Source organism: Halomonas sp. OfavH-34-E (assembly GCF_024124525.1).
In the GTDB taxonomy this organism is placed as follows: Bacteria; Pseudomonadota; Gammaproteobacteria; order Pseudomonadales; family Halomonadaceae; genus Halomonas; species Halomonas litopenaei.
This window is the reverse complement of sequence record NZ_JAMXRY010000031.1, coordinates 1-56,463: the sequence shown is the minus strand read 5'-3', so window position 1 is coordinate 56,463 and position 56,463 is coordinate 1. Positions and strand designations below refer to the sequence as shown.

The window sequence follows — 56,463 nt, the reverse complement described above, 5'->3', positions numbered from 1 at the left end:
TTCAGGGGGGCGACCTCAGAGAGTCAGCAGCATGAGACGATCCAGAGCTATCCGGGGACTTCACCCAGATCCAGGCGGCCTGACGCCAATGACCTACTGATCCGAGCTTAGATGACCTGTCAGGTGGACCGACGAATGGGGTCCACTTCAGCCGTCCGGGGACAAATCGCTTGGATAGCGATCTTCATCTAGGACATAGCTATCCAGGTGATCGTAGCGATGCAGCCTTGTGGCTAAGATGTCCTAGTTCGCTACCCAATCAGGAGTGACACTTTAGTAAAATCTGTTTCTCTGTATTTATTATAAGCTATTGATTTTATTAAAAATAATCCGCTGTAAACAGTGTGTCGGTTCGAGTCCGACCACCGGTGCCATTCCCATCAAGTGTGTATCTCTCCCTTCTCGTGGCGTGGTATCTGTCAGTACCTAAGCGCGTTTGTGTAACCTAGCTGAATCATGTCCGACGTTGCCTGCACGGCGTCCGCAGTTCCCGTCAGGTTTCTCGTCTTTCCTTGCTGCCAACGTCCTGATCGGGGCGCCGAAGCTGAGTCCAGCCGAGCCCATCATCGCTGACCCCGTTCCGCCGTCGCTGACACGGTGCGTCTGCGGTTCAAGCTGTTGGCCTGGCTCTACACCCCCTCCACCTCGATACCGTGACGGGCGAGCCAACCCTTGCGCTGTTCATAGTCCGGCATGGCGCGTTCGAGGCGCCGCCAGAAGGCCTGCGTGTGGTGGGGCTCTCGTAGGTGGACCAATTCGTGTACGACGACGTACTCGGCGATATGGCGTGGCAGCAGGATGGTCTTCCAGTGAAAGTAGACCCGATTGCCCTTGCCGCAGGACCCCCAGCGGTAGCCCAGATCCTGCACCGTCACGCCGGCCGGCTCCACGCCCATCCGCCGAGCGTGCTCCTTCACCTTGGCAAGGAGCCAGGCGGTGGCGCGGGTGGTGTACCAGCGGATAAAGTGCTCGCGGGCGTCGGGCAGCGCATCCTGGCGTAGCTGAAAACGCCCGTTGACGAGCTTGAGAGGGGCGCTCTGGGCGTCCGTGGCCACCCGCTTGAGTCGGTAGCTTCGACCCAGGTACAGAAAGCCCTCGCCGTTGACGTATTCCTTCTGCGGCAGCCGGCGGCGCTGCTCCGCCTTCTGCGCCAACTTGCGGTAGATCCACAACCGCTTCTCGATCACGAAGTCGCGCAGCAGACGTTCATCGGTGCCGCTAGGCGCCGCAATGACCAGCTCGCCGTCGCGGTCCACGGTGATCTCCAGCGTCTTGCGGCGCGAGCTCTCGCGCACCTCGAAGGTGAGATCGTCCACGGCCAGCTGCGTCATGCGTGTACCAGCTTATGGTGGTTGCTGCGCGCCAGGTCGAAGAGCCGCTCGGCCGTGGCTTCGGCCTGATCCATCGAAACGAGGCTTCCCATCATCAGCTGACTGAACAGGTGCTGTTTGAGGCGCTCCTGGTCCGGGACATGGGAGGGCTTCCAGAAGTCGGGGATGGCGATCTCCTGCTGGATCGTGGCGACGATTTCCTCGGTGGCGTCGAGCAGTGTCTGGGCGGTGGCAGCGTTCATCTTTGCTACCTCCAGGCCAGCACTGGCGACCAACTCGCGCCAGAAGGGTTCGGCGTAGGCGGGCATCTCGGGGATCGCCTCGCCATCGACGCTGGCGCCGTCACGCAGTTGCTGGATCAGCGTCTTGAGTGCCTCCACCTGCTCGGCCCACTGACCATCGAGTTGGTCGAGCAGCTCCTCCAGGCGCTCGCTGAGGCGGCCGTATTTCACCGGGTCCTCGTCCAGATGCTTGCGTACGTGGGAGCGCACCGCGTGCTCCATCTCCGAGGCCTTGGCACGGTCGCCCACCTGGCGATTCAGGTGCTCGTCGAACTCGGCGTCGGTGAGCTGAACCGGCGGGATGCGGGGGTCGATGCCGAGCGAGATTACGTAGTCGTCAATCAGTTTTCGCACCTTGTTGCCGATGTCGCGGCCAAGCTCCGGGGTGTCCTTGTAGCGATTGCGCGCCAGGGCGTGGATATAGGCGAGGCGCTTGGCGTCGTTGACGAACTCGAGTCCCTCAGGGCGCGGCAGCACCTCATCCAGACCACGATTGAACTCCTTGAGCTTGACCAAGAACTCGGCGCGCACCCGCTCATCGGCCAGCGCCTGTAGCGCTTCCTCGACGTCGTCCAGGTCATCCACGCCCTGGGTACGTAGCACGTCGATCACCCGCAGATGACGGTCGCGCAGCAGCGGGATCTCGTCCTTGAGACTCTGCAGGGCGCCCTCGATGTCTTCTTCGCTGTAGGCGGCCAGCGCTTCCTTGAGGTGATTGGCCACGCCGAAGTAGTCCACCACAATGCCGTGGGTCTTGCCGAAACCGGTCCGATTGACGCGAGCGATGGCCTGCAGCAGCTCCGCCTCTCGCAGTGAGCGATCCAGGTACATCACGCCCTCGATGGGGGCGTCAAAGCCGGTCAACAGCATGCTTTTTACGATCAGGAAAGCCAGTGAATCATGCTTGGCAGGGTCCTTGGGCGCTTCACCCGTGAGCGGCGGCAGCGGCTTCTTGAAGCGCTTGATGTGGTTCTCGACGGCGGTTCGATCGCTCCATCTGGCCCAGGCTGAGTCATCGTTGTTGCCGCTACTGAAGACCACGGCGAACTCCAGCTCTCGCAGCACCTGGCGGTAGCGCCAGGCCTGGATCGCGGCCTTGACTCGCAAGGGCCGGCTCAAGAGTTGGGTATCGTCCAGCGCCTTGTCCTCGGGAGAAAGCGCCATGGCTTCCTCAAGAAGCTCAACCTTGGCCCGCTCGAGAGCCTCGAAGTAGCGCAGCGCCGCCCGGCGGCTATAAGACACCAGTTGGGCCTTGTAGCCGTTGGGCAGGATGTGGGTGACGTAGTGGCGCAGGATGTCCCTTGCCTTCTCCAGGATCAATTGAGGTGCCTCGAAGATCTGTCCCTTGGTGGCGTACTTCTTCTCTATCGCCTCCAGCTCTTCCTTGCTATGGGCGCGGAACAGGTCTTCGAACAGGCCGTCAAGGCTGGCGCCGTCCTTGATTGCCCCTTTGGCGGTGCGTCCTTCGTAGAGGATAGGTACCGTGGCACCGTCCTGCTCCGCCTCCTTGATGGTGTAGCGGTCGATGTACTCGCCGAAGATGTCGTGGGTGCGCTTCTTGTCGCCCATGATGATGGGCGTGCCGGTGAAGCCGATGCGTGCGGCGTTGGGCAGGGCGCGCATCATATTGGCGTGCAGGTCGCCGGCCTGGGTGCGGTGGGCTTCGTCCACTAGGATCAGGATGTCCTCGCTGGTATTGAGTACCTCGAAGGGCTCGCTGAGGGAGGGTTTCCTCGGGGCGCCGACGCTCGTCGAGGCCTCCCGTTCGGCGGCATCTTGCCGACCGCTGTCCAGCCCTGGTGAGGCGCAGGTGTAGACCTTAGAGGGCTGTTCATCCTCGCCATCGGGTTCGTCGTCCGAGTCCCGGTACTTCTGGATGGTGCCAAACACCAGGCCCGGGCCGTCGCGTGCCAGCAGCTTCTGGAGCCGGGCGGTGTTGCCGGCCTTGTCGACGCTCTCGCCGGTGAGTTCCGCCGTCTCGGACAGTTGCTTCTGCAGGTCCTTGCGATCGGTGATTACCACCACCTTGAAGCGGCGCAGCATCGGGTCAGTGCGCAGCTTGCGCACCAGAAAGACCATGGAGAGGCTCTTGCCGCTGCCCTGAGTGTGCCAGACAATGCCGCCGCGGCGGTCGGATTCACCGTCCTGGCGGCGCGTCTTGCCATGTTTTAGTCGCTCCACGGCGCGGGTCATGCCGCGAAACTGCTGATAGCGGCACACCAGTTTGATTTCCTGCCCACCCACCTGCATGAACAGGGTGTAGTGACGCACGATATCGAGCATGTTGGCCTTGGTCAGCATGCCGGCAACCAGGCGCTGCTGAGCGGAGAGATCCGCCACCCCGAGATCGATGGCCACCTCCGCCTCGCGCTGTGGTGTCACCGTCTTCCAGCTCAGATAGTGGGTGAAGCGGGCGCCAATGGTGCCTACCCGCGCCTCATCGAAGTTGCTGGCGACCAGAAACTGGCTGGTGGCGAACAGCGCCGGTGCCCCTTCGTGCTCCTCGACTTCATTTTCCACAAAACGCTGGTCGTGATAGCGGCGTAGCTGGTCTACCGCCTGGCTGAGTCCCTCCGGTACGGTGCGGCTCTTGCACTCCACCACCACCAGCGGGATGCCGTTGACGAACAGCACCAGGTCCGGGATCACGTGACCCTTGGCCGAGTCGTGGCCAGGCGGGCACTTCACCTTGAACTGATTGACCACGGTGAAGGTGTTGTTGAGGGGCTCGTCCCAGTCGATGAAGCGCAGGGTCTGGCCTCGGCCACCGTCCCAGTCCTCGAGTCCCTCGACGGCCAGGCCGTTCAGCAGCAGCTCGGTTCCAAGCTTGTTGGCCTCCAGCACCTTGCTGGCCGGTAGGCGGGTGATCGCTGCGACTGCCTGATCCAGACGCGCCTCGTCGAGCCAAGGCTCGCCATTGCGCAGATTGATTCTCCGCAGGCGCTCACGCAGCACTGGCTCCATGACCACCTGGGCGAAGCTTTCGCGGTGGGTGACGGCCGGATCATCCAGCGATCCGACCAGGTGCTGCCAACCCTGGCTCACCAGTTGGTCGATGAAGGGCTTCTCTACGTCCGTGTATTCGGGTCCTGCCATGCGTTACCCCTGTTTGACCATCGCCTTCAGCCGTGGGCGGAAGGCGTTGACGAAGTGGTTGAGCTGCTGCGCCAGCCAGGCACGGCACTCGTTGTCGTTGGTGAATTCGCCAAGTCGTGCGTAACAGGCGAAACCGAGCCGCTCAGGGTCATCCTGAAGGCGTTCCTGGGTGCCGCCAGGCAGTTCGGCGAGGATCTGTGCGCGCTCTTCGTTCAGCGTATCGAGTATTTCCGGAAGCTCTGACTTCTTTCCTGCGAGGAACACGCCGCAGATGTCCTCTCCCATGGAGCGATAGGCGGTGAGCCAGAGGCCTGGGTGGGGAAGAGGAACGCGGATATGGTTGCGGGGGCGATAGACCGGAGGCTCCTGCTCGGGATCATCGAAGCTTAAGCGGGTGAGGGACTCCCACCAGGTGCGCTCATCGGTCACCGAAGCAGATTCGCTGCCACTCTCGGCCCCGTCGTCGTCGGTGATGTCACGCAGCACGCGGCTGTCGCCAGTCTGGACATGAACGAAGGTTCGCTCGATGGTTTCCGTCTTGGCGACCACACGAGGCTGTATCGCCAAGCCCTGGTCGCCGAACTCGTAAAGCGCCACCTCGACGAGCCCGAAGCTGAAGCCCAGTGCAGCGTTGCGGGTGATCAGTTCGGCCATGCCGCTGATGCCTTCGCGGATGCCGTCACCGGCGATCAGCAGCAGGAAGCGTCCCTCGCGCAGGGCGCGGGCGGTGGCGTCCACGAAGGCGGCTTCGTCCAGGTCTGGCTTGAGCTCCCGGGCGGCCTCGAAGGGCGCATTGCCCTTGAGGCCGCTCGCCGCCGCGACCCGACGTTGCAGGTCGGCGTAGCTCCACTGGGACACGGCCCGGGCGTAGTCGAGGATCTGGGCGATCACCTTGCGCCGCGCCTCCGGGTTGCGCCACAGCTTGCACTCCACCAGCGTCAGCCTGCCACAAGGGCTGATAAAGACGGCGTCCACCGGGCCTGCCTCGGTCGAGAGTTCGGTACACAGCGGCACCAGCGGGGCGAAGGAGGGGTCCACCTCCTCAATCGGCAACAGATCCGGGTGGCTGGCGAGAAGGTCACGCAGCCAGGCCTCGTTGCGGCCATCGGTGAAGCCTAGTGGTGCCCGCCGAGCCGTGGTGAAGGCGCTGTTCTCGTCCTGTCTGAAAAGGATATTGCCGTAGGTCGGCATAGACCGGTCCGTTGTCGTTATGGGTTCGTCAGCGCCTTGGCTTCGATCGCCGCAGCGGATCGAGGTGACCATATCGGTAGTCTGCCGCTGGCGTGACGCCTGGCCCTGGTGCGCGAGACAGCCGTTCATTCAGAGGCATTGATTCGATTTGAACGAGCCGCCAGGGTGGCTAGGCCAAGGCCCGGGTCGGGTGTGCCATACCGGTAAGCCGCTCCAGCGCCAGCGCTATCAGACCATCGGAGAACAGGCGCAGCTTGCGCTGGCCGGCCACATCGTCGGGCCAGTGTTGCAGACCTTCCTTGATCGCCTCTACGTCGGCCTCGATCAGATTGCCACGGGTGTATTCAATCATTGGAAGAACCAGTTGGGTCGTGTCACCACCTTCAGCGGAAGCTTGAGTGCCGCTACCTGAGCTTCTACGGCGTCTCGCACGTCATCAGTATACGTGCCAATGCCAAGCAGTGCCGAGGCCGGCAGGTGGTGATGCACCAAGGCTTCGGCCTGGTAGCGCTCAGTCTTCTCCGGATCCTCCGGGTCTCGACGGAAGTCCTGCGCCTGCAGCAGCGGCCATGGCACGAACTCGGCAAGATCATCTAGCCGGTTGCTGAAGCGGGCCAGCGGTAGATAGGCGTCGAACTCGGGTGACCCACTAGCCGATCGGTTAAGGGATTTTCGACATCCGTGTACTCAGGACCTGTCATTGTTGCAGCTCCAAGGCGATTAGCGTTCCCTGATGGTAGGCAATCCGGTGCCCCTCGGGAAACAAGCTGCGACTGGATGGGTGGAGTGGCAAGCCGAGCACTGACGGCATTCTCAGTCCAATGTCTGATGAGATGACCAGGCAGGTAGCTCTAGCAGCTTATAGCGTGGCCGACCACGTCCAGCCTGGGTCACCAGCATCTTAGCCTCGACCTTTTCACCGCGATGGTCGTTGATGATATCTGGACTTTCTACGCCGGGGCCAATTTTCGCTGTCAGCCATTCTTTGTTGCCTTCGATCTGGAATTCGCAGCTGCCCTTATGAGGCAGGGCGCCTCCAAATTTAACCGATATAACTTTTTCGTTTTCAGAAAGGTACTCTGTGCTTAGTCTCTCGAGACTTCGCTTGACTTGACTCGCATCCTTGAAGCGGAATGATTTCTTAGCGTGCATTAAAGTGCAAACGGCTTCATTGTCATTTAGCACGCTTACAAAGCTGCGAATCTTGTCAAGAGCACGCTGGTCCATGTCAGCAGCGGCTTCCGCTAGTTGCTCATCATCGACTCCGACACTGCCATCTAGTAGGCTTCGAGTTGCCTCTAGTGCTAGTGCAACTGTACTGTCTTCGTCTAACTCAAGTTGGGTCGTTGATTCCTCGAGTTGAAAACCGAAAGATCCTCGTGCGGTGCCGGTGATCATCATTTGATACTGCTGACGGTTAGGCACCGGCCCAGTAGGCGCTAAGGTTGCATGAAGAGAGGCACCTACAGCGGTGATTGCTTCGGAAAATGCAGCCAGCGCTTTGGTTGCAAAATCAGCAAGAACCCCTTCCGAGCCTGCTACTGGTCGTCCATTGAATGTCAGAACGGCCTTGGTTAACTCTCGCTCCGGTAGGGTAGTCTCTGCCAATAGCTCAGCAACCTCTTCCAGGCGGATCTCCAAACTGGCCCTATCTAGAACGCGATCTTCAGGGATCTTGTCTAGCATCGCCTGGAGTGCATTTCGTTCAGCCTGCAATGCCACATATTCTTGATGGTTCATGCAGTGACTCCCGGATACTTCATTTCTTCAAGCGCGTGCCTTGCGCGCGAATCTGGCGATAGGGGTAGTTGGACAAATCCTTTCCAAGTGCTATTTCTACGGTGAGACCACATGCTGTACCAGTAAGACGTTTGTGCGACAAGGTCGGCAGGAGAAAGTGCAAGGGATACCAGATAAGCATCCACTTGATACTTGCGCTTGATAGCGAGCTTCGTGCTTCTGGTCAGACCGATAATCTCATCATAACGATCTTTGATCTGTAGTTGAGATATGGTTCCAGGAAACTCTATAAAACTGACTACATCAATATCATTAGGTGAGCGGCTTTCCAGTGCCTCAACGTGCTCCAGATAGCTACCATCCAGCCACTGAAAGCCTTGTGTCAGTCCCGCATCGTGTAGGCCTTGCCTGTAATTCAGGAAGCCATCGAGTATTTCGATGCGTTCCTTGGATGTGCCGAAGCGTTGGACAAGATCAATGAGCGAAACCGCATAGGGAGAGCGGGACGGAGATGTCGGACTGCCGGCATCCACGGGAGGCAGGACGCCCTCTGTGGTCCAATCAGGAATCGATACTATCATCAGTTAGCTTCCCTGCAGTCTTGCGTAAGTTGTGTCCTTTCCATTTTAGTTGTCTGATTGGCCCTACGCCATGCATTACCCCACACCCAACAGCGCTGGAAGTCGGGGAGCTGGATCTTTCCGGTGATGATTTCCTTGAGCAGATCGGGAAGCGAGCGCTTGGTGCTGTCGAAGGTGGTCATGGCAGTTCCCTGGGCGGTGTCGTCCTGGTGTTGTGATGTTGTGGCAAGCGCCCCGGTCTATGCCGGGGTGGTGGCCTGGACCTGTTCCAGTAGCGGCGTAACGCGGACGCGGCCGGTCAGGAGGTCGTCCATGAGGCCTTGTTTTTTTGATTTCAGCTTATCTAACTCTTCTTTTTGGGTTGACAAAAGATTGAGAGACTTATTGATCCTCTGGGAAATGATTTTTTGCTCTCCAAGGGGAGGGCAAGAAACAATGATTTGCTTCAGGCTTGTAGTGTTTACCCTTTGTAGGGTCACACCTTGCGTCCATTTTCGACTCTGCTTGGCAAAAATATCAGAGTTCATAAACAACATTAGGTAGTTGTTGGTGGCTAAATTTTTATTAGGCCTTAAACGGAAGCAGTCTGCCTTGTTAATTGCTTTAGGTAGACCGGATGGATATAGACATGCTCTCCCAGCGGGGTGCGTGCCATCGCCTAAAGAAGCAACTAATAAATCTCCTGGGTTGACTGTGTTCTTCGATAATAATGCTGCATGATCATTTTTAATAAAGGCGCAGTCGCTGTCGTCATAGTCAAAAGGGGTGATGTTTTGTAACCTGATGACTCGAATTCCAGGGACGGTGATATAATGCTCTGTTTTTAGATTTGACCCAAACGGACCATCGACGATAGAAGAAGACAAGTGACCAATTGTCTTGATTTTCCACTCCCTCGGAATCAACCCCAGAGGCGATTCCTGATAAAGCTCCGGCGCTTGCTCGGGGCTGGGGCGTAGCCGTCCATTTTCGTCGATGCCTCGGGTCAGCAGGTCGTGGAGCAGGCTCTCCTTGACCTTCTCCAGCTTGGCGATCAGCGCCTCGGTCTTCTGGATCTGGGTGTCGAGGGTGTCGAGGATATGGACGATGAGTTTTTGCTCATTTTGAGCGACAGGAGCATAGATCTTTGCATCAAGGTAATCCTGAAATTTCAGGTTGATAATGCCCGTAGTTTGCTGCTGGAACTGCAGAATATCTGGCTGCCGATAAAATCGAAGCAAAGCCCAATGGAGAAATCTGGGCTCTACACCACTAGCCGGACGGAGGGCTTTATAGAAGTTCGAGGTGAGAAAAGGTAGTTCACCACCCTCATTAAAAAAGAATGCGACTCGCCCCACTGGCTTCTCTGGGCTACCGCCAGAGGCCTCCAGCATGATGTCGCCTCGCTGTAAGCGCTTCGTCTGGACAATGGCTGGCGAAATCTTCCTCAGAGCACCCTGACCATTGATTCGTCCGTCAGAATCAATATCTGTCGCCCGAAGCACACGTGCATTACCCGGTGAGGGAGGCGCCCCCCACTCACCCGCATAGCTGGTCTCCAGAAGGTCTCGGATTCGCCGATAGGTCCACTCAGACATACCCCAGCCCCTCCAGATACTGCTTAAGCTCCTTGGCGGCGGTGTCGCGCTCGGCCTCGATATCGGCCAACGTCACCCGGTACTTGTCCCACCAGGTCTCGAAGGCAGAAATCACCTGCTGGCGCTGCTGACGGATATAGCGCTCGAGGATGCCTTTGAGGTCGTTGTGCAAGATGCTGCCCACCAGCGCGGCGGCGGTGGGCTCGTTCAGGGCGTCCACGGCCTGGTTCAGGCGCGTCTCGAAGTTCGCAACCTTGGCCTTGTGTTGCTTGCGCACCTGGGTGCGCTCGCTCTTCCAGGCCTTGATCTCGGCCGGGGTGGGGGCGTCGTCGTCCTCGCTTGATGCCGCTTCGTCGCCGTCGTCGCCGCTGTCGCTTCCATCGGGCTTGGCCTCGGCGGCCTTGATGCGGGCGTCCAGCTCGGCCTTGCGGGCGGCGAGTTGCTCCAGCTCGGTGACGTAGTCCTCCAAGAGAAAGTGCACCAGGCGGTGATCCAGCGGATTGGCCTTGCTCTGCTCATCCTCCAAGAGGCTACTGATGCTGGTGCGCCAGGCATCCACCACGCCGAGGCAGCCACGGGCCTGGAGGGTGCGGAACTCGTTCTTGTTGTCGAACCAGAAGCCGGCGATGATGCCGCGCACCGAGAAACGGTCGAGCATGGCGGTGGGTTCCAGGGCGGCGGTAAAGCTGCCCAGCAGTTCGTCGCGCAGTTGCGTCAGCCGCCCGCCTTCGGCGGAGAGGTGGGTGATGCTATCGCCGTGTTCGGCCCACCAGGTCTCGAAGGCGGCGATCACGCTGGCTTCCTTGGCCTTCAGGCCCTCGTTTCGCTCGATGGCAGGCTTGAGGTCGCGCTTCTCTTTGTAACGCTCGGCGAAGTCCACATAGTCGGGGTCAGGCTTTTCACAAGAGCCGCGCGGTATAAAGAGCGCCATGGGGTCCAGGCCCTGGGCGTCGAACAGCGCGCGCTTGGCGTCGATCTCCTTGACCGGTACACCGCCCTCGAGGTGGGCGCGCACATCCTGGGGCTCCGGCGGCGGGGTGTTGTCGGCGTAGCGGCGGATATTGAGGTTGTAGTCATTGTCGCGCAGCTCCTCGAGCGGCACGATTCGAGCGAAGCCGGGCACCTCGGAGAACGCCTCGAAGGTGCTGGCGATCTTCTCGATATGCTCCGGCAGCAGGTGGTTCTGGGCGCGGCCCTCGTGATATTCCCTATCGGCATTGATAAACAGTACCCGGCCCTTGCGCTCCTCGGGCTTGGCACCCTTGGCACGCAGTACCAGGATGCTGGCGGGGATACCGGTGCCGTAGAACAGGTTGGGTGCCAGGCCGATCACCGCTTCTATCAGGTCGTCCTCGAGTAGGCCGGCGCGGATGCGCTTTTCGTCACCGCCGCGAAACAGCACGCCATGAGGCATGACGGTGGCCAGCATGCCGTCGGCCTTGAGGCAGGCGACCATATGCTGCAGGAACATCAGGTCGGCCTTCTTGGCGCCCTCCGGCACGCTGCCGTAGTGGAAGCGCTCGGGGAAGTGCTGGCTCGGCGTATAGCCGATGGAGAAGGGCGGGTTGGTCAGGATGCGGTCGAAGCGCACCAGTTCGCCACCCTCGACGTGCTGCGGGTCGGTCAGGGTGTCGTCGTTGCGCAGGTCGGCGCTGCCGATGCCGTGCAGCAGCATGTTCATCTTGGCGATGGCCCAGACCGAACCGGAGGCCTCCTGGCCGAACAGGTTGAGTCGGCGTGGGTCGCCGCCCTGTTCCTCCAGGTACTCCTTGGACAGAATCAGCATACCGCCCGAGCCCATGCAGGGATCGTAGACGCTGTGATCCTCCTGGGGATTCATCAGCCGCACCATCATGCGTACCACGGTACGTGGGGTGTAGAACTCGCCGCCCTTCTTGCCGGCGGAGTCGGCGAAGTCGCGGATCAGGTACTCGTAGGCGGCACCCAGCAGGTCGGGAAACTCGAAGTCCTCGTTGCGCAGCCGGTACTCGCTGAAGTGGGTGATCAGGTCGCGCAGCTTCTTGTCCGGCAGGGTGGTAGACCCTACCTTGCGGGTAAAGTCGATATGCTCCAGTACCCCGGCAAGGCTGGGGTTATGCTCCTCCAGACCGGCCAGCGCCTTGTTCAGCGCGTTGCCGACACCCTGGTGGGCTTCCTTGAGAAGAAACGACCAGCGGGCCTGCTCAGGGACGAAGAAGGTGGCCTTGTACCAGCTAGGCATGTCGATGACGTGGGCAATGTCGATATCGCTCTTGCCGGCGTGCTTGAGCTGCTCCCGGACTTCCTCTTGACGCTGCTCGAATACGTCCGAGCAGCGCTTGAGGAACAGCATGCCAAAGATGTATTCCTTGAACTCAGAGGCGTCCATGCGCCCACGCAAGATGTCGGCGGCCTTGAACAGGTGCCGTTCCAGCTGGTTGAGGGTGAGGATCATGTACTGCGATTCCCTGTCTGATAAGCCGACGGCCTTGTGCCGCCGTGTCGATGGGGGCTATCTCATCAAATTTGGCAACGGAAGGCTATGCCAGTGTGTTGGATGTCTGGTGAACCTCTGCCGTGGCTCAGAAAGCGCTTTGCCGTCGCCAACAACCCGATGCCTCGGACTGGCCGTGCAGACGGCGGGGTGGGCAGTGAAATCGCCCCGCTATGCACTGGACCGTCCGACGGATCGTCCAAACCCGGGTCAGCGCATCGTGAGGGGCAGTCGTTTCATGACTCCCCGCCGCCTGCGTGTCGGGGGGCGAGTCCGGAGTGGAGCGCATCGCCCATTGTGGCGATGGTCTCGCGCAACTCCAGTGCACCCAGCCAGCTTGCGGGAATCGCTGCCTCGTCGTGGATAGCACCCAGCAGGTTGCCGGCGATGGCGCCGGTGGAGTCGCTGTCGCCGTCATGGTTTACGGTCAGCACGAAGTCGTGGTCACAACCGCCGGCGAGGCTGGATCCGGCGTCGTTTCGGTAAGGAGTACTTCCAGGCTAGCCGAGCAGGGGGGCGATGAAATCGACCGCCTTATCCGCTCAAGATGTTCAAAGCACTCAAGCCTGATTCGAAGACATGCACCGCACGGTTCTCCGTCGACAGCGGTGACTGGGCGTGCTGATGTTGTATCCCAGGTTGGTGGTCCTGTCTTCGTCTATTTGCCTTCTTTTTCCTCGGTGTTTGTAAGTAATAGTCCTTTCTTGTATCCCCCATGCTCGTAGGGTGCCGCCGAACAATACGGCTAGGCTGAAAGTTGATTCAGGCCTTATGACAACAAGATGACAGGGTGGGCCCATGCTCAATAAAACGTTGCTTGCGTTGTCGGTTGCCGGCGCCAGTCTTGGTGTTTGTGCCGATGCCACCGTGATTCATGATGCCAACGGCTACGGTTTCGATGCCTATCGCCAGTTGGTGAGCTTTACCACCCTTGTCGTCGAGGATGGCAAGGTGGTGGCACGAGGCGATGAGCAACTGCTATCGCAGTATCCTGAACCACAGGCAACGATCGATGCAGGAGGCCGTACGCTGTTGCCTGGCCTGATCGACGCCCACGGGCATCTGATGGGGCTCGGCTATAGCCTGCTAGAGGTCGAGCTGCGTGGCCTGGCGTCGGCCGAGCAGAGCGCTGATGCCGTCGCCGACTTCGCCGCGGCAAATCCCGATCTGGAATGGATACGCGGCAGGGGATGGAATCAGGTGCTGTGGGACGGCAAGGCATTTCCCACCGCGCAAGTGCCCGATGAAGTGATTGCCGATCGCCCCGTGGTGCTGAGTCGAGTGGATGGGCATGCGATCTGGGTCAACAGCAAGGCCATGGAAATGGCAGGCGTGGATGGCGAGACCCAGGCACCGGAAGGGGGCGAGATCATTCGTGATGATGCCGGCACACCGACCGGCGTTTTCATCGACAATGCCGAGCTGCTTATCACCGACAAGATTCCCCCGCGCAGTGCACAGGAAATGGCCAAGGCCTTCGATACCGCTGTGGCACATCTGCAGGAGCTTGGCATCACCGGAATGCACGATGCCGGCGCCAGCGCCGCTGAGCTTGAGATGTACCGGTCCAGGGCCGATGCAGGTGAGTTGGGGGTGCGCATCTACCCGATGGTGTCTTCAAGCGACCCACAGCTTGACGAGATTCTCGCGCAGGGCATCCACGACGACCCCGAAGACTGGCTGGATATTCGCAGCGTCAAGATCTATGCAGATGGCGCCCTCGGCAGCAGAGGAGCGGCGCTGCTGGCACCCTACAGTGATAGACCCGATTCCAGCGGACTGATGATCCAGAATCAGGATGCCCTGCAGGCGCTGGTCGATCAGGTCAGCAGCCAGGGATTCCAGGCCAATATGCACGCGATAGGCGACCGGGCCAATCGTGTCGCTCTGGACGTCTATGCGCGTAGCCTGGAGCAGGATCCCCAGCGGCGTGAGCTTCGCCATCGCATCGAGCATGCGCAGGTGGTGAGCGTCGATGATATACCGCGATTTACGGAACTTGGCGTCATTCCCTCGATGCAGCCCACCCATGCGACCAGCGACAAGAACATGGCCGGCGACCGGCTAGGCCAGGAGCGTCTTGCCGGTGCTTACGCCTGGCGCTTTTTCATGGACAGTGGTAGTCGTATCGCCGCGGGTTCCGACTTTCCGGTCGAGCCTGCCAACCCCTTTTACGGCTTGCACGCCGCCGTGACTCGGGAAGACCGCGACGACCAGCCCGAAGGAGGCTGGCTGCCCGGGCAGAAGCTCACCGTGGCCGAAGCCCTGCGCGGCTTTACCGTCGATGCGGCCTACGCGGCGCACCAGGAGGGTAGCCTGGGTGGCTTGATGCCGGGGCAGTGGGCGGATTTTGTGCTGGTGGATACCGATATTCTGCGTGCCGATCCGGCTGAGCTCTGGCAAACCCGGGTGAGTGAAACCTGGATTGCCGGAGAGCGAGTGTTTGTGCGGGACCAATAGGCCGAAAGGTGCCCTACAAGGCTTGGAGCAAGGCCGATATGCTGAGGTTGCGGCGAAGGGGGGAGGGCGCCTGTTTACTCGTTCACGATGGCTCGATTTCAGTCTGACTCAGGGCGGTGATGGCGGTCTCGGCCAGACCCACCAGCGATGAAATGTCCAGCAGCGAGGAGTGATGATACTCGGCGAGGCCGGGCTGGGTCCGCCAGTAGCGGGAGTCCTGTCCATCGATCTCCCACCCTGGCGGAATGTCCTGGACATCCCGCGGTTCGATGCTGAACGCGGCCACCAGCCCTTCGCCCTGATGCCAGCTCAGCAAGGTGGTCAGTGGCTGGCCGTTGTCGCGATTGATGAAGCACCGAAACAACCCTTGGGTCCAGACGTTCTGGGGGCTCGGTTGCTGTTCCGGGGCGAGTTCTCCGATGGAGAGCTCGCGCCAGATGGTGCCCTTGATCAATGGCTTCCAGATGCGCTTCGACGCCTTCAGCAGGATTTCCAGATAATCGTTGCGGATCTGATGCGCCAGAATCAGCGTATTGCAGTGGTTGATGAGTTCGTCCCACTGCATGCCGACCGCCAGGTGCTCCAGCTCATGGGCGAGCAGGGCGTCCACGGCGTGTCGTGTGGAAGGGTGTTGCAGGTAGTCGTGAAGCGGGTCGGACAGTTTCAGGTCATGGCGAGAGGTTTTCATATCGGTCCCTGCTGGGAAGAGGGACGGAATGCCACCTCTTGCCCCCGAAAAGCGATGCGACGGCGTCCATGCCGTCGCTGACTTGTCACTCGACCAATCCTTGGTCGGCAAGATCAGAATAGCCCCCTTAGACGGCTGTGCCTTTGACCAGGATCAGGTGGCCATGAGCATGGTTGTGCGATAGCGCTACTTTGCTGTTTTTTGGGCACAACTGGCCCAGTGTGGCGGAAAAACCTGTGGCCAGCTCTTCGCTTCAGCGCACCGTGGCCGTGCGTGAAGCGCGGGGCGAGGCTCGTGCGCCGGCTTTACAAGGGTTCGAGGCTCATCCATGTTGCCATTCTGAATCCACCGTCGGGCAGGAGGCTCATCATGAAGAAGCTGATCAACGATCCCAGAGGCAGCGTTCGCGAGATGCTGGAAGGCATGGTGGCCCTTCATCCTGGGCTTGCGCTGATGGATGAAGAAAACGTGGTCATCGACGCTAGCTTACCTGAAGACCCTGAGCGTCGGTCGGTGGCGGTTATATCCGGCGGCGGCAGCGGACACGAGCCGGCCCACGCTGGCTACGTCGGGCGCGGCATGTTGACGGCCGCCGTGGCGGGAGACGTTTTTACCTCACCGAGCGTCGATGCCGTGCTGGCGGCGATCCTTGCCTGCGCCGGTCCACGTGGGGCCCTGCTGGTGGTAAAGAACTATACCGGGGATCGTCTCAACTTCCGCCTTGCCGCTGAACTGGCAAGGGTCCGGGGGATTCCAGTAGAGGTGGTGATGGTCGCCGATGACGTGGCGCTGCGCGATTCACTACCCCGGGAGCAGAGTCGTGGTGTGGCCGGGACGGTACTGGTGCACAAGATCGCCGGTGCCGCTGTGGCCCGTGGTCTACCCCTCGAGGAGGTCGCCGCGCTGGCTCGGGGAGCGGCCGAATCGGTGGCGACCATGGGTATTTCCTTGGGTGCCTGCACGGTGCCGGCGGTCGGCCGGCCGGGGTTCGAACTCGGTGATGACGAGATCGAATTCGGATTGGGCATCCATGGCGAGAAAGGGGTTCGCAAGTCGGCCATGCTGCCGGCGGATACCATCGTCGATAGCATGCTGGAATCTCTGAGCCAGGCGTTGTCGGTGAAGGGGTGTCGCCTGGGTGTGCTGGTCAATGGTCTCGGCGGCACACCGCCGATGGAGCTTGCCATCGTGGCGCGACGGGCCTTGACCAGGCTGCGTGAGCTGGGGGCCGAGCCGGTGCTGGGGTGGTGCGGCAACTTCATGACGGCTTTGGAAATGCCGGGGTGCTCGCTGTCGTTGATGGTGCTCGACGAAGCCCGCGAGGACTTGCTCACGTCGCCGACCGAGGTACGCATCTGGCCAGGCAGTGCCGAAGTGGCAGCGGAGGTGAAGAGTGTGACTGCCAGCGTGCTTGATGAGCCGCTGCCGGGCGCCGACGAGGCTGGACCACCCTGCGAGCGACTTCAGCGAGCGGTGGCGGCGGTGGCGAGCGCCATGGTGGCCAGCGAGGAGCGCTTGACCGAGCTCGACAGTGCCGCCGGCGACGGCGACCTGGGGGCCAGCATGGTGCGCGCGGCCCAGGCGCTGCGCAAGCTGCCGGACAGCGCTTTTGGTGCGCCTGCCGACTGCCTGGCCAGAGCCGGGGAGGCCCTGAGGCGAGCGATCGGAGGAAGCTCAGGTCCCTTCTACGCCTTTGCCCTGCTGCGTGCGTCGCAGGCATTGCCGAGCGAAGGGGAGGTCGCGGCGCAGGATTGGGCAAGAGCGCTCAAGGCCGCCGGCGACGCTATCGCCGAGATCGGAGGTGCTGCTCCTGGGGATCGCACCATGCTGGATGCTCTGGTGCCGGCCAGCCAGGCCTTCGAGGCCGCGCTGGCAGAGGGATTGGACGGATCTCAGGCCTTTGCTCGGGCGGTCGAGGCGGCCTGGCGCGGCGTCGAGGCTTCGGCCCGCATGCATCCACGCTTTGGTCGCGCGGCCTACCTCGGCGATCGGGTGATGGGCGTGCCCGACGGTGGCGCCGAGGCGGTGGCAAAATGGCTCGAGGCCATCGACCGCTCCTGCGGCCAGCGCTAGAGCGCAACCAGCACCACCCAGGCGGTGGATAGGGTGAAGAGGTAGCCCAGCAGCGCCATCAGGCCGTCTCGCGCCAGCAGGGCCAGGCCGAACAGTGATCAGAGAGAGGGGGCCGCGCCGGCTTTGCTCTAAAGAAGGGGGGCTTCGTGCTAGAGCGCCACCAGCACCACCCAGGCGGTCGATAGGGTGAAGAGATAGCCCAGTAGCGCCATCAGTCCGTCTCGTGCCAGCAGGGCCAGGCCGAACATGGTCTGAGCCGTGCCGGCGAGCGTGGCACTGAATGGGATCAGCTCCATCGGTGGCGTGGCGAGCGCTATGGCCAGACAGGCCAGGCCGATGGGGTAACGGGCGATCTGACCGGTGAATACAGTCAGCCTCGGTTTCAACAACCGATCGATCCAGGCGGCCGGCTTGCGCATCCAGCCGATGGTTCGCTCGACCTTGTCGGTCTCCACCTCACGCCGCGCCAGCCAGGCCGGCAGCCAGACACTCTTTTTTCCGGCTAACAATTGTGCTGCTGCAAGCACGACTAGCAGCGCCATCGTGGTGGGCACGCCGGGGATATCACCGATCAGCGGAGTGAGCGTGACCAGGCCTGCGACCAGCAGGATGGGGGCAAAGCTGCGCCTGCCGACGGCGTTGATGACCTCAGCCAGACTCAGGCAGCGCTTGTCCTGGCTGGCAGCCTGTAGCTGGTCGAGCAGTTCGGTCAAGGATTCTGGAGAGGACTCTGAAGCGGTGGAACTCGTCGGCATGGGGCCTCGGGCGTGGGTAAAGCGACGTAGTATGGGGGCTGGAAAAGCAGCCTGTCCATGCCGTGAACCCTGCGCGCTTGTCGCCTCCGGAGGCAGGCGGCGGTGTAGAGGCAGGCTTGCCAGGCCTGTCACATCGGTCGTCAACTGCGTCCGCGCTTGTCGATGCGACGGCGACAGAACGGTGTCCAGGCAAGGGGCGAGGCGGGTGCGAGTTTAATATAAGTAGTTTCTTATTTTTAGAAGTTGTCGTATGCTGAAACTGATACGAGTCCTTCCCTATATCGGGGAGGGCTTTTTTTGTTGCCAGGCCTGATTCTCGATCGTTGTCTTCGACGCAGGCCGACGTATAGCAGTGAGGTGCCAAGGATGTCGTTGAGACTTGCCAACCGTCTTGATGCGGAGCGTTTACAGCGCCTGATCGATGAAGCCTGCGGAACCGAACGGGCTGCCGCCGACCTGCTGGAAGAGCGACTGGAGCGTGCCGAGATTCGCGACCCGGACGAGATGCCCGATGACGTGGTCAGCATGAACAGCAAGGTTGTGCTCAGGGACGTCGACACGGACCGACTTCTGACGCGCACGCTGGTCTATCCTCATGCGCTGGCGACGACCGAAGATGGTCTATCGGTGATGGCGCCGCTGGGCGCCGAGCTGTTGACCCGTCGGGTCGGGGAAGAGTGGACGACCCAGGTGGCATTGGGGAAGCCAGGGCGCTGGCGGGTGGAAGAGATATTGTGGCAGCCGGAGCGAGAGCGTCAGTTTCATCGCTAGGGCTTGTCTGAAAAGTGCCTGCGCTCGGTAATACGGCGTTAAAAATCGGCTGGTGCGCCAGCCCGGTCAAAATACTCATTTACACCCCGTAAACTGCGCTTTCTCACCGATTTTTGCCTTGTCTAACCTTCGTTCGTCGACTTTTCGCTCATCGACTTCTCGCTCAAGGCCCAGTGAGCAGCGCAGCCGCAGCCTTTGGCATCGCCTGGATGAGCAAAGGAGGAGGGAGATGGGCCGATTCACTCACCTGTTCGCAGGGTGTGTCCTCGGGCTGGGGCTTTTCCTCGCGGCCACAGGCATTGCCGTGGCCGATATTGTCGTGCGGTTCTCCGGGACTAAGGGCATTCCCTTCACCGCTCAGTGGGAGTGGACGGGCCAAGGGCAGGAGCACAGGAGCGGGACCTGGGCGGGACGGGCGCCTCGGGTAGAGCGCCTGCCCGACGGACGGTTCAGCATGACCGTCATCCAGCAGGCGTCCGGGGGCCGGCTGGAGGTGCTGGTCACCGGGCGCGGCAATCGTTCTTCCTCGTCCAGCAGTGGTGCCGGGGCGACGATGTTGTTTTCGTTGCAGTGAGCCTGGCCGCAAGGCCATGTCGTGATCGGTTCAGCGAGGCTCGAGCTCCCGGGGCAGACGGCTGCGATGTGAATTTTTGGTCATGGGGGGCAGGATGCCCAGGTGCTTGCGCGCCCAGTGTGCGGCCTCGGCGCGGTGATGCACCTTGATCTTCTTGAAGATGTTGTACAGGTGAGACTTGACCGTATGCTCACTCAGGAACAGTTGGGTGGCGATATCCTGGTTGGACGCGCCGTTGCCGATGAAGCCGAGAATTTCCAGCTCCCGCTGGGTCAGACCGGCGACGGGTCGGTAGGTGTTGAACTGCTGTCGTCGGAAATATTCGAACATCTGCTGAAGCAGCGGACGCGACATCCACAGGGCGCCATCGAGGAGTTGGATGATTCCCTTGCAGATATTGTCCAGTTCGTCGCGGCGATAGAAGATGCCCTGAAGGTGCAATGACGCCAGCAATTCAGCGGCTTGTTCCTGGCTGGCCAGGTTAAACGCCGCCAGCAGAATGTCGGGAAACTGTGCCTTGAGCTCGTGGCAGCGATGCATGTCGCTGTGTGACAGCTGATCGGCGTCCAGTAGCCACAGTTGCACACCAGGAGGTGAGTTCGACAGTTCCGCTTCCAGGCCGGACACCGCCTCCGGGGCAAGAGGACTGACCTGGCAGTCGAGTACCTGGCTCAGGTGATGGGTGAACAACTGCGACTGCACGTTGGGGTGCGTGATCAGCCGGACGATCGGACCTTCCTGAAGGGCAGACATCGTCCCCTCCCTGTTCCCATGCGATGATTGATCGTTATCGTTTTTTGGTGATGCCGATTTAGTATCGTTATCGATACTAATATGCTTGTAAATGACCATTGGGCGTGAACTTTGTCATTTCCGAAGAATGGTTTTTTTGATTCGGGCCGCAAAGGATGGCCGCTGAGCGCCGTGGGTCGTAGGTGTCAGCACGCTGAACTGTGCGCCATTCGTCGTCTAGTCCATCGGAATTCTCACGAGGGAGTGTGATGCCGCTGTCATTGTGGATGTCTCTGGCCGCCATCTGTGCCATGGGGGCCATGTCTCCTGGTCCAAGTCTGGCCTTGGTGCTTCGTCATACGCTGGGAGGGGGGCGCAGCTCCGGGGTGGTGGCGGCGATCGCCCATGCGCTGGGCGTCGGCCTCTACGCCTTGCTGACCGTCTGGGGACTGGGGGAGGTGATCGAACGCCATCCCTCCGCCTTTCGCGTGATCACGATCGGTGGGGCACTGTATCTGGCCTGGCTTGGCATAAAGGCGCTGAGGGCCGGGCGTGGCGGAGCGCTGGGCGCCCGACCCACCGCCGCCAGTCACCGCGTCGCTGCGAGAGAAGGGCTGTTGGTTGCCCTGGGTAATCCCAAGCTGATCCTGTTCTTCGTCGCGCTGCTCAGTCAGTTTGTCAGCCCCGAAATGTCCTCGATCGAGCGTGCCATCATTGTGCTGACGGCGATGCTGATCGACGGTGGCTGGTACGTCATCGTGGCGTTGGGGCTGTCGCACTCCCGCGTGCTGCCCTGGCTCCAGGCTCGCGCCCACTGGATCAATCGCATCAGCGGGGTGCTGCTGCTGGGGCTGGCGCTGAGGGTACTGGCGGGATAAGGCCGCCGCCGGCTGCGAGCATGTCGTGGCCGAGGCTGCTGGCGATGTCGGTTCATGCTGGCGCCGAGCGATGGAGGATGGCGTCCAGCGGACTTGCCGTCGGCAACACGCCATAGGCCGGGCTCGGGTGCTGGCCCAGGCGGGTGCGGCAGAAGGTATCCGCCACCTCGTGCGGCGCGTGCTGGACCAGCAGCGCTGCCTGGGTGCACTGGGCCAGCCACTGGGTCAGCCAGCGGGCCCTGGGCACCAGGTCTTCGCTGGTCTGTGGCTGAGGCAGCAGGGCCAAGGCGCGATCCAGATCCGGATGTCCACCTCGGGCATGCTCGAACAGCTGATACAGGGCCGCCATGGCCTCGGGGTGTCGCGCCATGACCCGCAGCACGTCGAGGCAGATCACGTTGCCGGATCCTTCCCAGATGGAATTGACCGGCGCTTCGCGGTAGAGCCGCGCCAGCGGTGCTTCCTCGACGTAGCCGATGCCTCCGAGGCACTCCATGGCCTCGGCCATGAAGCCGGGGGCGCGCTTGTTGTGCCAGTACTTGGCCAGGCTCGGCAGCAGCCGGGCCAGGGCGCGCTCCTGCTCCTCCCCGCGGCTGGCGCCGTCGAAGGCCTGAGCGGTGCGCAGCATCAGCGCTACGCCGGCCTCCACCTCCAGCGCCAGATCCGCCAGCACCGCCCGCATCACCGGCTGCTCGGCCAAGGGCGCCCCGAAGGCATGACGCTGACAGGTATGCTGCCAGGCCTCGCGCCAGGCCTGGCGCATCATGCCCACCGGTGCGCTGGCGGCGTCGAGACGGGTCTGCTGAACCATTTCCAGGATGGTGGCGATGCCGCGCCCAGGGTCGCCGAGCGGGTGGGCCCAGGCCCCCCGATATTCGATCTCGGCGGAGCCATTGGCGCGATTGCCGCACTTGTCCTTCAGTCGCTGAATCTCGATGGCATTGCGCTCGCCATCAGGGGCGAAGCGAGGCACCAGGAAGCAGCTGAGGCCTTCGTCTCGCTGAGCCAGGGTCAGGAAGGCGTCGGACATGGGGGCGCTCATGAACCACTTGTGTCCGTACAGGCGCCAGCCGTCCTCGCCATGTTCGGCTCGGGTGGTGTTGGTGCGCACATCGCTGCCACCCTGCTTCTCGGTCATCGCCATGCCGAAGGTCAGGGCGTGCTTGTCGCTCGCCGGTAGGGCCCTGGAATCGTAGTCCTCGACGAGCAGCCCAGAGGCCCACCAATCCGGCAGCGAGCGTTCTCGACGCAGCACCGGGTAGGCGGCATGGGTCATGGTCACCGGGCAGCAGATGCCAGTTTCGGCCTGGGTCAGCAGATAGAGTCCCGCCACGTGCGCCTGATGACCGCCGCGCCCCTCCTCCGTCCAGGCCATGGTATGGACGCCACGGGTGGTAGCCAGGCGCATCAGGGCGTGGTAGGCCGGGTGGTAATCGACGGCGTCGAGCCGGCGACCGTGACGATCGAAAAGTCGCAATGAGGGTGGGTGGCGGTTGGCCTCGTCACCCAGTCGCTGGGTCTCCGCACGACCGACATCCTGGCCCAGCAGGGACAGTCGGCAACTCACCCAGGCCGGCGCCAGATGGGCCAGCCAGAACTGAAGCACGGCGTCGTCGGCGAAGGCGTCGAAGGGAAGAGAGTACGGCTGATTGTCGACCCGGTGGCTCGCCAGGCACTCTCGCGGAGCTTGGTCATGCATGGCCCTGTCCTGATGACGAAAGACCTGATATTCAGCATGGTGTGCTGTGCCCCTCGGGTCAAACGAGAGGGATGACGCAACGGGACGGGATGGGTAGTCTTGGGGCTTTCTCGGTGGAGCCCTTCGATGTGCCCTGTTTCCTCTTTCGACTCGGCTCCCACGGCCTCTGGCGTGACGAATGCTGGCGAGGCGTCCCCTGACTACCAGCGTGAGGCGCCCGCAGCGGTGATCGCCCGGGAGCGTGTGCAGGTGGTGGATGCCCGCAATCGTCCCTGTGGCAGCGCCTGGCGCGCAGAAATGCGCCGCTATCGGTTCTGGCACCGCGCCACCTACATCGTGGTACGCAATCGCCGTGGTGAACTATGTGTGCAGCATCGAACGCTGACCAAGGAAGCCTTTCCCGGCGGACTGGACCTGGCGGCGGGAGGCGTGGTCGGCGCCGGGGAGGCGGTCCACGTCTCGGCACGTCGTGAGCTGGCCGAGGAGCTCGGTATCCGCGCAGTAGCGCTGCGCCATTGCCTGGAGTTTCGCTACGATGAGGACGGGTATCGCATCTTCGGCAGCGTCTACTGCGTAGAGTGGGACGGCCCCTTGTCGCTGCAGGCCGAGGAGGTCGCCAGCGTGGCCTGGATGTCACCGCGTCGAGCCCTCGAGCTCGCCGGCGTGACGCCGGATACGCGGCTGGCCCTCGAGTTGTTGCTCGAGCGCGAGGGGGACAACTGAATGCCGCTTTGCCGCCAGGGCGTTGCGACTGGCGCAATGACGTCTGGCATGTCATCGTGAAGACAGTAAGCGCGAGTTCATCCCATGACCCTGCATGATGTCGAGTGCCGCACCCATAGCGGCGAGCCCTTCAACCTCCGCGCCCTGCGTGGCCAGGTGCTGCTCGTGGTGAACGTGGCGAGCAAGTGCGGCTTCACCCCTCAGCTGGCGGAGCTGGAGGCGCTCTATCGTGAACACCGCGAGCGCGGCTTCACCGTGCTCGGGTTCCCTTGTAACCAGTTCGCACGGCAGTCGCCGGAGTCCGCAGAGCAGTTCTGCGCTTTCGGTGAGCGTGAGTTCGGTGTCACCTTTCCCTTGATGGAAAAGGTCGAGGTCAATGGCGCCAAGGCCCATCCGCTGTTCAAGCGCCTGAAGGCCGAAGCCCCAGGATGGATGGGAACACGCGCCATCAAGTGGAACTTCACCAAGTTTCTGGTCGCTCGAGACGGCCGTGTGCTCAAGCGCTATGGGCCTCGCGATGGGGGCGACGCCATGATGCTGGACCTCGAGCGGGCACTGGACGAATCCTGACCTCTTTGCCGGTCAGCGTATGTCTCCTCCGCGCGCCACCACCAGCCGTTCCACCAGTTCGTTGTAGCGATGGCGCACCATCATGGTGGTCAGGCCCGAAAACAGTGCCCAGAACTTGCGTCGCCAGCCCTTGAGGCGAAGGTTGTGGGCGACCAGACGGCGCATCAATTGGTGGTCATCGAACTTGCGCCACTCACCGGCGACCGACATCTGCTGACGCGACAATACCGGCGCCAGCTCGATCCGAAAGACCCATTCCAGGTCCTTGAGGGCGATGCCGGCGCGCTCGATCACCTCGACCATCCGCGCATAGTCGGACTCTCTGGGCTCGCGTTCGAGCCACATGGGCGCCAGGGCAAGCCACAGCTCGCCGCGTTCATCGACCAGGGTCTGTGCATCCATCGGGCGGTCTCCTCAAGCGGTGGGCAGCATCCTGCCCGACCCCGTGCCGGTGGGCAAGAGAGCGACGCGATCGCCAGCACAGCCGGACAGGGCCCTGGTGTGTTCAGGCGCAATGCGCGGCAAGGAAAAGCGCGGGAAGTCAGGGGCATGTGCACAAAGGCGGACAGGGCGGCGCTGTGCCGCTAGAATATCGCGACCACGCTCTACACATTGGATGGCTCTCCCTCGGGAGCCGCGAGTAACGAAGAGGTCTGTCGTGATCATCAAGCCCAAGGTACGCGGATTCATCTGCACCACCACCCATCCCGTCGGTTGCGAGAAGAACGTCCTCGAGCAGATCGAGGCGACCCGTGCGCGCGGCCTCGATGCATCCAAAGGGCCCAAGAAGGTGCTGGTCATCGGCGCCTCCAGTGGTTACGGTCTGGCCGCGCGCGTCACTGCGGCCTTCGGCTACGGCGCCGATACCCTGGGGGTGTTCTTCGAGAAGCCGGGCAGCGAGAAGAAGCCGGGCACGGCGGGCTGGTACAACTCTGCCGCCTTCGACAAGTTCGCCAAGCAAGAAGGGCTCTACAGCAAGTCCATCAATGGCGACGCTTTCTCCCACGAGGCTCGTGACAAGGCGATTGAGCTGATCAAGGCCGACATGGGCCAGATCGATCTGGTGGTCTACTCGCTGGCTTCCCCGGTGCGCAAGCTGCCCGATTCCGGCGAGCTCAAGCGCTCTTGCCTGAAGCCCATCGGCGAGACCTATCGCGCTACCGCCATCGATACCAACAAGGACACCATCATCGAAGCCCAGGTGGAGCCGGCGACCGAGCAGGAGATCGCCGACACCATCGACGTCATGGGTGGCCAGGATTGGGAACTGTGGATGGAGGCGCTGTCCGAGGCCGGCGTGCTGGCACCCGGCGCTCGCAGTGTGGCGTTCAGCTACATCGGTACCGAGATCACCTGGCCGATCTACTGGCACGGCGCCCTTGGCAAGGCCAAGGAAGACCTGGACCGGGCAGCCTCCGCCATCGATGACTCGCTCAAGCAGAGCGGTGGTGGCGCCAACGTGGCGGTGCTGAAGTCCGTGGTGACCCAGGCCAGTGCGGCGATTCCGGTCATGCCGCTGTACATCGCCATGGTGTACCGCGTGATGAAGGAGCAGGGTCTGCACGAAGGCACCATCGATCAGCTCAATCGCCTGTTCGGCGAGCGCCTCTACGGTGGCGAGGCGACCACCGATGACGTCGGGCGCCTGCGCCTGGACGACTGGGAGTTGCGTGACGATGTCCAGCAGGCGTGCAAGGACCTGTGGCCCCAGGTGACCAGCGACAACCTGTTCGACATCACCGACTACGCCGGCTACAAGCACGAATTCCTGAAGCTGTTTGGCTTTGAGCGCGATGACGTCGACTACGACGCCGACGTTGATCCTGTCGCCGAGTTCGACGTGGTGCAGCTGTAAACCAGAGGACTGCCGTTCGGCGATGAAGGAGGCCGCGACCGAGAGGTCGCGGCCTCCTTCGATGTGAAGCCAGCTGCCGTGGGTGTCGACCTGGTGTAGCCCATGCGCAACGGACATGGGCGCTGAATCTCGCAGATCAGTGGCGTAATATATGCCTCGCGCACACTCCTCGAGACCCCCCATGCCACACACCGTCAGCACAACACGTTCGCCGGATTTGCTTCGACAGGTCGGGGTCGTGGTCATGCCGGGGTTTTCGCTGCTGGCGCACGCCTGTGCCACCGAACCGCTGCACGTGGCCAACTTGCTGCACGGGCGAACCCTGTATCGATTGACCAGCTACGCCAGCGGCGGCGACGCGGTGACCAGCGCCTCCCAGCAGACGGTGTTGCCACGCGCCGCGCTGGGGGAGGCGGAGTCGCAGCCCGATATGGTGCTGGTGTGTGGTCCGGCCAAGCTGCCGGGGGGCATTCCTGATGACCTGGCCGCCTGGCTCAGGCGTCTGGCGGCGTCCGGGGTGGTGCTTGGCGGTATCGGCGGTGGCACCGAAGCCCTGGCCCGGCTGGGCCTGCTGGATGGCTACCAGGCAACGCTACCCTGGCAGCGTTTCGAGGCCTTCGCTGCGGCCCATCCCAGGGTGCGCCTGTCTCAGCAGCTGTTCGAGATCGACCGCGACCGGATCACCTGCGGCGGGGGGACCGCCGCCATGGACATGATGATCACCCTGGTGGAAAGCCACCACGGCTCAGGCCTTGCCACTCGTATCTCCGAGTACTTCGTGATGGAGCGCATCCGCATGGGGGACGAGCCCCAGCAGATCCCCCTGCGTTCACGCCTGGCCCATGCGCCGGACAGCCTGGTCGAGGCGGTCCAGCTGATGGAGGCCAACATCGAGGAGCCGCTGTCTACCCATGAACTTGCCGAGCACCTGGGGATCTCTCGCCGTCAGTTGGAGCGGCTGTTCAAGAAGTACCTGAAGTCGGTGCCGAGCCGCTATTATCTGGACCTGCGCCTGCAGAAGGCCCGTCGAATGTTGCGCGATACCGACCAGCCCGCGGGCGAGATCGCCCTGCAGACCGGCTTTTCTTCTGCCGCCCACTTTTCCACGGCCTATCGCAACCACTTCGGCATGACCCCGAGAGAAGAGCGACTGGGCTGACGCTCGAGGCTTTCTGTATCCGGTACGTCTTCAGGCCTTGATGAGCGACGCTTGTCGGAATGGTCTGGTCCTGAGGGTAACGGCTGCTGTCTTCACCGTGCTTCTCCCCTCCGTCGCGTTTCAGCTTCTCGCTCCGACCCTCTCGCTTCGCCCCTGCTCACTCCCGCATTTCTAGCCTCGCCTCCACTCGTTCCGTCTGCACGCGCTCCACTCGCCTCGTCTGCACTCGTCCCGTCTGCACTCGCTCTACTCGCCTCTGCGCTCTACATCATCTCCAGCACGACTCCTCTCGCTGATCTCTCCCCGGCTTCTGTCGTCCTATCGTTTCGCCTCTTGCTATCTCTACTGTGCACTGCCCGATGTGCCTACCCGCTAACAATTGGCGTATTTCCTTCTTTTGCGTCGCCGAGTGCATAGACCGGCACAGCATTGGCACGTAAGGAATCTCCAATAAATGCTACATAGATACCGTAACTCCTGGAGCCGTTACGGCTTGTCCGCTGGCTGAGGTCAGGCAACGGCCAAGCAAATGGATCTGCTTTCGTCCCGGGAATGTCGATGGGCGTGTCGATAGCGGCCCGGGACGAAAAAAAATGAAGAAGGCGTGTAAGAAAGTCGCAGGTAACACCTACCAACCACCATGAACAACAGACGAGTTGCTCGGAAGCCTGCCGCTATTGAGGTCGGAATTCTGTGCATATTCGAACGAAGCGTGAATGAAACGGTAGCAGCAAAGTGGAGGCGTCAAGATGCCATCCACGCAAACTAAAAAAGTGAAGACGGAGAGTTAGACATGAACCACACCACCATTTCTCGACTGGGTTTCTATGTGGCCCTGTACGGCGTCGTCGCCATTCTTTTCTGGATCGGCTTTTTCAAGTATCACCCCGATGAAGCTGCAGCGATCCAGGGCATTGTGGCCAGTTCGCCACTGATGGCCTGGCTCTATGATGTCGCCAGTGTCAATCAGGTATCGGCCGCGATCGGAACCGCCGAGATTATCGTCGGCCTGCTGGTAGCCGCCTATCCCATCTCGAAAAAGGCCGGCCTGGTGGGTGGTGCCTTGGCAAGCGTGATCTTTCTGACAACGACCAGCTTCCTGTTGACCACGCCGGGTGTGCTGCACGTCAGCAGCCTGTCGGGTGACACCCTGGCATTCCCGTCCCTGTTCGGAGGCTTCCTGGCCAAGGATCTGGTACTGCTCGGCGCATCGCTGGTGATCACCGGCTCAGCCTGGCAGGCGGTGAGTGCAGAGCGCAGTGCACAGCATGCTCAGGACGACGCTCTGGTTGCTGATGCTGCATAGAAATGAAAGGGCTTTTCGGTATCGGGAGTGTGGCTTTCCCGGGCTGGAAAGCCCGGTCCGCGCCTGGTCCCTTTGTGAAGGGGCGCTGGTGGAGGACATGGCTACCAAGGTGTGTGGGCGCAAGAGTCCGCGTCGGCGCACCTTTCTAATCAAGAAGTTTGGGTGAATTAAATCAGCAGCTTAAACGAATATTGTGCCTGAATGATTAGATGGACATATTTGCAATTGCCAATATGAGGGATGCCGATTAGATTTGATGTTGCCGGGTAACAAAACGTTACGACGAGAGTCGGAAAGACGGAAAGTGGTTAGACCGAAGATAGAAGTAGAGGGCAGAGTGTCGGCGCGTCCAGGAAGATGATCCCAAGGGATGCTCGATAACGCACAAAATATCAGAACGATTCAACGTCGAAACACTATCGACGACTCCAAGGAGAGTGACATGAAAACCAAAATGATCTTTGCCGCAGTGATGGCCTCCATGTTTGCCGCTGGCAGTGTCTATGCCATGGACTCCGACACCCTGCAAAAGCGCATGCAGGAAATCGAAGAGCGCAGCACCGAAGCCTCTGAAGAGCAGAAGGTCGAGGCCCTGGAGCAGGAAGTGGCTGAGCTCAAGGACCTGCTGCAAATGACCGTAGAGAGCCTGGAAGAGTCCCAGTAACACAAGCTGGAGAAAGACACGCTGGAACGCTGACGTAAAGGGCGCTCGCTCTGCAACCCGAGAGGATCGCCCTGGCAGCGCATGAACTAGCCAAAAGGACATGCAAGCGTGAAGGGAAATGTCGGTAAGGTGATAGAAAAGGCGTGCTCATCTTGATGACTCCCTTATCTACAGCGGCAGGGACGCCGTCTTGCCTTGCGGGTTTGAAGCGCTCTTTGGGTTGGTTGTGACAAGACGTTGGGCATCAATACGCTGGCGGTTTCCGCTGGGTAGATGCCGCCAGCCAAAAGCGCTAGTGGTCAAACCAATGTTCGGACTGTGCAAGTCTGGTCATGCAGAGCAAGCGTCGGTTGCGTGCTGAAATGGTGCCCTTTAGATTGATCTTGTCGATTTGTGAACAGTGTTTTTCGAACGGATATCGATGCCTGTTCGCCGACACGTGGACGTTCATGGACCGAGCGCCTCAAGGACTTGAGTCGAAGGATTGGCTCACTGGCCGCAGGGACGCGGTCTTGCAGAGCGATTGAAGCGTGACATTGGATGTCCGGCGGAAGAGCTCGGGAGTGGTCGTCGAAGCGCCTACCTGTCGGTGGCCGTGACGCACCTTGGCTTTCACTAACGTTGGTTGATTACCGCTTCCTGCCACCACCCGGCAGCGCCATCCAGGGGCGGCGGTCAGGACAAGTGGTCGAAGGATGTTCGACGAAAACGAGGAGAGAGACATGAAAACCAAGATGTTGGCAACTGCAGCGCTGGTCTCGATGATGGCCGTCGGCTCAGCCTTCGCCATGGATTCCGATACCTTGCAGAAAAACATGCAGCGGATCCAGGAGAATGCCGAAAGCGCAGAGCGCCAGGCCAAGATTGCAGCCCTCGAGCAGGAGGTTGCAGAGCTGAAGGAACTGCTGCGCGAGACCATCGCGGCGTTCCAGGAAGCGAATATGTAAGTCGTCAGCAAAGACGGCAGCAGTGTTGTCGCGTTTCGCGACCGCTACGTGAAAGGCTCACTCAGGTGGGCCTTTTTAGCGTTTGAAGGATGCTGCGTTCGAATGCCCCTGCGTTCATGACATGCTCAATCGTGGCTACGCTGCTGCGGTCTGCTGGTATCCAGCACTCGTCCATTGATGGGAGAAAGGTCAGGGCAGCCGATACCGATTCCTATGCTGGTGCCGATGGACGGAATCCTCGATAGTAACGTCATGTCCGAATCTGCCCCCTTCAGGGCCGGCCCTGTACTGCGCATCGCTGCTGCGGGGCACTAGTCTGCAATCTCCCCCCTTTGCTGGAGATTGGACATGACCACAGCACTTCTCGTCATCGATGTTCAGGCCTCGTTTCTCGCGCGCCCCTACTGGGATGCCACTCGACTCGGTGATTGGCCGGAAGCTCAGCGCTCCTTGATCGACCTGGCACGCGAGGCAGGCATGTTGATGGTGCGAATCATCCATACGGAGCCGGGAAGCCAGGGCGCATTTGATCCCGACAATGGGTTGACCCGAGCTATGGAGGGCTTCGAAGACCCCGCTGATGTGACCTTTTACAAGACCGCCCACAACGCCTTCACCGATACAGGGCTGGACCGCTGGCTACGCGGTCGAGGGGTGTCTCGGCTATGGATCAGCGGTATTCGCACCGAGCAGTGCTGCGAGACCACCACCAGGGTGGCCTCCGATCTGGGATACGCCGTGGACTTCGTCAGTGAAGCGACCCTGACCTTTGCCATGCAGCGGGGAGCGCGAACCTTCAGCGCCAGCGACATCCGCGAGCGTACCGAACTGGTGCTGGACGGCAGATTCGCGCGTATCGTGGACGTGCAGGCGTTGCGTGAGGAAGCCGCTGCGGCCTGAGCTGGTCCATGACGGGTGCGACCGCAGTAGTCACCATATCCTGAGCATTCACCACGCCAACGACAATGATGAGGAGAGGTTGGGTGCAGGGCAGTTGCGACAAGACCAGGGTCTGGCGTATCGCCATCCTGATGATCCCCGGTCAGGTGCCTCTGGACCTGATCGGTCCCTGGCAGGTGTTGCGCAGTGCTGCCTCCGAGATCTCCTTTCAGATCGACTATGTCGGCCCCCAGGCACAGCTCGACTGGCTTGGTCCGCTCGCACTGTCCGGGATATCGCCCTTGCCCGATGACCTGCATCAGGTCGACCTGCTGCTTGTTCCGGGGCAGTACCGCGCCGCCATGGAGCCTGACGCCCAGCGACGTACGGTCGATTGGCTGAGGGACGTCGCGGAGCAGGCTAGCGCCGTGATGGGGGTATGTTCGGGTACCCTGCTGCTGGCTCAGGCGGGCCTGCTGGAAGGGCGCCGCTGCACCACCCATCACCAGCTGCTGGCACAATTGAAGGAACTGGCCCCCGGGGCTCGGGTGCAGGACGACTGCATCTTCACCGAGGATGGGCCCATCCTGACCAGCGCCGGCATCTCCACCGGGGTCGATACCATGCTGCATTGGCTCTCGCGTATTGCAGGGCAACAGACCGTGCTGACGGTGGCGCGGGATATGGTGCTGTATCTGCGACGCAGCGGTCGGGAGCCGCAACTCGGGGTGTGGCTGACCGGCAGGAATCACGTCGATCAGCGCATTCATCGACTTCAGGATCGTCTGGCGGCGGACCCGGCCGCTCCCTGGACCCTGGCTGGCATGGCCCGCGAGGCCGCCATGGGCGAACGCCACCTGAGGCGGCGCTTTGGGCAACTGACCGGCATGAGCGCGCCAGAGTATCTATCTCGCATTCGCTTGCATCTGGCCATGCAGTTGATGAGCGAGACCTCGCTGTCGCTCGCGGACATCGCCGAGCGGGTGGGGGTGAGCGACGAACGTCAGTTGCGCCGGCTGTGGAAGCGCTTTGAAGCCGACACGCCGGCCCAGTGGCGCCGCCAGCATCGCCAGTGGACGCAGGCTCAGCCGGACTGATGTTCAGTAGGCCCAGGTTCTGCTGGTCGAGATTCGGCTGGTCGAGGTTCTTCTGGTTGAGGTTCTTCTGGTCGCGGTTTCGCTGGTCGAGGCTCGGCGTGGTCGGCCTTGGCGGCGATCAACGCGCGAAACAATGAGCCCATCATCACCGGAGTGTCCTGTTCGATGACAAACCCTGCCTGGTCCAGCAATGGCCGGGCCTGGCGAGTGATATCGGTGGCGATGGCGGATGTCAGCAGATTGAGCCCCCTGCGCGCCAGTCCCGAGGGCCGCTCGTCGCTCTGGAACTTGTCCATCATGCATAGCTGGCCGTCGCCTTTGAGGACGCGATGGGTCTCGGCGAGCCCCTTTGCCGGATCCGGCATCACCGCCAGGATCAGGTGCATCACCACCACATCGAAGCTGTTGTCGGCGTAGTCCAGCCGCTCGGCGTCCATGGTTCTGGCCTCGACGTCGATGCCAAGCCGACAGGCGCGATCCTTGAGACGTTTGACCATCGCCGGGCACAGGTCGCTGGCGTGGATCTCCAGGTCGCGCGGTAGCCACGGCAGGTCCAGGCCGGTGCCGGCCCCCACCAGCAGTACCTTCATCCCCGACTGCCAGCACACCTGATTCAGGGAGCGCCGCCGCGCCCTGGCAAAGGTACGCTGGGCCACCGCGTCGTAGATGGGGGCATAAAGCGAATAGCGCCAGCGGTTCCAGACGGTGGTGTTGAGCATGGCGGAGCCCCTGGAGGTGGTAGTGATCGGGTCAGGTCCTGCGGGAGTCTTCAGCCTAGACGAAGCCTGGGTAGGCGTCATGACGATGGTGCAAGGGCAGGGCGCAAGGACAGAGCTTTGTGAAAAAGCGGGTCCCATTGCTGAAAGCCGTGGAGCGAGGGCGTCCCTATACTCGAAGCATCGATCCATTTCATGCTTTGCAGTAGCGCGCAAACTGCGCGCTCCCGTCCGACGACGGGCAACGCCAACCACAGCGGAGATCCCCGATGAGCCATACCCCGAGCCGTGCCGACTTCGACCAGTACATGGTGCCCAACTACGCTCCTCAGAAGGTCATCCCGGTGCGCGGCGAAGGCAGCCGTCTGTGGGATCAGGAAGGCCGCGAGTACATCGACTTCGCCGGCGGCATCGCGGTGAACTCGCTGGGTCACTGCCACCCGGTCCTGGTCGAGGCCCTCAAGGCCCAGGCCGACAAGCTGTGGCACCTGTCCAACGTCTACACCAACGAGCCGGCACTGGAGCTGGCCCGGGAGCTGACCGAGCGTACCTTCGCCGACAAGGTCTATCTGTGCTCTTCCGGTGGCGAGGCCAACGAGGCCGCACTGAAGCTGGCGCGTCGCTGGGCCCATGACAAGCACGGGGCCCACAAGGACAAGATCATTTCCTTCCGTCAGTCCTTCCATGGTCGCACCCTGTTCACCGTCAGCGTGGGTGGCCAGCCCAAGTACTCCCAGGGCTTCGGGCCGGTGCCCGGAGGCGTGCTCCACGCCGAGTTCAACAATCTGGACAGCGTGCGCGAACTGGTCGGCGACGACACCTGCGCCATCATGGTCGAGCCGATGCAGGGCGAGGGCGGCATCGTGCCGGCCACGCCCGAGTTCCTCCAGGGCCTGCGTGACCTGTGTGACGAGTACGACGCCCTGCTGGTGTTCGACGAGGTGCAGACCGGCGTGGGCCGCTCCGGCTCGCTGTACGCCTACATGGACTACGGCATCACCCCGGACATCCTGACCAGCGCCAAGAGCCTGGGCGGTGGTTTCCCGGTGGGCGCCATGTTGACCACCGATCGCGTCGCCCCGGTGCTGGTGCTGGGCACCCACGGTTCTACCTACGGCGGCAACGCCCTGGCCTCGGCGGTGGCATTGGCGGCGATTCGTCATATCGACACGCCGGAAGTGCTCGGTGGCGTCGCCAAGCGTCACGACCTGTTCCGCGAGCACCTGGAAGCGATCAACCGCAAGCACGGTGTGTTCAAGGAAATTCGTGGCATGGGACTGCTGATCGGTGCCGAGATGGCCCCCGAGTATGAAGGTCGCGCCAAGGACATCCTGCCGCTGGCCATCGAGGAAGGTCTGATGGCGCTGATCGCCGGCCCCAACGTGCTGCGAATGGCGCCGTCGCTGGTGATTCCCGAGGCCGACATCGTCGAGGGACTCGAGCGTCTCGAACGCGCCATCGCACGGATGGTCAGCGCGTCGTGAAAGGTGCCGATCAACATGAGCTGACGGGAGGGCATCCGATGCTGGCCGTTCGCCCTGTGCGGCTAGGTGACCTGCCGGCGCTGGAGCGCCTGGCGGGTTCCGCCCAGCCACGTTTGACCAACCTGCCGGCCCACCGTGATCGCCTGGAAGAGCGCATCGCGCGCTCCCAGCGGGCGTTTGCCAGTGAGGCCGAGGTGCCCGGCGACGAGCACTACACCTTCGTGCTCGAGGATCGCGAGCGGGGTGAGGTGGTCGGTACGGCGACCATCCGCGCCCTGGCCGGGGCCACCGAGGCGTATTACACCTATCGCCAGGAAACCCTGATCCACGCCTCGCAGCAGCTCAATGTTCGCCGTGAGGTGCCGACCCTGGCGCTGTCCCATGAGGTCTCGGACGCCAGCCTGCTGTGCGCGCTGTCGCTGGATCCGCGCTACAAGGGCACCAGCGCCGAGAGCCTGCTGCGCCGTGCCCGGCTGATGTTCATCGCCCAGTACCCCGAGCGCTTCGCCGAGGTGCTGGCGATGGCCTTCCCGGGGTATCTGGACGACGACGGCGAGTCGCCGTTCTGGAACAGTGTCGGTCGCCACTTCTTCGTGCGCGACTACCACGAGATCAACTACACCGCAGGCGTGCGCTCGAAGAGCTTCATCGCCGAGGTGATGCCGCAGTTCCCGCTGTACCTGGCGCTGCTGACGCCCCAGGCGCGCGCTGCCATCGGGCGCGAGCACCCGGCCCACGAGGCGGCGCTGGAGGAGATGCTGGCCGAGGGCTTCCTGCGCTCGCGCCACGTCGACCTGTTCGACGCAGGCCCGGTGATCAAGGGTGACCGCATGCGCCTCGAGTCCTTCCGTCGCGCCGCCTGGCACCCGGTACGCATCCGCCCAGAGCACGCTCTACCCGATGCTGAGCCTGCGATGGTCGCCAACCAGTGCCTGGACGGCTTCTGCTGCACGGTGGCGCGCTACGCGCTGTCGCCCACCGGCCAGCTGATGCTGTCGCCGGCCCACGCCGAACTGCTGGGCGTGGAAGAAGGACGTGCGGTGCTGGCGGCACCGCTGGGGCTGAGCGATGACGGGCTCGACCCGGGCTACGATGAGGGAGAGCTGTAATGCGCATGCGACCGATCATGGAAGGGGACCTGGACGAACTCCAGGCGCTGGCCCGGGAGACCGGCGTCGGCTTCACCTCCCTTCCCGACAACCGCGAGTTTCTGGCGGACAAGATCGCCTCCGCGACGAGCGCGTTCAACGAGCAGACCCCGGTGGACCAGCGTCTCTACTTCTTCGTGCTGGAAGACGAGGAGAGCGGGCATCTGGCCGGCTGCTGCGCCATCGAGGGGCAGGTCGGGCGTGAAGTGCCGTTCTATCACTACCGCGTGGGCACCCTGGCGCACTCGTCCAAGCAGCTCGACCTGCATCGCACCGTCGATACGCTGTTTCTGAGCTCGGATCACACCGGCGACGCCGAGGTCGCCTCGCTGTTCCTGCGCCCGGAGTTCCGGGGTGCCGATCGCCGCCATCAGCGCAACGGCGCGCTGTTGTCGATGATGCGTTGGCTGTTCATGGCCGAATTTCGCGATCGTTTTCCCGAGAAGGTGCTGGCGGAGATGCGCGGACGCTTCGACGAGAACGGACGCAGCGCCTTCTGGGACTGCCTGGGGGCCAACTTCTTCCCCATGGACTTCAACGAGGCGGATCGGCTGACCGGCCTTGGCCAGAAGAGCTTTATCGGCGAGCTGATGCCCAAGTTCCCGATCTATACGCCGTTTCTCTCGGAGCAGGCGCGTGCCTGCATCGGTCAGGTCCATGAGCACACCCGCCCGGCCCTGGCCATGCTCAAGAAGCAGGGGCTGCGCTGGGAGGGCTATATCGACATCTTCGACGGCGGCCCCACGGTCGAGGCCTACATCGACGACGTCAAGGGCGTGCGCTTGTCGCGACACGTGCGTGTCGAGGTCGACCCCAACGCCGACAGCGCCGAGCGGCCCCAGTGGCTGGCGGCGACCACCCGCATGGCCGACTTCCGTGCCGCCTGGGTCGGGCGCGGTCCCGACGCCGACGGCGTGCTGGTGCTCAATGACAACGAGGCGCGCAGGCTGGAGGTCGCCTCCGGCGACACCCTGCGCGTGCTGAATTCCGACGAGGAGGCGTGATGCAACCCACACAACAATTGCTTATCGATGGACAGTGGATGTCCGGCGACGCCGAGGCCTTCACCAAGCTCGACCCGATCACCGGCGCCGAGCTGTGGCAGGGCAAGGCCGCCAGCGACGAGCAGGTCGCCCAGGCCGTTGCCAGCGCACGCAAGGCTTTTCCCGACTGGGCATTGACCTCGCTTGACGAGCGTGAAGCCCTGGTCGAGCGCTTCCGTGGCGTGCTTGAAAGCCACCGCGAGGACCTGGCGGCCAGCATCGCCCACGAGACCGGCAAGCCGCTGTGGGAAGCACGCACCGAGGTCGGCGCCATGATCGGCAAGGTGGCGCTGTCCATCCGTGCCCGCGAGGAACGTACCGGCGAGCGCGAGCGTGACCTGGGCGACGCCCGAGCGGTACTGCGCCATCGCCCCCATGGCGTGATGGCGGTATTCGGCCCCTACAACTTCCCCGGCCATCTGCCCAACGGGCATATCGTGCCGGCGCTGCTGGCCGGCAATACCGTGGTGTTCAAGCCCAGCGAGCAGACCCCGCTGACCGCCGACCTGACCCTGCAGTGCTGGCTCGAGGCCGGCTTGCCGGCGGGCGTCATCAACCTGGTCCAGGGCGCGGCACAGGTCGGCCAGGCGCTGTCCGCCGATGCCGGTATCGATGGCCTCCTGTTCACCGGCAGCGCCAAGGTCGGTGGCCTTCTGCACAAGCAGTTCGCCGGCCAGATGGGCAAGGTGCTGGCGCTGGAGCTCGGCGGCAACAACCCGCTGGTGGTCAAGGACGTGCCGGACGAGGACGCCGCGGTGCTGACCATCCTGCAGTCGGCCTTTCTGTCCGGGGGCCAGCGTTGCACCTGCGCCCGCCGCCTGATCGTGCCCGAGGGCGAGGCCGGTGATCGCCTGATCGACGCCCTGAGCGGTGCCATCGAGCGCCTGCGCGTGGCCGAGCCCTTTGCCGAGGAGGCGCCGTTCTACGGTGGTCTGGTCAGCGTCGAGGCGGCCGAAGGGCTGCTCGCCGCTCAGGCAGACCTGGAGGCTCGCGGTGGCAAGGTGCTGTCGCGCATGCGCCAGGTCGAGCCGGGCACCAGCCTGCTGACACCGGGACTCGTCGACGTGACCGGGGTCGAGGTGCCGGACGAGGAACACTTCGGGCCGCTGCTCAAGGTCTACCGCTACCAGAGCTGGGACGACGCCATCGCACTCGCCAATGACACCCGCTATGGCCTGTCCGCCGGGCTGATCGGTGGGGAGCGGGCCGATTGGGACGACTTCCTGCTGCGCATCCGCGCCGGTATCGTCAACTGGAACCGCCAGACCACCGGCGCCTCCGGCGACGCGCCCTTCGGCGGCGTCGGCGACAGCGGCAACCATCGCCCCAGTGCGTATTACGCTGCTGACTACTGCGCCTACCCGGTCGCCTCGGTGGAGAGCGAAGCCCTGAATCTGCCTGAAAAGCTGCCGCCGGGGGTGAGCCTGTGAGCGATATGAGCCAGCGGGACGTGGTCGAGGTCAACTTCGACGGCCTGGTGGGGCCGACCCACAACTACTCGGGGCTGGCCCACGGCAACGTGGCGTCGATGTCCCACGGTGGCCTGGTGTCCAACCCCCGCGAGGCGGCGCTGCAGGGCCTGGCCAAGATGAAGGCGCTGAAGGACGCGGGCTACGTGCAGGGCGTGCTGCCGCCGCAGCAGCGCCCTGACCTGGGGGCGCTGCGCTCGCTGGGCTTTGCCGGCGACAACGGTCAGGTGCTGGCCCAGGCCGCCAGCCAGGCGCCGCAACTGCTGCGCGCGGTGTGCTCCGCTTCCAGCATGTGGACGGCCAACGCCGGCACCGTAACGCCGAGCCTGGATGCCGCTGACGGTCGAGTGCACTTCACCCCGGCCAACCTGCAGTCGAGCTTCCACCGCTTTCTGGAGCCGGAGACCACCGGTCGGGTGCTGGCGGCGATCTTCGCCGATCCCGCTCACTTCGCCCATCACCCGGTGCTGCCGGCGACGCCGGCGTTCTCCGATGAAGGCGCGGCCAACCACACCCGGCTATGCGGCGAGCACGGCGAGCCAGGGGTGCACCTGTTCGTCTACGGGCGTCAGGCCTTCGGTGGTGACGGCGTCGAGCCGCATCGCTTTCCGGCCCGCCAGACCCTGGAGGCCAGCCAGGCCATCGCCCGCCAGCATGGGCTCGCTGAGCATCAAGTGGTCTACGCCCAGCAGCACCCGGATGCCATCGACGCAGGGGTCTTCCACAACGACGTCATCGCCGTGGGCAACGGCCCGGTGCTGCTCTACCACGAGCTGGCCTTCCGAGACGAAGAGGCCACCCTCGATGCGCTGCGCGAGAAGATGTCGACGCCGCTGATTCCGGTGCGGGTGCCGCTTGAGGCGGTCAGCCTCGAGGATGCGGTGGCCTCCTACCTGTTCAACTCCCAGCTTCTGTCCAATGACGACGGCAGCATGACCCTGGTGGTGCCGGGGGAGTGTCAGGAGCGTGAGGCGGTGTGGCGGTGCATCCAGGATCACCTGCTGGCCGGCAACAACCCGATCGGCGAGGTGGTGGTCAAGGACGTCAAGCAGAGCATGCGCAACGGAGGTGGTCCGGCCTGCCTGAGGCTCAGGGTGGTGCTGAGCCAGGCCGAGCGCGAGGCGCTGTCCGGCCGGGTGCTGCTCGACGACGCCCTCTACGCCGACCTGGTCGCCTGGGTCGAGCGTCACTACCGCGAACGTCTGGCACCGGAAGACCTGGCCGATCCCAGGCTCGCCGAGGAGACATTGGCGGCGCTGGACGAGCTGACGTCCCTCCTCGCGCTGGGCCCTGTGTACCCCTTCCAGGGAGCTGGCAACTGAGCCGCGATGGGCTCAAATGAGCACGCGTATCCTGGTTGCTGTTTGTCGATTCGACCCCACCCTCCCCGGTGGGGTTTTTTATTGAGCGAGAGCGCCAGATGGGCCTTGGTGCAGCGCTTCTGCCCAGGGCATGTAGCGCAGCGAAAAGACCGCGTCCGGATGGCAGTCGTTGCCGCGTTGGCGTGGGGTCGCCGGGCTTGCCTGGAAGTCGGATTCGGTCGCGCTGGTGCGGGCGAAGGCTTCGCGGACGACGCCGATGCGACAGCTCAGGGCGTCGCGGTAGGCCTGGCGCATGGGCGGATCCAGGTTGCGGGCGCCTTCGTCGTCCTGCCACCACACCTGCCAGCCGCTTTCGGTGATGTCCTCGGCCCAGGCCGCGTAGACCCCTGGCGTCACGAAGCCTCCGCTGAACATGCTCAGGTGCAGCGGGCCCGTCAGTTGTTGGCTGGCGCTGGCCAACTGGCGCGTCAGTTCCTGGCGTACGCCGGGTTCACGAAACAGCCAGTCATCGAGTTCTTCCGGCAGGTACCAGCCCACCGGCGTCAGTGGCCATTGGCGCTGGATCTGCTGCTGTCGCGCATGCGCCTTGGCCAACTGCTGGTACCAGTAGTGACGGAAGCGGGCGTTGTCGGGGAGGGTTTCGTAGTATTCGGGGTCCTGATAAAGACCGAGAATCAGATCGAGTCCCTGGCGTTCAGCGTCGACCAGGGCGCTGGACAGCCAGCCATCGGCGCCGCCGAAGGTCTCTTCGCCGTACTGGGTCCACTGCACGATCAAGGTGTGGACGCCGTTCTCGCGGGTACGCCGCCACAGCGTCTGCCACTGCTGTCGGCTGAGCGTCGCATCGCGATTCTGAGGCTGGTAGAACAGGGTTTCGCTGCGGTAGTTCTCGGCGGCTCTTGTCAGGGGGCTGTCGTCGGCGGCAGCGACCGTCCCCACGGGCATGGCAAGGACCAGAGTCAGGGTCAGTGGCGCGACAATGCCAGCGAATGGGACTGGCACCGCGGTGCCTTTGAGGTGTCCGGCCACAAGAATGCTTGAGTTCATCACAGGCTCAGCTCCAGATGGATCATCCAGCCGTCGCGTTCCTGGTAGAGGTTGCCCCCCAGGGATTGCTGGTACTCGGTGGAGACGCTCAGCTTGCGGCGAAAGGCGTTGTAGTGATCCTCGTCGTACCACCGCTCCCAGCGCAGTCCGGCGGCGAGTCGTACATCTTTGTCCCAGCTGGTGGTGTCGTGGCTGGTGGCCTGGAGACTGGCGTAGGGCATCAGCGTCTGGGCCGAACGGGTCGGCAGCTTGAAGGTGCGGCCCTGGCGGTAGCGGCCGAACAGCTGTACATCGCCACGTTGGGTCCACCAGGCGGCGTCGAGATAGAGCGAGCGCTCGTTCCACTGATCCTGGCTCGCGCGCCATTCGCTGCTGTAATCGCCCTGATCCAGAAAGGAGCCGGTGGCCCTCAGCAGCAGATTGTAGTCGGTGTGCTCGCCATCGTTTTTCTGGGACTCGGCGAATATCTCGGCGTACAGGTTCAGGTTGTGACGGGCCAACGGCTTGGCCCGCAGTCCCAGACCCAGGGAGCGTCCTCGCCCGTAATCATCACGATCATCGCCGCCGATGATGGCTCTCATGTAGCCGGCCAGCTCCCGTCCCTGGTGGATCGGGTCGTGGCCAAGCGCGTGGTCCCATTGAACCACCTGGGTGTTGATATCGTGGCCGCTATCGTCGTCGTTATCGTGGTTCGATGGGTCACTGCGTATCCCCGGCGTCGGGCTGGTTGGCGACCAACTGCTGGTCAGCGTGATCCGGTCGCGCCGCGTCAGCGTCTCGTGGGCCCTTCGCAGCCGGTAGCGGCGCTCGGCCATGGCCTCGAGGCTGTCCTCGCCCACCGCCAGGTCGAAGGGCTGCAGGTCGATAGCGTCCTCGATGCGCGTCATGGAGCGGGCGTTGTCGCCAATGGTGCTGTAGAGGTTTCCCAGGGTGGCGGCGCTGACGTAGTCCTCTGGATAGGCCGGACGGGCGCGCTCCAGCAGCGCAATGGCCTCTGACCGAGCACCTGCTTCCTCCGTTGCAGCGAGCGTCAGTCCCAGCTCCCGGGCAAGCCTTGGCGAGCCCGGCGAGGCCGCCTGGGCCTCGGTCAGCCAGCGGCGTGCGAGGGTCGGGTCTCCGGCCTGGCGGGCCACTTGGCTCGCGCCTTCCAGGATGGCGGCGTCGGTCTTGGGCTTTCCGCCGGCAGCTGCCACTGCGCCTCTGGCCAGTGCCACGGCGCCGGCGTCGTCGTGGCGGGCCAAGGCGATGCGTGCGCCGAGCAGCCTCGCCTCAGGACTATCGCTATCCTCGGGCCACCAGCGCCAGGCGCCCTCGGTGTCGCCACTTGCCAGGGCACTGCGCGCGCCGGCCAGGCGGTCTGTCTGGTCGAGTTTGCCGTCGCTGGCGCCGTCGCGTTCGAACGCTCGCCACTGACGCCAGGCGGCGTCGGGGTCGCCGGCGGCAAACAGCGCGAACGCCAGGCGTTTGCGGGCCTGGATCTCTGGCTGCGTCATTGCAGCCGTCACCGCGCCAGCTTCTGGCTGGCGCGGGGTGAGCTGTGTCAGCGCCCTCTGAAGATAGGCGGCGGCCTGGGCGGGCCTGTCTTGCGAGCAGATCCCGAGGGCCGCCCAGGGTGGCGTGCTGGCGTCGGCCACGCTGCGAACGACAGGGCAACGATCGTGGCGCGCAAGCTGCTCGAGCAGGTTGTTGCGCTCGGTATCGGCCAGTCGGGGCTGGCGTACCAGCGCTTCCAGCGTTGAATCGGTGACGCCGGCATTGTCGTCGGCGTAAAGCTGGGCCAGTCGCGCCAGTGAGGTCGCCGATAGCCGCTCGGGGGCAAGCTTGAAGGCTTGCTCCAGCAGTCGCCGGGCCGCCTGGGGCCGCTGTGATGCCAGATACAGATAGCTTGCCTGCTCAAGCGAGCCGGAATCGCCGGTCAGATGATAGTGCTGCTGCCATAGCTCGGCGGCCTCGGGGCGTCCCAGCCGCTGGGTCAACTCGGCGCGCTCGCGCAGGATCGCCGGCGTCTGTGGCTGACGTGTCAGCAGGCGCAGCGCCTTGTCATCCAGCCCGTCGGCGCGATAGCGATCCAGCAGCACCCGATCGCGTCGCTGGTGCCAGGCCTCCGGCAGTTCCGTAGTTTCCAGCAGTTCGAGGGCATCGAGACGATCGGCGAGTATCAGCCAGCTTTGCGGATCTTCCTTTGCGTCGCACTCGGTGAAGGTGCTCAAGGCCTCGGGGTCGCCATGATCGCTGAGCCAGCTCACCAGCGTCAGGCAATCCATGTCCTGGCGGCTGGCCATCTGGCGGACCCTGTCGGTGTCGCCCACTGCCAGCGAGGTCTGCAGCAGCTTGCGGGTGTCGCTGGCGTCCAGCTGATCCGACTGCTCCAGGGTGGCCAGCCAGCGCTGGGCGATCCCGGAGTAGCCCAGGGCGATGGCGCGATCGGCGCCTGCGCGCAGCACGAAATGGCGGACGTCGCCCTCGGGAAGCCTGGCGATCAAGGCATTGATGCCGCGTGCATCATCGGTCTGAATCATGGCGATCGACAGGCGTCGCCAGTCGTCGTCGTTCAGCGTATCTTCCATGGCGTGGGGCACCAGCGCATCGATCACGCCGTTCCAGTCCTGGATCTGCTCGGCCAGGGCGGCACGGTAGCGGTCCCGTGCCAGGGCGTCCTGCCGGGCGGGCACCGTAGCAAGCCATTCCAGTGCTGCCCGGGCGCCGCGGGTTGCGCGCAAATAGTTGGCCTGGGCGCTCCACAGGGCCTCCCGGGCGCTGCCCGACGTTTCGCTGAGCCATAGCGTCAACTCGCCCTCGCTGGCGTGGCCGTCGGCGATCCAGGCCTGGCGCAGGGCATTGATCTGGACCGCCGCCACGTTGGCGTCCAGCGCCCCCAGCGCCGCCATGGCGCCATCCAGATTGCCCTGCTTCGCCAGTGCCTGGGCCAGCAGGCGATAGGCCTCGACGTTCTCGGGCACCTGGCTGATCAGGTGCTCCATCAGCTGCTGGACTTGCGCCCAGTCGCGCTGTTCTGCTGCCCGGTAGGCCTTGTCGAGATAAGGGTAGCTGTGAAACTCCTCGAACTGGTTCAGCCCCAAGGCCGGTGGCTGAGTCAGCAGCTGAGCCAGCGACACGGCGATCAGCAGCGACATCGCCCTGGCCTTCATACCGCCACATCCTCGAGACTGCGGGCCGCCTGTCGGCGGTGGTCCGCCTGGAGCGCGAGCGCTCGCTCCAGGTCATTCGATTCGATCATCCCGCGCGCGACAAGGAAGTCGCCCAGACGACCCTGTTCAGGATCGAAGTCGATCATCGCCTGGCCGAACAGGGCGGGTGTGATAAGCCCTTGCTCCAGCAACAGTTCTCCGAGCAGGTACTGGTGAGCGCAGTAACCATCGAGGCGTGCGGCGTCGGCGTCTGCATCCAGCTCAAGCAGTCGGTCCCGGTCGACGTCGCCAAGCTCTCCCAGGTACCAGTGGCGCAGGCCAAGGGTGACGCGTCCGAGCGGGACCAGACGCTGCTCGACAGGACGCTTGATGCGCCGGCCAATGGCGCCGATGGCGACCGGACTCAAGGCGGTCTCGGTGGCGATGATCAGGCTGTCGCCGCTCTCGCCGATGGGCAGCGTGGCGTAGCGCAGGGCGACATGCCGGGGCAGGGCGTCGATCAGCGCGGGCGACAGCACCAACGGATGGATCTCGACGCTGGCGATGCCCCGCCGTCTGGCTTCAAGTCTGGCCAGCGTTGCCCCGGACACCAGGTCTCTTGCAATCAGCTCTCTGGGTAGCCGACGTGCTCCGACCTCAACACCTATGCGTTCGATATCGCTCGCGGTGACAACGCCATCCTCGATCAACAGGGCTTCGAGAGAGACTTGCACGGCGTCGTCGAGCTGGGGGAAGTCGTGGGTGGTCTTGTCCCAGGCGAAGGTGCGGTGGCGCGCCCGGGTGAAGAACAGCTTCCAGGCCCGCACGTTGGCCAGAAAGTTGACCAGATTGCTCCACAGCATGCGTGGAAAGGACAGCAGGCCCTGACGCCAGCCGTAGTAGATCTTGACGAAGTAGAAGCGCTGGAAGGCCCTGTTGACCAGCAGCAGACCATTGATGGTGAGCAGGGTCTCCAGCAGCCAGCCACCGAGGATCGACTGGAAGTGCCAGGCCTGTGGCGACAGCACGGCGTACAGCCAAAGCCCTGCCAAGATCAGCATCAGCAGGGTGGCGACCAGCGCCAGGGGGTAGGCCACCAGGCCACGACGGTCGCGCCACAGAAAGTAGTTGAGACGCCAGTTGGTGCGGCTCCAGCCCAGATGCTGATAACCCTGGAAGACGATACCGGTAATCCAGCGGGACTTCTGCCGGACCACCGCGCCCAGCGCCGTGGGGAAGTGCTCGCGCACACAGATCACCTTGCTGTCACGAATCGACAGGCCGTGGGCCTGTTCGCGCCGAGGCGACAGCTCGTCGCGCTCGACGCTGTAGCGCACGAAGACACAGGACAGGCCGCTTTCGTGCAGGCGAAAGCCGATATCGTAGTCTTCGGTCAAACTCCAGATGTCGAAGGTGATGCCGTCATTGAGCTCTCTCAAGTGGGCCAGCGCACGACGACTGAAGCAGGTGCCGACCCCGGCGCTGGGCACCTGGCCACACATGGCCTCGCGAATCATCACGTCCTTGCCGTGGTACTCGGAGAACTCGTCGATGTAGTGGCCGCCGGAGAGCTGATACCAGCGTGGACGGAAGGGGTAGACCGGGACCTGGATCAGGTCCTTGTCCGGCAGCAGATAGTTGTAAAGCCTAAGCTCCATCGGCGAAATGACGTCTTCGGCGTCATGCAGGATGCAGCCGGCAAACTCGATCCCGGCGGCCTTCTCGAAGCGCGCGATGGCCTCGATGATGTTGTTCAGGCAGTCGGCCTTGCTGGTCGGGCCGGGGCGTACCGTGACCACCTTGTGCACGTTGCTGAAGCTCTGGCAGACCGCATCTACCTCGGCCTGGGTCTCGGGGTCGTTAGGGTAGGTGCCGACGAAGATCTGATAGTTCTCGTAGTCCATGGTGCTGGCCATCAGCTGGGCCATCTGGCCGACCACGCCGACTTCCTGCCAGGCCGGCACCATGACCGCCAGCGGTTTCTCCCGGGCCTGATACAGGCGCTCCTCGTTGGCCCTGGGGTTATAGCGATAGATCGACCAGTAGCGCCAGCTACGCCGGGTCCAGTAGATCAGATCGAGAAACAGATCATCGATGCCCATGGCCAGCATCAGCAGGCACAGCGTTATGGCGACGTACTTCAGGGCGTACAGCACATGGATGGTGGCGTCGACCAGCCACAGTGACAGCTCGGGGGATAACTCAGGCATCGCCGGCCTCGAGTGTCTCGACGGCGCGGACAAGCCAATCGTTGAGGTCTGCGATGATCTGCCTGGCGGCGTCGCCGCTACCGTAGGGATTGGGGATCGCGGCCATGCGCCGGCGCGCCTTTTCATCGTCGAGCAGGCGCGCCGAGGCGGCCACGATGGCATCGCTGTCACTGCCGGTGAGGATGACGGTACCGGCGTTCAGGGCATCGCTGCGCTCGGTGTGCTCGCGCATCACCAGCACCGGCACACCGAGGGCGGGAGCCTCCTCCTGGATGCCGCCGGAATCGGTGAGGATCAGACAGGCGCGGCCCATCAGCCAGACGAAGTCACGGTAGTCCTGGGGGGGTACCAGCAGCACGTTGGGGATGCCCGCCAGGGCGTGTTCGACGACGTCCTTGATCGCCGGGTTGAGATGGACCGGGTAGACCAGGTCGACGTCCGGGTAGCGAGCGGCGAGTGCGGCGATGGCGGTGCAGATGGTACGGATGCCATCGCCGTGGTTTTCCCTGCGGTGGCCGGTGATCAGCACCAGCCTGGCGTCGTCGCGCAGCGCGGCAAGCGGTGAGGGGGCTGCCGGGCGATAGCCTTGGCGGTCAAGGCGGTCTTTCATCCAGGCCAGGGCGTCGATGACGGTATTGCCGGTCACCAGGATGGAGTCCGGCGCCACCTGCTCACGCAGCAGATTGTGACGCGCCGACGCGGTGGGGGCGTAGTGGCGCTGGGCGATACGCGCCACCATGCTGCGGTACGCCTCCTCCGGCCAGGGCGACGCGATATTGCCGGTGCGCAGCCCGGCTTCCACGTGAGCCACCGGGACCCGCCGGTGGAAGGCCGCGAGGCTCGCGGCAAAGCAGGTAGCGGTATCACCATGGACCATCACCAGGTCGGGGGCCACCCGTGACATGTCCTGGTCGAGTGCCTGGATCATGGCCTGCATCAGACCGTTGAGGGTCTGCGCTGGTCTCATCACCGCCAGATTGCTGTCCGGCGTGAGGTCGAACAGCGACAGTGCCTGGAACAGCATCTCGTCGTGCTGGCCGCTGGCACACAGATGCAGTGACAGTGCCGGGCATGCCTGTATGGCCTGGGCGACCGGGGCCATCTTGATCGCCTCGGGACGGGTTCCAACAACGAGCATGACGACAGGCATGAGACGTCCCATGGGAGCGGAGTAAAGTATTCTTTGATTATCTCAGCATACTTCGGTGCGAACCGGGCGTTATCGCAGTGATCTAGGTCAACAAAAGGATATTTTTTGCCGAAAGCGGCGAGAGAGCGACACCTCGTAAGGGAGAGGGGGAGCGACTCTTGGGAGAGAGGGTGGCGGCGAGCCTGGAGAGAGGGTGGCGGCGAGCCTGGAGAGAGAGCGGCGGCGGGAATCGAATCCCGGGACGACCCAGCCAGCCAGTCAGCCGGTTTTGCAATGCACAAGGAAGTCGAGCACCTTGTGCTCGCTCATTTCGCAGGGCTTCAGCTGCCACCCACGAGCGGTCAGGTAGCCATTGAGACTGACCATATCGTTGCCGCCCAACTCCCGCGCGAACACCTTGAGCGAGCGCCCTCGGTTGAAGGTGCGTCGGGTCATGGCGTAGCGGCGTCCCCGGTAGTGCACCTCGCTGTAGCCCTCGGGCACAGCTTCGAGCAAGAGCGCCAGGTCGTCGGGCGTCAGCTTGTCGGCTGTCAGATCGTCAGCAGCGGGATCTGAAGCCGGCTGCGGCCTGGCATCGGGCAAGTCTGGATGGGCCTTTGATGCTGCCGGCTTTCCAGTGGATGCTTGCGACATGGCATAGACCTCCGGGGCAATTGCTGCGGCGGCGAAGGGGCCGAGCGGTTATGCTGAGTCTACCCAAGTTTTCCCAGGCCAAGGAGGGATGCCCTGTGGCTGGAAGTAGCCTGTTAACTCTGATCGACGACATCGCCACCCTGCTCGACGATGTCTCGGTGATGACCAAGGTGGCGGCCAAGAAGACCGCCGGTGTTCTCGGCGACGATCTGGCGCTCAATGCCCAGCAGGTCACCGGCGTGGCGGCGGATCGCGAGCTGCCGGTGGTGTGGGCGGTGGCCAAGGGGTCGCTGTTCAACAAGTGTTTCCTGATTCCCGGCGCGCTGTTGATCAGCGCCTTCGTGCCCTGGCTGGTGACGGTACTGCTGATGCTTGGCGGGGCCTTTCTGTGCTTCGAGGGCGCGGAAAAGCTGGCCCACAAGTTCCTGCACAAGGAAGACGCCGAGCAGGAGCGCCAGGCGCGACTGGCGGCGCTGGCCGACGGCGAAACCGACATGAAGGCCTTTGAACGCGACAAGATCAAGGGCGCCATCCGTACCGACTTCATTCTCTCGGCGGAGATCATCGTCATCGCGTTGGGCACCGTCAGCGCCGCCCCCCTGAGCCAGCAGATCGCGGTGCTGGTGGCGATCGGCCTGCTGATCACCGTGGGTGTCTACGGCCTGGTGGCGGGACTGGTCAAGCTCGACGACCTGGGGCTCTACCTGACGCAGAAGGACGGCGGCCTGGCACAGGCCCTGGGACGAGGACTGCTCAAGGGCGCACCGCTGTTGATGAAGGGGTTGTCGATCTTCGGCACATTGGCGATGTTCCTGGTCGGCGGCGGCATTCTTGCCCACGGCATCCCGGTGGTCGGGCACTGGATCGAGGGGCTGGCCGAGACCGAGGTAGCCCTTCCCGGCCTCGACGCCATCATGCACGGGCTGGTGCCAATGCTGGGTAACGGCCTTTTCGGCCTGGCCGTGGGTGCTGCCCTGGTGGCCGTCTGGACCGGCGTCCAGCGGCTTCGGGGCAAGGGCCACTGATCGCGGACAGGTAGACAGGGGCGGAGCGTGCTCCTGGCATCAAGCAAGAAGGGCGACCCGTGGGTCGCCCTTCTTGTGTGGTGGATGGCCTTTTCCTGGCTTTGCCGATGGCCCTTTCCTGTCTTTGCTGATGTGGGGCCTAGCCGGTAGCGCGTCGGCGGGCCGCGACCAGGGCACGCAGGGCGTCCACCGTCAGGAATATCACCAGGCTTACCCCCATTACCGGCATCGCCAGTCCCAGCAGCAGCGCCACCAGCGAAATGAGCGCCAGCACCGACAGCGGCAATTCCAGCAGGGCCCGCCACAGCGTCTGGCTGTCGCGGGTCAGGGCACGGCGGCGCCACCACATGGCGTAGCCCCAGCCGACCATGGTCATGATGCCGATGCCGAGGGCGGCCAGCAGCAGTTGGTTGGGCAGGCCGAAGAGGATGCCCATATGGCCGTCGATGCCCCAGCGGGTGAGCTTGGCCGCAGGCGGGTAGTCGTTGAAGCTCACCTGATCCAGCACCTGGAAGCTTTGCGGATGGATCGCCACCTCGTCCACCTGGGACGGCCAGCTACGGTCGATCTCGCGCACCTTCCAGGCCTGATTGTCGCCGGGCACCAGCAACTCGATCTTGCCGGCGTCGAGGCCTGCCTCACGGGCCTGGCGTTCGACCGCGTCGAAGGCCTCAAGCGACCCCGATACGGTCGGGTGAGCGCCGGGCATGGCGTGGTCGGCGTGTGCGTCGTAGGCGACGTCGTGGGCCTGAAGCGACTGGGACACCCGAGGCGTCCCCCAGCCTGCGGCCTTGAGCATGGTGAAGAAGTTGTCGCCGGCGTACTTCGACCAGGTCATGCCGGTGGCCGACAGGGCCAGCAGGCCGACCAGCAGGAACAGCCCCAACAGACTGTGGCGTCGGCGGGTGCGCAAGCGACGGGCGGTGCGGGTCTGCTTGCCGGGCTGCACTCGGGGCGAGGGGGTGACCGCCCAGATGGCCAGTCCGCCGAGGGCGGCGAGCCACATCCAGGAAGCGGCCAACTCGCTGTAGAGGCGGCCGGGATCGCCCTGCATCAGGCTGCGGTGGATCTGGTCGATGATCCGGCGTAGCGGCAGTACCCCACTGGTACCGTAGACAGTCATGTCGCCACGGATTTCGAGGCTTTGCGGGTCGACAAAGATGGCCCGGTGTTCGCCGGCATCAAGGCTTGGGTCTGCGAACATCACCCGGGTGGTGGCGCCGGGTTCGGGGGCCGGGCGCACGGCGCTGGGCAGGGCGGAATCATCGAGATAGTCCTGGGCCGCTGCAATCTGGCGTGACAATGGCCGGGCCAAGGTCGCGGAAGCGCTGTCCGAGCCGGTGGTCAGCGCGTCCCGGTACAGTGCCTGCTCCAGTGCCGGGGTCAGCGCATAGAGCGTGCCGGTGAGGGCGGCGAAGAAGATGAAGGGGCCGACCAGCAGGCCGATATAGAAGTGCAGTCGTATCACCAGCGTCTTCAGCGCCGGCGCAACAGGTTTCGCGTGCGTCGTCATGGTCATTCTCTTGAAGGCGGAGTTGCCGACGGCGATGCCGTTCGGTGGCTCTGGAGGCGGTGGCCTCGATGGATCACGACAATGACGCGGGAGGGGCGCGGGGAGTCGGACGCTGGAAGCGTCCGCTGACAACGGGGGGAATGCCTGCAGCACAACGTGCCGGCGGGGCCCGCGGCGCCAGGCTAACCAATACCAGCAACAGCAGGGCCAGCCACGGCACCTGGGCAAACAGTACGCAGTAGCCACAGGCGGCCAGGTGATGATGCCCGGCGTCACCGATCGTCACCTTTTCGGGAGACTCGGACGTGCTGTGCCCCTCGACCTTGCCGACCGCCCCCTCGGCGGAAGGCTCAAACGTGCCGTGCCCCTCTACTTCCGCGGCGCTCGGCGTGGGATCATGCTGGGCATGGCCTTGTCCGGTGCCTTGAGCCAGGCCTTGGTGGTGACCATGTCCATGGTGGTGTTGTCGACCGGCCTCGTCCTCCATCGCCAGGCGCTGGACCTGGCTGATCAGTGGGCCCACGAAGAGCATCAGCATGGCCAGCACCGCCAGCAGGCAGACCCGGCGCTGACGGCGGGGTCGGGAGCTCAAGAGACGAGCGGCTGAGGGCATGAAAGAGGCAACCTTAGCGATCGGGAATATGCAGACGGGCCACTATAGTGCAGCGCCTGGCGTTTGCCCACGGTGGAGACATGCTCTTCCGAGGGACCTGTGCCGGCGGCAATGGGGGCACACGGGTCGATACCACCAGCCAGGGATCTATCGATGAGTGACGGCTACAAAGAGGGCGAAGGGACCGGTGACAGGATCGGCGGCGGGATCGATGAAGCAAGCGGTGAAGGCCTGCAACCGCATCCTGGGCCGGACCGAGAGGCGCCATCGCTTGGCAGTCAACGGCTGGATCGGCCGCTCCATGGGCCGTTGAACCAGTCTCGATGTCAGCCGTTGTCGCTGCGCTATCAGGCGCTGCTGGAGGAGGGACATCTGGTTGCCGATGCCGCCCAGGCCCGGGCGGTCGAGGCGCTGGACGCCTTGCAGCAGGAGCTCGCTGGCGGCGTGACGAGCCGGGGCCTGTACCTCTGGGGGCCGGTGGGTCGTGGCAAGACCTGGCTGATGGATCTGTTCGTCGAATGCAGTCCGGTGACGGTGCGTCGTTGGCACTTTCATCACTTCATGCGCTGGGTGCACCAGCGTCAGTTTTACTGGCGCGGACAGCCCGACCCGCTGGCAAGGCTCGCTGAGGAGCTTTCCGCCGAGGTCGGGGTGCTGTGTCTCGATGAGGTGTTCGTCGAGGACATCGCCGACGCCATGCTGCTGGGCGGGCTGATGCAGCACCTGTTCGCCAGACGCCTGACGCTGGTGGCTACCTCGAACCAGCCGCCGGCCGAGCTCTATCGCGATGGCTTCAATCGCGAGCGTTTCCTGCCGGCCATCGCCGCCATGCAGGCCCATCTTCAGGTGCTCGAACTGGATGGCGGTCAGGATCATCGCCGCCATCCCGGCGACGTTCACCAGCGCTATTTTGTGCGTAGGGCCGGCGACCCCGGCATTCTGTCCGAGCAGTTTGTTCGGCTGAGCGGCAGGGCGGCGACGCCCCGAACACTGGCGCTTGGTGGCCGCAAGCTGGAGGCCAGAGGCCTCGAAGGCCAGGTACTCTGGTGCGACTTCGCGGCCCTGTGCGAGGCGCCGCTGGCGGCGCTCGACTTTATCGCGCTATGTGATCGCTTCGATACGCTGTTGCTGGGGGAGGTGCCGTGCCTGGCTTCCAGGCCTGATGAGGATGACAGCGACGGCAGAGCCGCGCCGGATCGGCAACCGGGCGCCCCGCGTCCCATCGCTCGTGGCACAGAAGACGCCAGTGAGCGGGTGGCCGCCGGTGATCGCGTACTGCCGCCGCTGGGGGCCAGGGACGACAGCGTGCGTCGCTTTATTGCCCTGGTCGACGAATGCTACGACCGCCGGGTACCGCTGGTGATCGAGGCGTCGGTGGCGATGGAGGAGCTTTATCCCGATGGCTATCTGGCGTTTGCCTTCCGGCGCACTCTGAGCCGGCTTGGCGAAATGCAGCTGGCGCGCTTCGGGCAGCGCCGGTTGCCTTGATCCTTGCGGCGTCAGCCTGGGCGAGGCCACGATCGGCAGGCGCCGTCGAAAAGTGTCGGCAGGGACAATAACGCTCACAAGTGAACGGCAATAGACGGAAGTGGACAGCAATGGACGAAAATCGACAGATGAACGGGATCACCATCGAGCGCTTGAGCGCCGCTTCGCAACAGCTTGACCAGGTCGCCGACTGGACCTTTGACGCCTGGGGGCACCTGCATCCGGAGGCCGACATCGACGGCTGGCGCCAGGCGGTGGCTCAGATGTGCGGTCCGGCCGGGGTGCCCTCGGTGTTCGTGGCGATGAAGGAGGGACAGGCCCTGGGCACGGCGAGCCTGTCGCCGGATGACATGAGTATTCGCCGGGAACTGTCACCGTGGCTCGCCTCGGTCTACGTGCCGCCCGAACAACGCGGTCAGGGGCTCGCCTCCGCGCTGGTACGACGGGTGGAGCGGGAGGCCCGCGACCACGGCATCGAGTGGCTTCACCTCTACACGCCGGATCAGCAGTCACTGTATCGCCGGTTGGGATGGGAAGAACTCGAAGAGCTCGACTATCTGGGTGAGCGGGTCACCATCATGCGGCGGCGGCTGATTGATGGGTGAAGTGAAAAGGTCGGTCGGAGGATGGACTGTGCTCAAACAGTCTTTTACGGAAGTTATCTGATTGAATTGTTTATAAAAAACGAAGGTGTGTGGTGGGGTGGGCTAGCCGCTGGGTTTGCCGCAGGCTAGCCTTCGTCAGGAGTATGCCATCTACCTTTATGAGATCGACTGACCCGGAGATCATGCCATGGACAAGCACACCATCGAAGGCAAGTGGAAGGAACTGAGCGGTGCCGCCAAGGAAAAGTGGGGAGAACTCACCGACGACGAGATTCAGCAGGCCGAAGGCAACAAGGAAAAGCTGATCGGCATCATCCAGCAGAAGTTTGGCCTGGCCAGAGAAGAGGTGGAGAAGGAGTTTGACAAGCTCAAGGGTCGGCTCGATCAGTAGCGGCGAGTGCCGCGGGCTCTGTCGCCCGTGCGGGCAGGCAGCGTCTTGTTCCAGCGGGGAGTCATCGTGACTCCCCGTTGTTCGTTGTGGGTCAGGTCTGGTGTCCTCAGGTGCTCTCACCTTCCAGCAGGGCGAAGCCGACGTCGATCTGGCGTTCGGGGTCACGGCCCTTCAGACGGTCGATGATCTGCGAGGCGGCGAGCCGGCCGATGGCCTCGCGGGGGGAGGAGATGGTGGTCAGACGCGGCATCAGCGAGCGGCCGAAGGGCAGCCCGGTAAACCCGGCGATGGCGATGTCGTTGGGCACTCGCAGGCCCTGGCGCTGTGCGCCCAGCAGGGCGCCGCTGGCCATCACATCGTCGACGAAGTGGATCGCCTCGACGCCCGGGTGGTGGCGACGGACCTCGTCCAGCGCCGTGGCGCCAAGGTCGAAGTGGCTGTCCTGGTGCCACTCCATCAGCGGGGCCGCAAGTCCGGCCTTCTCGAGCCTGGTGCGGTGGCCGGCGTAGCGCTGGGCGGCGCGATAGTTGGACTCGAGCCGGGTGCCGGCGAAGACGATATGACGGTAGCCCCGAGCGATCAGATGATCGGCCATGGCGGCGCCTGCCTTTTCGTGGTCCATGCCGACGTTCATGTCCAGCGCCGGGCCCAGTTCCATGATTTCCACCAGCGGTCGAGGAAAACGTTCCAGCAGCGCGCTTAGCCCCGGCTGGTGGCGCAGGCCGGTGGTCACCAGGGCGGTGGGGGACCAGCCGAGAAAGGTGCGGATCAGCTCTTCTTCGCGCTGCATGCTGTAGTCGGTGTTGCCCAGCAGCATCTGGTAGCCGTGCTGGTCGAACTGTGCCTGCAGCCCCTGGATGACCTCGACAAACACCACATTGGACAGCGACGGCACGATCACCGGGATGAAGCGCGAGCTGGCCGAGGCCAGGCTACCAGCCACCATGTTAGGCACGTAGCCAACCTTGGCGATCGCCGCTTCCACCTTGTTGCGGGTGGTCTCGCGTACGCTGTCCGGGCGGTGAATCGCTCGGGACACGGTGATCGAGGAAACTCCAGCCTCACGGGCGACGTCGTCTAGCGTCGGGTTGTCCAGGCCCTTGCGGCGGCGGCGATCACCGCCCTGGGTCTCGTTCATCGGACTCTCCTTGATCGATGGCATCAGAGGGACGCCTGCCTTCCATGGTATGCCGAATGGGGCGCGCTGGCTCGCTCGTTCCCAGGCTGTCCCTGCGTCGCAGGTCAGTGGGGACATGGCCCAGCCCCTCGGCTTCGAGCGGCTGATGCCAGGCGTCGAGCATTGGGCCAGGCGTCGAGCGCCTTGGGGCACCCATGGTCCCGACACCGGGACCCCTGCGGTAGTTAGACATTGGTCGATGTCTATCGCTTTGCTGCTTGTGCAGCAAGGGACTCTGGACTAAAAATGTTAGCGCTAACATTTTACAGGGCAGCAGCGCTGATCTTCACCCATCATCGCCGACCGGATTTCCTGTCGTCCTGTTATCGGTATTGGTCGCTGGCCTTCGATGTGCCGGGGACAGATACCGCCTCCCTGCTCCTTCCGCAGATGAAGTCGAAGCAGGCCATACTCTTGTTTGTCGGCCCTGACGGCCTCGTTACCGGAGAGCAGCATGAGCGAATCATCCACGACATCCGCCGGATCCCCTGTCTGTGGCGTGGTGGGACTTGGCGCCATGGGCATGGGTATCGCCCGAAGCCTTCTGCGTGGCGGCCTTGAGGTGATCGGTTGCGACGTTTCCAGCGCCTCCCGTCAGGCCTTCGAGGAAGCCGGTGGCGAGGCGGTGGCATCGGCCCGCGAGCTGGCGCCGCGCTGTGACGTGGTGCTGCTGGTGGTCGTCAACGCCGATCAGGTCGAGGCGGTGCTGTTTGGAGAAGATGGCCTGGCGGCGACGCTTGCGTCGGGCAGCCTGGTGATCCAGTGCGCCACCGTGGCGCCGAGTTTCGCCGAATCCCTGGGACGCCGACTGGCAGAGGCTGGGCTGATGATGCTCGACGCCCCGATCAGCGGCGGGGCGGCCAAGGCGGCCAGCGGAGAGCTGTCGGTGATGGCCTCCGGGAGTGCCGAGGCCTTCGCCCTGGCCGAGGCACCGCTTGGTGCCATGGCGGCCACGGTCCACCGGCTGGGCGACGTACCGGGGCCTGGCTCCAGCGTCAAGCTGGTCAATCAGCACCTGGCCGGGGTGCATATCGCCGCCGCCGCCGAGGCCATGGCGCTGGGCCTGAAGATGGGCATCGACGGTCGCGCGCTGTACCGGGTGATTACCCAGTCGGCGGGCAATTCGTGGATGTTCGAGAACCGGGTGCCGCACATTCTGGACGGCGACTATCACCCGCTGTCGGCCGTGGACATCTTCGTCAAGGACCTCAACATCGTTCACGACACCGGCCGCGAACTGCGCCTGTCGATGCCAGTGGCGGCCAGCGCCCTGCAGCAGTTTACCGCCGCCAGCGGCATGGGGCTGGGACGCGAAGACGACGCCGCGGTGGTCAAGGTCTACGCCGCCACCGCAGGGATCGCACTGCCCGCGGCCAATGACGACGACGCCGGATAAGGCCGCGTCGCAGCCGTGTTCCTCCCCTTTATTCACCGTATTTGACGAGGACTGACCATGACTCTGGTACTCGGCGCCATCGCCGATGATTTCACCGGCGCCACCGACCTGGCCAACAATCTGGTGCGCTCCGGCATGCGCACCGTGCAGATGCTCGGTGTGCCCACCGGCAAGCCGCTTCCGGAAGGTGTCGACGCCGTGGTCGTCGCGCTCAAGTCGCGTACCTGCCCGGTGGAGGAGGCGCTGGCCGACAGCCTGGCGGCGCTGGACTGGCTGACCGAACAGGGCGCACGGCAGGTCTTCTTCAAGTACTGCTCGACGTTTGATTCCACCGCCGAGGGCAATATCGGCCCGGTGGCCGATGCCCTGCTCGAGCGTCTGGGCGGCGATCAGACGGTGATGGTGCCGGCCTTTCCGACCACCGGACGCACGGTCTATCAGGGTCACCTGTTCGTCGGCGATCGTCTGCTCAACGACAGCGGCATGCAGGATCACCCGCTCAATCCGATGACCGACGCCGATCTGGTGCGGGTGCTGGGCGCGCAGACGTCGCATGCGGTGGGGCTTCTGTCCCACTCGGTGATCCGCCAGGGCGCCGAGGCCTGTGCCAGCCACCTCGAACGCCTGGGAGGTGACAAGGTCCGCCACGTCATCTGTGACACCCTGGATGACGCCGACCTTGAGGTGCTGGCTGCGGCCTGCGTCGAGCTGCCCCTGGTCACCGGCGGCTCGGGCCTTGGCCAGGCGCTGCCCGCCGAGTATCGGCGCAAGGGCTGGCTTGAGGCGGTCGACGACGCGGCTCGGC

50 protein-coding genes are annotated in these 56,463 nt (G+C 63.5%); 25 read left to right on the top strand and 25 right to left on the bottom strand.

Translation table 11 applies throughout. The features are described from left to right. Positions 1-629: 629 nt before the first annotated feature. The 11 genes from NH448_RS14390 to NH448_RS14345 form a co-directional block, all read right to left on the bottom strand. The gene (locus tag NH448_RS14390; RefSeq protein ID WP_108448529.1) at positions 630-1,331 is read right to left on the bottom strand and encodes a SprT family zinc-dependent metalloprotease; all 702 of its coding nucleotides are present in this window, start codon (positions 1,329-1,331) and stop codon (positions 630-632) included. Next, a complete protein-coding gene (locus tag NH448_RS14385) occupies positions 1,328-4,708 on the bottom strand; it encodes a type I restriction endonuclease subunit R (protein WP_045992767.1) in 3,381 nt (1,126 codons plus the stop codon). The genes NH448_RS14390 and NH448_RS14385 overlap by 4 nt, the downstream gene beginning before the upstream one ends. Positions 4,709-4,711: 3 nt before the next feature. Next, positions 4,712-5,899 (bottom strand): hypothetical protein, encoded by a 1,188-nt coding sequence (locus tag NH448_RS14380; protein WP_045992768.1) that lies wholly within the window; start codon positions 5,897-5,899, stop codon positions 4,712-4,714. Positions 5,900-6,068: 169 nt separating this feature from the next. Next, positions 6,069-6,251 carry a hypothetical protein gene (locus NH448_RS14375; protein ID WP_045992769.1) on the bottom strand — a complete coding sequence of 61 codons (183 nt, stop codon included), beginning with the start codon at positions 6,249-6,251 and terminating at the stop codon, positions 6,069-6,071. Next, positions 6,248-6,517, bottom strand: a complete 270-nt coding sequence (locus NH448_RS23685; protein WP_083970400.1) for a DarT ssDNA thymidine ADP-ribosyltransferase family protein — start codon at positions 6,515-6,517, stop codon at positions 6,248-6,250. Before NH448_RS23685 ends, NH448_RS14375 begins: the two co-directional genes overlap by 4 nt. A 195-nt stretch (positions 6,518-6,712) precedes the next feature. Further along, entirely contained in the window at positions 6,713-7,639 is a 927-nt protein-coding gene (locus NH448_RS14370; RefSeq protein ID WP_045992770.1) for a hypothetical protein, read from the bottom strand. Next, a complete protein-coding gene (locus NH448_RS14365; RefSeq protein WP_083970401.1) occupies positions 7,636-8,220 on the bottom strand; it encodes a hypothetical protein in 585 nt (194 codons plus the stop codon). Before NH448_RS14365 ends, NH448_RS14370 begins: the two co-directional genes overlap by 4 nt. Continuing rightward, on the bottom strand, positions 8,220-8,402 hold the full coding sequence (locus tag NH448_RS14360) for a hypothetical protein (RefSeq protein WP_045992771.1): 183 nt from the start codon (positions 8,400-8,402) through the stop codon (positions 8,220-8,222). The genes NH448_RS14365 and NH448_RS14360 overlap by 1 nt, the downstream gene beginning before the upstream one ends. 57 nt (positions 8,403-8,459) lie before the next feature. Continuing rightward, complete coding sequence (locus NH448_RS14355; protein WP_052704346.1) at positions 8,460-9,797, bottom strand: restriction endonuclease subunit S; 1,338 nt, start codon at positions 9,795-9,797, stop codon at positions 8,460-8,462. After that, positions 9,790-12,231, bottom strand: coding sequence for a class I SAM-dependent DNA methyltransferase (locus NH448_RS14350; protein ID WP_253028920.1), 2,442 nt, complete (start codon positions 12,229-12,231; stop codon positions 9,790-9,792). The genes NH448_RS14355 and NH448_RS14350 overlap by 8 nt, the downstream gene beginning before the upstream one ends. A 275-nt stretch (positions 12,232-12,506) precedes the next feature. Beyond that, on the bottom strand, positions 12,507-12,704 hold the full coding sequence (locus tag NH448_RS14345; RefSeq protein ID WP_045992772.1) for an ADP-ribosylglycohydrolase family protein: 198 nt from the start codon (positions 12,702-12,704) through the stop codon (positions 12,507-12,509). Positions 12,705-13,068: 364 nt separating this feature from the next. Here NH448_RS14345 and NH448_RS14340 point away from each other — a divergent pair, with 364 nt between their 5' ends. Next, positions 13,069-14,730, top strand: a complete 1,662-nt coding sequence (locus NH448_RS14340) for an amidohydrolase (RefSeq protein ID WP_045992773.1) — start codon at positions 13,069-13,071, stop codon at positions 14,728-14,730. Positions 14,731-14,812: 82 nt separating this feature from the next. Here the strand turns inward: NH448_RS14340 and NH448_RS14335 are convergent, their stop codons facing one another. Next, positions 14,813-15,418 carry a hypothetical protein gene (locus NH448_RS14335; protein WP_045992774.1) on the bottom strand — a complete coding sequence of 202 codons (606 nt, stop codon included), beginning with the start codon at positions 15,416-15,418 and terminating at the stop codon, positions 14,813-14,815. Between the two features lie 369 nt (positions 15,419-15,787). Here NH448_RS14335 and NH448_RS14330 point away from each other — a divergent pair, with 369 nt between their 5' ends. Further along, complete coding sequence (locus NH448_RS14330) at positions 15,788-17,491, top strand: dihydroxyacetone kinase family protein (RefSeq protein WP_045992775.1); 1,704 nt, start codon at positions 15,788-15,790, stop codon at positions 17,489-17,491. Between the two features lie 149 nt (positions 17,492-17,640). Here NH448_RS14330 and NH448_RS14325 read toward each other — a convergent pair whose 3' ends face one another. After that, positions 17,641-18,204 carry an exopolysaccharide biosynthesis protein gene (locus NH448_RS14325; RefSeq protein WP_239452547.1) on the bottom strand — a complete coding sequence of 188 codons (564 nt, stop codon included), beginning with the start codon at positions 18,202-18,204 and terminating at the stop codon, positions 17,641-17,643. Positions 18,205-18,612: 408 nt separating this feature from the next. Here NH448_RS14325 and NH448_RS14320 point away from each other — a divergent pair, with 408 nt between their 5' ends. Next, positions 18,613-19,017 (top strand): GreA/GreB family elongation factor, encoded by a 405-nt coding sequence (locus tag NH448_RS14320; protein WP_045992777.1) that lies wholly within the window; start codon positions 18,613-18,615, stop codon positions 19,015-19,017. A gap of 229 nt (positions 19,018-19,246) precedes the next feature. Continuing rightward, positions 19,247-19,591, top strand: a complete 345-nt coding sequence (locus tag NH448_RS14315; protein ID WP_045995223.1) for a hypothetical protein — start codon at positions 19,247-19,249, stop codon at positions 19,589-19,591. Between the two features lie 30 nt (positions 19,592-19,621). On the opposite strand, the gene NH448_RS14310 is transcribed toward NH448_RS14315, so the two are convergent. Then, positions 19,622-20,344 carry a response regulator transcription factor gene (locus NH448_RS14310; protein WP_253028919.1) on the bottom strand — a complete coding sequence of 241 codons (723 nt, stop codon included), beginning with the start codon at positions 20,342-20,344 and terminating at the stop codon, positions 19,622-19,624. A gap of 248 nt (positions 20,345-20,592) precedes the next feature. Here NH448_RS14310 and NH448_RS14305 point away from each other — a divergent pair, with 248 nt between their 5' ends. Continuing rightward, the gene (locus tag NH448_RS14305; RefSeq protein WP_083970155.1) at positions 20,593-21,201 is read left to right on the top strand and encodes a LysE family translocator; all 609 of its coding nucleotides are present in this window, start codon (positions 20,593-20,595) and stop codon (positions 21,199-21,201) included. 52 nt (positions 21,202-21,253) lie between these two features. Here NH448_RS14305 and NH448_RS14300 read toward each other — a convergent pair whose 3' ends face one another. Beyond that, on the bottom strand, positions 21,254-22,900 hold the full coding sequence (locus NH448_RS14300; protein WP_045990893.1) for an acyl-CoA dehydrogenase family protein: 1,647 nt from the start codon (positions 22,898-22,900) through the stop codon (positions 21,254-21,256). Between the two features lie 171 nt (positions 22,901-23,071). Between NH448_RS14300 and NH448_RS14295 the strand changes: the two genes are divergently transcribed. Both NH448_RS14295 and NH448_RS14290 read left to right on the top strand, forming a co-directional pair. Beyond that, positions 23,072-23,623, top strand: coding sequence for an NUDIX domain-containing protein (locus NH448_RS14295; RefSeq protein WP_239452483.1), 552 nt, complete (start codon positions 23,072-23,074; stop codon positions 23,621-23,623). A gap of 84 nt (positions 23,624-23,707) precedes the next feature. Continuing rightward, positions 23,708-24,193, top strand: a complete 486-nt coding sequence (locus NH448_RS14290) for a glutathione peroxidase (RefSeq protein ID WP_045990894.1) — start codon at positions 23,708-23,710, stop codon at positions 24,191-24,193. 12 nt (positions 24,194-24,205) lie between these two features. Here NH448_RS14290 and NH448_RS14285 read toward each other — a convergent pair whose 3' ends face one another. Next, positions 24,206-24,595, bottom strand: a complete 390-nt coding sequence (locus NH448_RS14285; RefSeq protein WP_045990895.1) for a hypothetical protein — start codon at positions 24,593-24,595, stop codon at positions 24,206-24,208. Between the two features lie 256 nt (positions 24,596-24,851). Here NH448_RS14285 and fabV point away from each other — a divergent pair, with 256 nt between their 5' ends. From fabV to NH448_RS14250, 7 genes are all read left to right on the top strand, one after another. Beyond that, complete coding sequence (fabV, locus tag NH448_RS14280) at positions 24,852-26,048, top strand: enoyl-ACP reductase FabV (protein WP_045990896.1); 1,197 nt, start codon at positions 24,852-24,854, stop codon at positions 26,046-26,048. Between the two features lie 181 nt (positions 26,049-26,229). Next, positions 26,230-27,207 (top strand): GlxA family transcriptional regulator, encoded by a 978-nt coding sequence (locus NH448_RS14275; protein WP_181248576.1) that lies wholly within the window; start codon positions 26,230-26,232, stop codon positions 27,205-27,207. Positions 27,208-28,000: 793 nt separating this feature from the next. After that, a complete protein-coding gene (locus NH448_RS14270; protein WP_045990897.1) occupies positions 28,001-28,513 on the top strand; it encodes a DUF417 family protein in 513 nt (170 codons plus the stop codon). Positions 28,514-28,955: 442 nt separating this feature from the next. Continuing rightward, entirely contained in the window at positions 28,956-29,177 is a 222-nt protein-coding gene (locus NH448_RS14265; protein ID WP_045990898.1) for a hypothetical protein, read from the top strand. A gap of 722 nt (positions 29,178-29,899) precedes the next feature. Then, a complete protein-coding gene (locus NH448_RS14260) occupies positions 29,900-30,124 on the top strand; it encodes a hypothetical protein (RefSeq protein ID WP_124802861.1) in 225 nt (74 codons plus the stop codon). Positions 30,125-30,472: 348 nt separating this feature from the next. Further along, positions 30,473-31,024 carry an isochorismatase family protein gene (locus NH448_RS14255; RefSeq protein WP_045990900.1) on the top strand — a complete coding sequence of 184 codons (552 nt, stop codon included), beginning with the start codon at positions 30,473-30,475 and terminating at the stop codon, positions 31,022-31,024. Positions 31,025-31,107: 83 nt separating this feature from the next. Then, entirely contained in the window at positions 31,108-32,100 is a 993-nt protein-coding gene (locus NH448_RS14250; RefSeq protein ID WP_239452484.1) for a helix-turn-helix domain-containing protein, read from the top strand. Here NH448_RS14250 and NH448_RS14245 read toward each other — a convergent pair. Further along, on the bottom strand, positions 32,088-32,819 hold the full coding sequence (locus NH448_RS14245) for a class I SAM-dependent methyltransferase (protein ID WP_083970157.1): 732 nt from the start codon (positions 32,817-32,819) through the stop codon (positions 32,088-32,090). The two genes, NH448_RS14250 and NH448_RS14245, sit on opposite strands and share 13 nt — an antisense overlap. A 266-nt stretch (positions 32,820-33,085) precedes the next feature. On the opposite strand from NH448_RS14245, the gene NH448_RS14240 reads away from it, so the two are divergent. Genes NH448_RS14240 through astB form a run of 5 tightly spaced genes read left to right on the top strand, consistent with a single transcriptional unit; the run spans position 33,086 to position 39,282 of the window. Beyond that, on the top strand, positions 33,086-34,300 hold the full coding sequence (locus tag NH448_RS14240; RefSeq protein ID WP_045990902.1) for an aspartate aminotransferase family protein: 1,215 nt from the start codon (positions 33,086-33,088) through the stop codon (positions 34,298-34,300). A 38-nt stretch (positions 34,301-34,338) separates the two neighbouring features. Next, on the top strand, positions 34,339-35,409 hold the full coding sequence (locus NH448_RS14235; protein WP_045990903.1) for an arginine N-succinyltransferase: 1,071 nt from the start codon (positions 34,339-34,341) through the stop codon (positions 35,407-35,409). Continuing rightward, positions 35,409-36,452: an arginine N-succinyltransferase gene (gene astA, locus NH448_RS14230; protein WP_045990904.1), complete on the top strand. Its 1,044-nt coding sequence runs from the start codon at positions 35,409-35,411 to the stop codon at positions 36,450-36,452. The genes NH448_RS14235 and astA overlap by 1 nt, the downstream gene beginning before the upstream one ends. Next, entirely contained in the window at positions 36,452-37,921 is a 1,470-nt protein-coding gene (gene astD, locus NH448_RS14225) for a succinylglutamate-semialdehyde dehydrogenase (RefSeq protein ID WP_253028918.1), read from the top strand. The genes astA and astD overlap by 1 nt, the downstream gene beginning before the upstream one ends. 5 nt (positions 37,922-37,926) lie before the next feature. Next, on the top strand, positions 37,927-39,282 hold the full coding sequence (gene astB, locus NH448_RS14220; RefSeq protein ID WP_045990921.1) for an N-succinylarginine dihydrolase: 1,356 nt from the start codon (positions 37,927-37,929) through the stop codon (positions 39,280-39,282). A 78-nt stretch (positions 39,283-39,360) separates the two neighbouring features. Here astB and NH448_RS14215 read toward each other — a convergent pair whose 3' ends face one another. The 5 genes from NH448_RS14215 to NH448_RS14195 form a co-directional block, all read right to left on the bottom strand. Continuing rightward, positions 39,361-40,227 (bottom strand): DUF4434 domain-containing protein, encoded by an 867-nt coding sequence (locus NH448_RS14215; RefSeq protein WP_083970160.1) that lies wholly within the window; start codon positions 40,225-40,227, stop codon positions 39,361-39,363. A 101-nt stretch (positions 40,228-40,328) separates the two neighbouring features. After that, on the bottom strand, positions 40,329-43,478 hold the full coding sequence (locus NH448_RS14210) for a tetratricopeptide repeat protein (RefSeq protein ID WP_253028917.1): 3,150 nt from the start codon (positions 43,476-43,478) through the stop codon (positions 40,329-40,331). Next, positions 43,475-45,667: a glycosyl transferase family protein gene (locus NH448_RS14205; protein ID WP_253028916.1), complete on the bottom strand. Its 2,193-nt coding sequence runs from the start codon at positions 45,665-45,667 to the stop codon at positions 43,475-43,477. The genes NH448_RS14210 and NH448_RS14205 overlap by 4 nt, the downstream gene beginning before the upstream one ends. Next, positions 45,660-46,805 carry a UDP-N-acetylglucosamine 2-epimerase (non-hydrolyzing) gene (gene wecB, locus NH448_RS14200; protein ID WP_253028915.1) on the bottom strand — a complete coding sequence of 382 codons (1,146 nt, stop codon included), beginning with the start codon at positions 46,803-46,805 and terminating at the stop codon, positions 45,660-45,662. Before wecB ends, NH448_RS14205 begins: the two co-directional genes overlap by 8 nt. A gap of 270 nt (positions 46,806-47,075) precedes the next feature. Continuing rightward, positions 47,076-47,450 (bottom strand): hypothetical protein, encoded by a 375-nt coding sequence (locus tag NH448_RS14195; protein WP_253028914.1) that lies wholly within the window; start codon positions 47,448-47,450, stop codon positions 47,076-47,078. A gap of 95 nt (positions 47,451-47,545) precedes the next feature. On the opposite strand from NH448_RS14195, the gene NH448_RS14190 reads away from it, so the two are divergent. Then, positions 47,546-48,475: a DUF808 domain-containing protein gene (locus NH448_RS14190; protein ID WP_108131280.1), complete on the top strand. Its 930-nt coding sequence runs from the start codon at positions 47,546-47,548 to the stop codon at positions 48,473-48,475. A 139-nt stretch (positions 48,476-48,614) separates the two neighbouring features. On the opposite strand, the gene NH448_RS14185 is transcribed toward NH448_RS14190, so the two are convergent. Both NH448_RS14185 and NH448_RS14180 read right to left on the bottom strand, forming a co-directional pair. Then, on the bottom strand, positions 48,615-49,988 hold the full coding sequence (locus tag NH448_RS14185; protein ID WP_124802849.1) for a PepSY domain-containing protein: 1,374 nt from the start codon (positions 49,986-49,988) through the stop codon (positions 48,615-48,617). Positions 49,989-50,061: 73 nt separating this feature from the next. After that, positions 50,062-50,601, bottom strand: coding sequence for a DUF2946 family protein (locus NH448_RS14180; RefSeq protein ID WP_124802847.1), 540 nt, complete (start codon positions 50,599-50,601; stop codon positions 50,062-50,064). 153 nt (positions 50,602-50,754) lie between these two features. Between NH448_RS14180 and zapE the strand changes: the two genes are divergently transcribed. The 3 genes from zapE to NH448_RS14165 all read left to right on the top strand — a co-directional run bounded on the left by zapE (position 50,755) and on the right by NH448_RS14165 (position 53,085). Beyond that, positions 50,755-52,089: a cell division protein ZapE gene (gene zapE, locus NH448_RS14175; RefSeq protein ID WP_124802845.1), complete on the top strand. Its 1,335-nt coding sequence runs from the start codon at positions 50,755-50,757 to the stop codon at positions 52,087-52,089. A gap of 110 nt (positions 52,090-52,199) precedes the next feature. Then, positions 52,200-52,694 (top strand): GNAT family N-acetyltransferase, encoded by a 495-nt coding sequence (locus tag NH448_RS14170; protein ID WP_253028913.1) that lies wholly within the window; start codon positions 52,200-52,202, stop codon positions 52,692-52,694. A gap of 187 nt (positions 52,695-52,881) precedes the next feature. Then, positions 52,882-53,085, top strand: a complete 204-nt coding sequence (locus NH448_RS14165) for a CsbD family protein (protein WP_045990910.1) — start codon at positions 52,882-52,884, stop codon at positions 53,083-53,085. 106 nt (positions 53,086-53,191) lie between these two features. Here NH448_RS14165 and NH448_RS14160 read toward each other — a convergent pair whose 3' ends face one another. After that, positions 53,192-54,223 carry a LacI family DNA-binding transcriptional regulator gene (locus tag NH448_RS14160; RefSeq protein WP_253028912.1) on the bottom strand — a complete coding sequence of 344 codons (1,032 nt, stop codon included), beginning with the start codon at positions 54,221-54,223 and terminating at the stop codon, positions 53,192-53,194. Positions 54,224-54,716: 493 nt separating this feature from the next. Between NH448_RS14160 and ltnD the strand changes: the two genes are divergently transcribed. Next, on the top strand, positions 54,717-55,658 hold the full coding sequence (gene ltnD / locus NH448_RS14155) for an L-threonate dehydrogenase (RefSeq protein ID WP_124802843.1): 942 nt from the start codon (positions 54,717-54,719) through the stop codon (positions 55,656-55,658). A 57-nt stretch (positions 55,659-55,715) separates the two neighbouring features. Beyond that, on the top strand, positions 55,716-56,463 hold a 748-nt coding region (gene otnK, locus NH448_RS14150; RefSeq protein WP_253028911.1), incomplete at its 3' end, for a 3-oxo-tetronate kinase.

Excerpts from the sequence above, each read along its gene's own strand:
- NH448_RS14320 (WP_045992777.1), top strand. The coding sequence starts at position 18,613 with ATGTCGTTGAGACTTGCCAACCGTCTTGATGCGGAGCGTTTACAGCGC.
- wecB (WP_253028915.1), bottom strand. The coding sequence starts at position 46,805 with ATGCTCGTTGTTGGAACCCGTCCCGAGGCGATCAAGATGGCCCCGGTC.
- NH448_RS14215 (WP_083970160.1), bottom strand. The coding sequence starts at position 40,227 with ATGCCCGTGGGGACGGTCGCTGCCGCCGACGACAGCCCCCTGACAAGA.
- NH448_RS14380 (WP_045992768.1), bottom strand. The coding sequence starts at position 5,899 with ATGCCGACCTACGGCAATATCCTTTTCAGACAGGACGAGAACAGCGCC.
- NH448_RS14300 (WP_045990893.1), bottom strand. The coding sequence starts at position 22,900 with ATGCATGACCAAGCTCCGCGAGAGTGCCTGGCGAGCCACCGGGTCGAC.
- NH448_RS14360 (WP_045992771.1), bottom strand. The coding sequence starts at position 8,402 with ATGACCACCTTCGACAGCACCAAGCGCTCGCTTCCCGATCTGCTCAAG.
- NH448_RS14245 (WP_083970157.1), bottom strand. The coding sequence starts at position 32,819 with ATGCTCAACACCACCGTCTGGAACCGCTGGCGCTATTCGCTTTATGCC.
- ltnD (WP_124802843.1), top strand. The coding sequence starts at position 54,717 with ATGAGCGAATCATCCACGACATCCGCCGGATCCCCTGTCTGTGGCGTG.
- NH448_RS14355 (WP_052704346.1), bottom strand. The coding sequence starts at position 9,797 with ATGTCTGAGTGGACCTATCGGCGAATCCGAGACCTTCTGGAGACCAGC.
- NH448_RS14315 (WP_045995223.1), top strand. The coding sequence starts at position 19,247 with ATGGGCCGATTCACTCACCTGTTCGCAGGGTGTGTCCTCGGGCTGGGG.
- NH448_RS14305 (WP_083970155.1), top strand. The coding sequence starts at position 20,593 with ATGCCGCTGTCATTGTGGATGTCTCTGGCCGCCATCTGTGCCATGGGG.
- zapE (WP_124802845.1), top strand. The coding sequence starts at position 50,755 with ATGAGTGACGGCTACAAAGAGGGCGAAGGGACCGGTGACAGGATCGGC.
- NH448_RS14170 (WP_253028913.1), top strand. The coding sequence starts at position 52,200 with ATGGACGAAAATCGACAGATGAACGGGATCACCATCGAGCGCTTGAGC.
- NH448_RS14185 (WP_124802849.1), bottom strand. The coding sequence starts at position 49,988 with ATGACGACGCACGCGAAACCTGTTGCGCCGGCGCTGAAGACGCTGGTG.
- NH448_RS14385 (WP_045992767.1), bottom strand. The coding sequence starts at position 4,708 with ATGGCAGGACCCGAATACACGGACGTAGAGAAGCCCTTCATCGACCAA.
- NH448_RS14310 (WP_253028919.1), bottom strand. The coding sequence starts at position 20,344 with ATGTCTGCCCTTCAGGAAGGTCCGATCGTCCGGCTGATCACGCACCCC.
- NH448_RS14350 (WP_253028920.1), bottom strand. The coding sequence starts at position 12,231 with ATGATCCTCACCCTCAACCAGCTGGAACGGCACCTGTTCAAGGCCGCC.
- astB (WP_045990921.1), top strand. The coding sequence starts at position 37,927 with ATGAGCCAGCGGGACGTGGTCGAGGTCAACTTCGACGGCCTGGTGGGG.
- NH448_RS14255 (WP_045990900.1), top strand. The coding sequence starts at position 30,473 with ATGACCACAGCACTTCTCGTCATCGATGTTCAGGCCTCGTTTCTCGCG.
- NH448_RS14210 (WP_253028917.1), bottom strand. The coding sequence starts at position 43,478 with ATGAAGGCCAGGGCGATGTCGCTGCTGATCGCCGTGTCGCTGGCTCAG.
- NH448_RS14195 (WP_253028914.1), bottom strand. The coding sequence starts at position 47,450 with ATGTCGCAAGCATCCACTGGAAAGCCGGCAGCATCAAAGGCCCATCCA.
- NH448_RS14240 (WP_045990902.1), top strand. The coding sequence starts at position 33,086 with ATGAGCCATACCCCGAGCCGTGCCGACTTCGACCAGTACATGGTGCCC.
- NH448_RS14165 (WP_045990910.1), top strand. The coding sequence starts at position 52,882 with ATGGACAAGCACACCATCGAAGGCAAGTGGAAGGAACTGAGCGGTGCC.
- NH448_RS14390 (WP_108448529.1), bottom strand. The coding sequence starts at position 1,331 with ATGACGCAGCTGGCCGTGGACGATCTCACCTTCGAGGTGCGCGAGAGC.
- astD (WP_253028918.1), top strand. The coding sequence starts at position 36,452 with ATGCAACCCACACAACAATTGCTTATCGATGGACAGTGGATGTCCGGC.
- NH448_RS14235 (WP_045990903.1), top strand. The coding sequence starts at position 34,339 with ATGCTGGCCGTTCGCCCTGTGCGGCTAGGTGACCTGCCGGCGCTGGAG.
- NH448_RS14270 (WP_045990897.1), top strand. The coding sequence starts at position 28,001 with ATGAACCACACCACCATTTCTCGACTGGGTTTCTATGTGGCCCTGTAC.
- NH448_RS14275 (WP_181248576.1), top strand. The coding sequence starts at position 26,230 with ATGCCACACACCGTCAGCACAACACGTTCGCCGGATTTGCTTCGACAG.
- NH448_RS14290 (WP_045990894.1), top strand. The coding sequence starts at position 23,708 with ATGACCCTGCATGATGTCGAGTGCCGCACCCATAGCGGCGAGCCCTTC.
- astA (WP_045990904.1), top strand. The coding sequence starts at position 35,409 with ATGCGCATGCGACCGATCATGGAAGGGGACCTGGACGAACTCCAGGCG.
- NH448_RS14340 (WP_045992773.1), top strand. The coding sequence starts at position 13,069 with ATGCTCAATAAAACGTTGCTTGCGTTGTCGGTTGCCGGCGCCAGTCTT.
- NH448_RS14365 (WP_083970401.1), bottom strand. The coding sequence starts at position 8,220 with ATGATAGTATCGATTCCTGATTGGACCACAGAGGGCGTCCTGCCTCCC.
- NH448_RS14265 (WP_045990898.1), top strand. The coding sequence starts at position 28,956 with ATGAAAACCAAAATGATCTTTGCCGCAGTGATGGCCTCCATGTTTGCC.
- NH448_RS14335 (WP_045992774.1), bottom strand. The coding sequence starts at position 15,418 with ATGAAAACCTCTCGCCATGACCTGAAACTGTCCGACCCGCTTCACGAC.
- NH448_RS14205 (WP_253028916.1), bottom strand. The coding sequence starts at position 45,667 with ATGCCTGAGTTATCCCCCGAGCTGTCACTGTGGCTGGTCGACGCCACC.
- NH448_RS14330 (WP_045992775.1), top strand. The coding sequence starts at position 15,788 with ATGAAGAAGCTGATCAACGATCCCAGAGGCAGCGTTCGCGAGATGCTG.
- NH448_RS14375 (WP_045992769.1), bottom strand. The coding sequence starts at position 6,251 with ATGATTGAATACACCCGTGGCAATCTGATCGAGGCCGACGTAGAGGCG.
- NH448_RS14370 (WP_045992770.1), bottom strand. The coding sequence starts at position 7,639 with ATGAACCATCAAGAATATGTGGCATTGCAGGCTGAACGAAATGCACTC.
- NH448_RS14160 (WP_253028912.1), bottom strand. The coding sequence starts at position 54,223 with ATGAACGAGACCCAGGGCGGTGATCGCCGCCGCCGCAAGGGCCTGGAC.
- NH448_RS14260 (WP_124802861.1), top strand. The coding sequence starts at position 29,900 with ATGAAAACCAAGATGTTGGCAACTGCAGCGCTGGTCTCGATGATGGCC.
- NH448_RS14285 (WP_045990895.1), bottom strand. The coding sequence starts at position 24,595 with ATGGATGCACAGACCCTGGTCGATGAACGCGGCGAGCTGTGGCTTGCC.
- NH448_RS14180 (WP_124802847.1), bottom strand. The coding sequence starts at position 50,601 with ATGCCCTCAGCCGCTCGTCTCTTGAGCTCCCGACCCCGCCGTCAGCGC.